The organism is Rathayibacter sp. AY1F2 (assembly GCF_002930885.1).
GTDB lineage: Bacteria > Actinomycetota > Actinomycetes > Actinomycetales > Microbacteriaceae > Rathayibacter.
Map to the genome: position 1 here is coordinate 1 of NZ_PSVG01000022.1, position 56,813 is coordinate 56,813.

Consider the following 56,813-nt stretch of genomic DNA (forward strand, 5'->3'; position numbering starts at 1 on the left):
GCCGCCGCTGCGGCGGGCGTCGGCTGGTCAGGGGCACGGACTCAGCCGGCGTCGTCATGCTGAGAAGGCTACGTCCGCCGGTCCTGCTTGAAAGACCACTGCTCAGACCCTCCACGAGAAAGAAGTACGGGACGCATCGAGTCGTCCGCAGCGTCCGCCGCGGGCGGCCAAGGTGGTCGTCCCGTATGGGGGTCGTCCGGCCGTGCGTCTGGGAGGATCAGCGCATGTTGCCGGATGCCGAGCTTGCCGCAGCGATCGAGGCTGTCGGGATGCGGCGGCGTCACCCGGTTTCGGAGTACGACTACCGGATCGATGACGTGCGGCTGGTCGCTGGTTTGCTCGACTTTCGGCTCTGCATGTGCTCATCCAACCCGGAGCCCGCTGCCCCGCCAAGGCTTCGCGTGGTTCGGGTCGACGTCGCCCCGGGCGGGCACTGCTGGGCGGCTAGCTGTTTTCTCGTGTCGCCCGGCCGGGGTGGAGGTGCTGCTAGTTCTCCGAGCTTGCAGAGAGGGTGGAAGTCGTTCCTGGTGGGCGGTAATTGCCGGCGAGGTGGATGAGGTTTCGGGCTGGCATCCAGCCGTGCTCGCGGGTCTCGGTGTGGTTGAGGGTCTCCACGAACAGCTCGAAGTCTCGGTCGCCCTTCGTGTCGTGAATCCAGGCCAGGACCTCCTCGACCGAGTCGGCGTCCGTGATCCGCTGCGGGTCATGGGTCACCGCCAGCTCGTCATCGGCGCCAATCCAGAAGCAGACCCAATAGGTCAGCGGTTCCTCGCGCTGCGCGTCAAAGAACGCTTCGTTCCATTCGGCTCGCATCAGCCCTCCCGTGTCCATCTTGAAGATAGCTCTACCAGCGCCGCGGCGTCCGTCGAGGGGTCGCTCACCGCATCAGTTCGCCGAGCGGGATGCGCCTGTCGTTTCTCGCAGACGCCTGCACAACGCATCGCGCCACCCCGGCACTCGTGCAGACGACCGCGAACATTCAGATGCTCAAGGTCCCCTGCACAACCGACGCGAGCGCCGCCGAACTGTTCCGCAGAGGGATCGGTCATCGGACACGAGAGTTGATGGATTCGATAGGACGCCCCGCCGACGACCATCGGGCCGATGGCGGAGCGCCGTCGGCCGCTTCTTGGTCACGGCGTGATCACGCGCAGCGGGCGCCGGACTGCCGCTGGTTGTGGCGCGCTACCCGTTGATGCCGACCTGCCATTCGGCGTCGAGCTGGCCGAACTCTCCGTCGTAGCAGCGCTTCTCGTCTCCTGAGTCGATGTTGTCGGTGAGGTTCGAGTAGCTGATGATCGGTCCGGACTCGTCCACGCGGAAGAGTTTCAACCCGGCGTCTTCCATGCAGGCTCGATAACGGGCGAATCCGTCGCGGTACTCGCTCTCAGTCACGACACCGTCTGCGAGTGCCTCCGTGAGGGCGGCGGAGGGCTCGGGATCCTCGGCCGGCTTGATCCACGAGGCCCAGAAGGTGTACCGAGTCCGTCCGTCCGCGACCACCGTGATCGTGTGTTCTCCGTCGCCGAAGACCGGCAGGAACGCGCCGCCGTTCGTGGTGCTGCGGGTGTCGCCGTCGCAGTTGATTCCCGGCTTGGCTTCTCCGTCGACTTCCAGATCGAAGCGGCCGCGGTCGACGCAGACGAAGGCGGTCGCGATCTTTGCGGAGGGGTCCGGTGCCGGGCCGAGCTGCACTTCGGTCCGACCCTGCCCGTTGATGACAACGGGCGTTCCGTAGAACGTGGCGTCTCCTTCGGTGAGCGCCTGGGTGACCTCTGCGATGTTCACGGTCGAATCCGGTGCATCACTCTCGAGTGCTGCTGCCGACACGGCGCCGGAAAGGATCCCGGCTGCCACGAACGCGGTGACGGAGACGGCGAGAGTGCGCCGGCTGCGAGGAGCGCGCACCGGCGTGGCGGTGGGTGTTGCGACGAGCATCCGTCGCAGCTCGTGGTCGCGGTCCGACAGACCCGGTTCAGACTTCATGGGTGATTCCTTTCGCAGAGAGAGCGGTGGTGGTGTCGAGTTGCTCGCGCAATCGACTCTTCGCGCGGGAGAGGCGCGACTTGACGGTTCCGACCCGGACGCCCAGCACGTGGGCTGCCTCCTGGTCAGTGAGGTCTTCGAGCACGCAGAGCGTCACTACCTGGCGGTCGAGGAGGGAGAGGCCGCGCAGCGCGGAGGTAGCTTCGCCCTCGTCGGACATATCAGCGGGGTCCTCGTGTGGCTCGGGCGCGGGTAGTCGGCTCAGGGCCGCCTGGTACCGCTTGGACGCCCGGGCGAGGTTGTTCAGCGCGTAGGTGCAGGTACGCAGCAGCCAGGGCAGCATCGAGCCGTCCACGAAGCGAATCGCCTCTCGCCGGCGCCACGCCTCGAAGAAGGAGACCGCCACAGCGTCATCCGCGTCGGTCCCACCTGGCGCCAAGGCGTGCGCGTGGCGGTAGAGACGTCCACGGTGACGGTCGAAGAGGATCCCGTAGGCATCACCGTCGCCCCCCACGGCTCGGGCCCAGACCTCTTCATCGCTTTGCTCACTCACACTAGGAAGTGTCCGCGACCGCGTAAAACGTTCCCTCGCCGCCGAAAGTTCCTCCGACACCTTCGCCTAGGGCTACGGATGCAGACGCAGCAACCGTCCCGTTGAGGGATCGTTGAGCGGTCACCCGAACGCGGATCCGTAGACCGATGCACGCCGCATTGCTACGGCGAGACGATAGAACCCCTGAGAGTCACCGTCTGTCACCATTCGTCGCCCAGCTTGCGGAGACCGTTGTCTTCCGGCAGGGTCTGGCGCGAGTAGTCGTGCAGAACGTCGGGCGACGCAGTTTCGCGTCCGTCACGTTCAGCTTGGCGGGTGGCCGCGATGACGACGCATGTCACAGCCACGATCAACGCCGCAGCAGTCGTCAACGTCATCCATATCGGCTGAACGGTTGACCCATCCGAGCACAGCGGGTTCCAGAGGAACCCCTCTCCCGTCAGGCTGCCTCCGCCGCGGGTCCTGCACGTCTCGCTCGGGTCCCACATGTAGATGGAGGCTACGGCTCCCACGGCGGCTGCAAGCCCACCGAAAACCAAGGCGAGAACGATGGGCGTCGCTGCACTCGGTCGCGGGGGCTCTCCAACGTTCATCGGGACATCATGCACCGCGCTCCACCAGATTGATCAAGAGCCGGAACGTCAGGCCCGGTATCGAGTGGCCCGCGTGGAGGTCATCGCGCCGCGACGGTGAGGTTCAATTCTTCGCCGACGCGCAGAATTTCGTCGGAAGGGAAGCGGAACGGGTTGAGGTAGAACAGGTCATCGGCCGTCATGTCGAATCGTGCCGCGACGTCCTCTGCGAGGTCGTTGCGAGCGACCGTGTACGACGTCGGCATTCCGTCCGTCGATGTCGTTTCGCCACGCGCTGCTGCACGCGGCCCGGCGTCCTGGGCGACGAGATCACTGCGTTGAGGCTTCACGCTCCATTGGACGTCAGCGACAGCAATGATCCTCATCGAGCAGTCGGGGTCGTTCTGGGGCTTGGTGGTGATGACGAGCTGATCGATCGCTGTCGGGTCGCCGTGGAACTCTGCGAGGTTCCGCCAGGCCTTGTAGGGCTTCCCTGGCTCCGCATCCGCGAGACCCATTGGGAAAGCAATGTCGAAACAGGTGGCGCCCTCATCGATCGGGTCCAGCGCTGCCATGACCGCAACGGAACCTGAGGAAGATGCGGTCGCGGCGGGAATCTCTAGCTCGTCTGATGCCAGAGCCAGCCGGCCATCAGCCGCACTCAAACGGATGCTGCCGGCCGTCCCATCGCTCCCCGTGAACGTTGCCACGCCAAGGTCACCGGTCAGTGCGGCGTCGGAGCTGCTGTCTGTGGACACCGGAGGCGGAGCCGGCGGTTCAGGCTGTGGCGTGCATCCCGTGACGACGATCAGGCATGCTGCGATCGCGACCGTTTTTCGCGCCTTCGAGAATGTCCCCACTGGCTCAGGGTAAGCGACGTCCCCGCTCTTCCCTTGGTCGTGCGGTTGGGGCGACCGGATGGAGTGCTCGCGGTTCCCTCCGCTGAGGCCAGCTAGGGGCTACAGCAGCTTGCTAGTGTCCGGGCCTATGGATGAGCCCCGAAAGCGCGGACGCCCTTTCGTCATCGCGGGAACGACGATCGCGGCTGCAGCCGCCCTCTGTGCTCTCGTGCACTACGCCGGTCTGGCCGTATTCAGGACCGAGGGGGACGTGCCGGCGGCTTCGGCCGTCGACCTTCCAGACGGGAGCGAGCTCGTCAGTGAGACTGTCGAGTGCGCCTCCGGTGGATGCTGGCGGCTGCTCTCGGTGCGCCCGCCCGACGCGATGACTCCCGAGCAGCTGTCGAGCGAGCTCGGAACGACGCCGCAAGCGCGCATCGCAGGAACACTCTGGGACCCGCGCACCATCACGGTGAGTTCCGCTATCGACGGACCCCTCCTAGAGGTCCGGGCCGATTACTGGTCACAGGAGTACGCGCCCTAGGCGCGCGAGTGACGCGTTCTCGAGTCGACAGCATTGGCGCCCCCCGACTGTTTCGCTGGGGGATCGCTTACCAGATGTCCTGCTCCTCACGCTGCGTCAGGGGCGACGGTGGCGGAGATCCGCCGCGTCCGTTCGATGATCAGGATGTCGGTGACTCGGATGCCGAGTGCGGTGAAGAAGCCAGCCACCGCATTCCAGTAGAGAGTCCAGAGGATGAGGCCGCCAACTTCGTTCTGGTCGTCCCGGGGTGGAGCCCAGTCGGCGTTCGCGGCGTGGACCTGCCAGATCACAGCGAGGGCGATGCACAGCAGGCACGCTCCGAGGCCGAAGGCGAAAAGGATCTTGCTCCCGGAGTTCGTGCAGCCGAATCTCCACAGCACGTTCCTGAGGACGATGAGCGACACGGGGATCGCTCCGAGCGAGAACGTCCATTGCTCCCACGTCACGAGAATGCCCCCGGCTCGCAGCGAGCCGGATCGTCGGCAGGTGCCGTCGTCACTCTTCGGAGAGCGGGGGAGTGGTCGCGATCATTTCAGGAGAAGGTGTCTCGTAACCGCCGATGATGAGCGTGCTGGTGTCGGTCCAGCTCGGCTCGGAGTAGGCAACCGGCTCGGGGTTTCCCGCGGCAGGCTTCTCGCTGGTGATCCCGGTAGCCACCGCACCCACAGCAAGGAAGCCGGCGACGATCCCTGCGACCGTCACGGTAAACACGGTGTTGCGAAGCGTCTGCATCGTGCTGCCCCTCGAGTAGGTCGAATGGTGGGGAGCATACCAGCGCAGGTGCTCGCGACGCCGTGCCACTGGTCCCGTATGGGGATCGTCTACCGGGCGGGTTGGTTGAAGGATTCTCTGGGATTGGATACTTGTTCTGGTCGACCCCTTCGGTGATCTGCCCTTGTTTCGCACGCTTGACACAAACCCTCGCCCCTTTGTATCGTCTACTCAACACAAAGGGGACGGTCATGGGTAACTGGGGCTTCGCGGAGATCACGTTGGTCGTGATCGGTGTGCTCGTCGTGGCGAGCGTCGTCGCGGGAGGAGTGTCGCTGCTGACTCAACGTCGACAGCCGCCTGCCGTAGTGCGCGCTCATCGCGTCGGCGTCGTGCGGATGGTCACCTCGGTCGCCGCCGCGCTCGTCGCTTTCGCGGTCGCGGTGCTGATTCACATAGCGAATCCGCGCTTGGAGTCGGTCCCGTTCCTGCTCGGGCTGCTGCTCGCAGCGGCTGTAGGGCTCGGCGTGTTCAGTGTGATGCCCGTGCCCTCCATCGATGGAGCGATGAGGCGACGCACGGCGAGCGTGATGCCGAGACGACTTTCGGATTACTCCACGGTTCGACAACGCGCGACCTTCGCCACGATCGCCTCGATGACTGCGCTCATCGCACTCCTGAGTGGTCTGCTGTCGAAGCCGGCGGACGATGGTCGCTGGATCTGTCCGGTGATGTTCTCGGACCCCTGCCTCGCTGGAGGGCCGTTCCTGTTCCCGGGATGGCTCTTCGCAGCGCCGGCTCTTCCCCTGATCGGTCTGCTCGTCGTTGCCGTTCGGCACGCTCTGCGCCGCGTCGTCACCTCTCCCGCTACCGCTTGGCCCGAGCTCAGCGAAACAGATACCGCGTTGCGGCGCGGCGCGGTGCGGCTCGTTCTTCGTGTTGCCAACGCCTCACTCCTACTCACGAGCACGGTCTTCCTGGGCTCGGCGGCGCTTCCGCTGATGAACGCACCTGTTCTCGAGACGGGCATGACGCCCGATTCGGCACAGCTCGCGGGGATCGTTGGACTGGTGCTCTTGGGTGTGGCCGGCGTCGTGTTCCTCGTCGGCATGGTGATGGCGGTACTGGCCGCCACGTCTCTGGCGCGCCTTCCTCGGGGTGCCGCTGACGTGTCGACGGTGATGGCGTGATGAGCATCGAGGTCGACGCTGACGATCCTCGACCGCCCTACGAGCAGATCCGCGCAGCGTTGGCGGCAGAAATCACGTCTGGCCGGTTGCAGGCAGGCCAGCGCCTCCCGACCGTTCGACAGATTGCGGGTGACCTCAGAGTGGCGGTCGGTACGGCAGCGCGCGCCTATCGGGAACTGGAAGAAGCGGGCCACGTCGAAACACGACGCTCCCAGGGCACCACAGTCAGACCCGGGCGAATCATCGCCATCGACGTCACCGCAGCTGCAGAAGCATTCGTTCGGGACGTGCGGCGAGATGACGTCGAGCTAGCGGACGTGCTCGCCGCCATAGAGAAGGCGTGGTCGACGAAGCGGTAACCACCAGGGGGCGGTCGTTCACCGTTCCGTATGGGGATGGGTCAGCGGTCGCGGGCAAGCCGTTCAGCTCGAGAGAGGGCGTCCGGCGTCAGTCGTCGTCGGACCCGGCCCGAACATGGAGCCAAAACGCCGCTTCCCACGCCGCAGGATCACGGTCGTAACGCTCCGCCTCAGTGACGTACTTGTCATGTGCGCGCTGCGCGGACTCGTGGTTCCACTCCCTGATCGCGACGTCGTTGAGAAGCTGCCCACCGAAGTGCACGATCTCGTCTCGGTAGTCACCCATCGCCTCGTTCATCCACTCTCCGTGGTCGGCGGCCTGCGTGTGAGTGGCGAGATACGCGTTCCATCGCGCGTCCAGCTGAGCCCGAAACGGGTCCGGGTCGCGGTCGGGGGATGAAGACTGCTCCATGACCGGAACCCTACGACTCGGTCTTCGGCCGCATCGTTCTCGTCCCCGTGGCGAGCGAGAGGCGGAGGAGGACCGCCCAATTCCACAGGGGTGCTTCAGCAGGTGGACGAGGGCGGTCCTAAGATTCGGGGGTGGGCATCACCATTCCTCGCATGGCCGCGACGATCGAGCGGCGTCTTCTCGTCAACTTCCGGGTGGACCCCGTCGTGATTGAGTCTCTGCTGCCCGAGGGGCTCCGTCCGCAGATCGTCGACGGGAGCGCGGTGGCGGGCGTCTGCCTGATCCGGCTGGGAAGTTTCCGGCCGATGTGGGTCGCACCGAGGATCGGCCACCGGAGTGAGAGTGCGGCCCATCGAGTGGCAGTCGAGTGGGACGGGCCCGACGGGATCCGGACCGGAGTGTTCATCCCGCGCCGGCACAGCGCTTCGCGTCTCGCCCAAGTCGCGGGTGGGCGGGTGTTCCCGGGCGTCCATGAACGCGCTCGGGTGAGATCCGTCGAATCGGACGACGACCTGAGTGTGACCGTCGACGCCGCCGATCTTCGTGTCGCTGTCGACGCCCACGTTGTCCCGCCCGAGACGTTCACGAGTTCACTGTTCGCCGACCTGTCCGCGGCGTCCGATTTCTTCCGGAAGGACGCTGTCGGCTGGTCGCCGACGCGAGCGGGGCGGCTCGAGCCGCTTCGGCTGGACACCCACGCCTGGCGCGTGGAAGCGGCTCGTACGACGCGTGTCCAATCGAGCTTCTTCGACGCGCTCCCCACCGGCTCCGCTTCGTTCGACCACGTACTGGTCATGCGGGATGTCCCGGTGGTGTGGAGCAGTCTTGGAGAGGCTGCGCCTGCCGCTCGGCCTTGACCGGCGGGTGCGGAGCATGCGGTCACCCATCCTCCGCGGAACGGTCGGCGGACGGGTGCGGAGGGGTCACCGTTCGGCGCCGCGCTGTACTTGGTGCGCCTCATCACCGGCGGCCGCGCTTGGGGTGTTGCCGCGGGCGCGCTGACGGCCGCAGTCGCCTTCGCATCGAAGCTCCGGCGAGCAAGGCGGACGAGCGCGATCTGGCGTCCCGTAAGGGGATCGGTGAGCGGAACGTTTCAAGCTACGCAGGCCCGCAGAGGCCGATCGTGACGAGTGTGGCCGCCGTGTCACTCACCGGGTCGGCGGCGTCAGCCGGACATCGAGCGGCGTCCATACACTGAGGACTTGTGACTGCTGATCGAATCCAGCTCGTGCGCGACGACAAGCTCACTATCGTCCCCGCCTCCGCCGTCGCGGTGCAGCCGTCAGCGGGCTGCTGATGGCCAGCGGGGCGAGCAGTGCGCTCGCCTGCAACGCTCTCGGCGCGGTGATCCATGACGTCCGATCAGCGATCTGACCACGACGCGTCTCTCGAGCGCGAGCCCGACACGGCTCAGGCTCGCACCGATGCGAACTTCCGCCCGGCCGACCACTTCGACTCCGACGGGTCGATCACGCAGCCGACCCTCGGCTTCACCGGGTGGGTTCGCTGGATGTGGCGCCAGCTCACCAGCATGCGCACCGCGCTGTTCCTCCTGCTGCTGCTCGCGATCGCGGCGGTGCCGGGCTCGCTCGTGCCGCAGCGCTCCTCCGACCCCAACGGCGTCACCCAGTACTTCGTCGACAACCCGGACCTCGCGCCGCTGCTCGACAAGGTCCAGGCCTTCGACACCTACACCTCGGCGTGGTTCTCGAGCATCTACCTGCTGCTGTTCGTCTCGCTGATCGGCTGCATCATCCCGCGGACGAAGCACCACTTCCAGGCGATGCGCTCGCGCCCGCCGAAGACGCCGGCGCGCCTGCAGCGCCTCGCCGGCTACACCGTCCGAGATGTTGAGGGCTCCACTGCGGAGGAGGCGATCGAGGGCGCCCATGCGATGCTGCGCCGCGCCGGCTACCGCATAGAGCGGTACAACGACCCGCGCGGCCGCTGGTCGAGCGTGTCCGCTGAGCGCGGCTACCTCCGCGAGACCGGCAACCTGGTCTTCCACTCCGCCCTGGTCGGCATCCTCGTCGCCGTGGGTATCGGCGGCGGATTCGGCTACAGCGGGCAGCGCGTGCTGGTCGAGGGCGGTCAGGGGTTCGCGAACAACCTCGCGGCCTACGACTCGTTCAACCCGGGGCGCTTCTTCGACAGCAGCCAGCTCGACCCGTATCAGCTGAAGCTCGACAGCCTGGCCGTCGAGTACGTGACCGAGCCTGGCGAGGCGTTCGGGCAGCCGATCGACTACACCGCGACCGTCACCACCACCCAGCGCGGAGGCAGCAGCGAAGAGCGCACCGTCAAGGTCAACGAGCCGCTGGCGATCGGGGGCACGAATGTCTACCTCCTCGGCAACGGCTACGCCCCGACGATCACGGTCCGCGACCCCTCCGGCACGGCGATCTTCACCGACTCGGTGCCCTTCCTCCCGACCAACGCGAACCTCACCTCGGTCGGAGTGGTGAAGGTGACGGACGGCCTTGCTGAGCAGATCGGCATGACCGGCTTCTTCTACCCCACCCAGGACCAGCTCGCGACAGGGGCATCGACGTCCGTCTTCCCGGACCTTCAGTACCCCGTGCTCTCGCTCAACGTGTTCTCGGGCGACCTGGGATTGAACGGCGGAGTGCCGACCTCTGTCTACGAGCTCGCCGTCGACTCTCTGACTCGACTGACCGGAGGCGACACCGGAGTAGCACCATTGACGCTGAAGCCGGGCGAGACCAAGAACCTGCCCGACGGATTGGGTACCGTCACCTTCGAGAACGTCGGAGCCGACCCGGACGTCATCGGCACCGATAGCGTCCGCCGCTTCGCGTCCTTCGACATCCACCACGACGCCACCCAGGGCTGGGTGCTGCTCTTCGCGATACTCGTCCTCGCCGGGCTTCTCACGTCACTATTCGTGCCGCGCCGACGAGTCTGGATCAAGGCCACCCCGGCCGAGGACGGCTCGCTGCGCCTCGAGTACGCCGGACTCGCCCGAGGCGAGGACCCACAACTCGTGCGAACGGTTCGAACGGTCGCCGACCGACACGCGCCACTCGACTAGAGCGGGCTGCTCGCTGCCCTAAATCCCAACGACCTCGGGGCGTCTACCCATCGGGCGGTCCTGAGGAAGATGTAGTGCTCACCGTCAGGGCTGTTTTCACGCCTCGGATCTTTGTCCGTTCCGACGTCGTTTGGGCGCCATGGCGCCGGTGTCAGGTCGCTGGCGTGCATCCCGTGTAGGGATCCCCACGCGGGACGGTCGGATCACCGGGGTTGATCCGCCCCTCCCGTACAGGGCTGGATCAGCCCGTCAAAGGGCGCCCGTGGATTGTCTGGTCGCGAACGCGAGGTTGAGGAAGGGTAGATCGTCGCGTGCGATGACGGCCGTTATGTGGCGACCCTCGAGTTCGGCTCCGATACCGAGGACGTGAGCGTCGGTATCAAGTAGAACCCCGTTTTCCAGTCGGCTGTCGACGCTGACTGCCACGCCACGCTCGACCGCAGCCGCGGTCGCTCCGCCTAGCAGTTCCCCTGGCAGCGTCCCTTGGACGCGCGTATCGCGGAATCGGTTCCTCAGCACGTGATTCACATGATCCGTCAGCGTTGATTCGATCGTTCGTGGACCGGGGTCCTTCGGGTCGATGAGCGTCGTCAGCACTGCTTCCCAGAGCATCGGGAACTGGAGTCGAGCTCTTATCTCCATGAGTCGTGCGGGAAGGGGGCGCACTGGTGGTTCGTCGAGCTGAGTGCGCAGCTCGCTGCTGATGTCGGCCAGGTTGGCGGGATCGTCTCGGTTCTCCGGTCGGCGCCAGAGGGTGTAGGTGATCGCCGCGGAGAGGTAGCGGCTCTGCTCGTTTGTGGTGTGCACGATCGTCCCTACAGCGATCTCTTCGACGGAGGGTTGCTGCTGCAACGTGAACAGCGCACCAGGGAATCGAGTGGTCACTTCATCAAGCGACGGCGGGTACGGGTCCTCAAGGCTGGAGTGCACGGCCTCAGCCTGTTCGAGCCACGGCAGCTTCGCAATGGGTCACTGGATGACGGAGTGGGTAGCCGCGTCGATGTGCTCTGAGCCCGATCCGCTCCGGCCTCGTTCAAGCACGTCAGGACCATGGAAGACGCCTGTCCCGTAAGGGGATCGTTCACCGGTACACGCATGAGCGACACCGACCGCCGCGAAATGTAGAGATGATCGCTCTGTGGCGGTGTTCTGCGATCGCATTATGGCGGCAGAGAGCGCTCGTTTGGAGCACACCTCAACTTGGCGTCAGGCGGGCTCGCTTAGCGAGTTGTCTCGTCCATCGAGTCGGGAGCCTGCTCGGGAGAGATCTCTGCGTCTTCGTGGCGGGCATTGCGCAGGGGGGAGAGTGCGACGATGAGCGCGGCTGCGGTGAAGGCGATCGCCGCCGCTCCGATCGTCAGGTTGTAGCCCCAAGCCGTTACGAGGACGCCGGTCAACAGCGCACCGAAGAGAAACACGACGCGATTCGCTGTGCGGATGGTGGAGTTCATGCGGCCCTGGATCTCGTCGGGCGCGATCGCTTGCCGGTATCCCGTGTCGTTGGCATCCTCAATACCCATCGACAGCCCGTAGACGAACTGCACGGCGCAGACGACGGGAAGCAGGAGACCGAGGCCGCTGTCCACGTCGAGGGGAAGAACGGCGAGTGCCAGCCAGGGCAGGATGACGAGCGCACGGCCCAGCAGGATCGCACGACCCGCTCCGACCCGCGCCCCGACAGCAGGTGCGACGAGAGCTCCGAGGAGGCCACCGACGCCGCCGAACGCGAGCGAGACGCCGAACGCCCAAGCGGGCAGGGACAGCTCTCGGAGAACGAACACCGCGAACACCGTCGTCACGATGCTGTTGCCGAGGAACCAGGCGTGGACGGAGAGCGCGAGCGGCCGGAGGGTGCGGTGCCGGTAGGTGAATCGCATTCCCTCGAGGATGTCGTGACCGATGTGACGGCCTGGTGCGCGGCGATCGGGCCGGCGCTCCTCCACCTTGATGCGTGATTGCAGCACCGCCGACACCGCGTTGATGGCAGCGTCGAAGGCGAGCAGGAGTGGTGAGCCGATCAGGTTGAGCAGTGCTCCGCCGAGCGCGGGTCCTGCCGTTCCCGCCAGGGTCTCGCTCTGGCCCAGTCGCGCGTTGGCCATCACCAAGGACGACCGGGGAACGATCTGCGGGAGGAACGGCTGCGCGGCGGAGTCCGCGAACAAGGTCAGGACACCGAGCAGCAGGACTGCCGCGGCGAGTGACCAGAAGGTGAGCGCATCGAGAAGGAGAAGGACGGGGATCATTCCCAGAATCAGCGCACGCCCGATGCTGGTGACGACCAACGTCCGCTGGCGCCGCCACCGATCCATGAGCGCGCCCACGATCAGACCGAACAGCAGGTACGGCACTACGCCGAGCGCCGCGAGAATGCTGATCTCCGCAGGCGTTGCGTTCAGTACCGAGACGGTCAGCACCTGGAACGCGACACCCGCGATCGCACTGCCGAAAGAGCGGATGGTCGTTGCGCTCCAGAACAGCGCGAAGGGCGGAAGGCCGAGCACTTCGCGCGGACCGTTCATCGGAACCCTCCGGGCAGCCGATCCATCTCTACGGTCCGCCGCGCATCAATCATTGGTGCCCCTCACGATTCAGTCCACTCTCCCAGAACAGCGGCCTGAGAGGATGTGGTGTCCGGTAGGGGATTGCCACCCGGGCGGATGGGGCCGTTTCGTACGGCTCCCATTACGTTCGGGCTGGTGCCGGACATGTACTCGGTATGAGCACCCGAAACGGAGCACCCGTGGCCGACCCACTCGACGACCTGATCCGCCGCGCCGCACCACCCACCCGCCAGTCGTATCCCGCGTTGCGCGGCGATGCGGACCGTCTTGCTCGCCTGACGATCGAGGAGGTCGGCGACAGCACCCGTCGTCCGCGGCGACGTCGCAACCTGTGGCTGGTCGGCGCGCTGAGCGTCGCCGGCCTGAGCCTAGGCATCACGGGCGCGGTGGCAGGCCCCGCGATCCTCGACTGGGCAGGCTTCACCCCCGACGCAGCCGTGCAGCGCTCCTTCGACCTCGGAGACGGGCAGGGCAACGTTCTCTGCCAGGTCGCGATTCGCGTCGAGCCGGATTACTCCGCCGGCCAGGGCGCAGACGTCGAGCGTGAGGCGCGCGAAGCGCGCGTCTTCCTCAGTACCCACGACTGGGACCCGACGATCGCGAGCGTCGACGCCGAAGCCAGACGTACCGTCATCGAGCAGGAGCAAACAGAGGCAGACACCCGTGGCTTCACGGCGGATCCTGGGATCGCGGTGACCCGGCTGATCGCGGACCGCATCATCGAGCAGTTCAGAGAGGCCGGATACGGCGAAGGCGTGTCCATTGAATCGGCTGGCGGCTGCAACATTACCGAGGAGCAGGCGCCGTGAAGGCGAAGAGGACCGCCGTCTTGAAGGCCGTCTACCTCGCCAACGCCTCCGACCTGCTCAGCTACTTCGAGCGACGCGTCTCGCCCGTCGCGGACGCAGCGGATCTACTCAGCGACACCTACCTCGTCGCTTGGCGCAAAGTCGACTCCATCCCAACGGATCCCGAGCAAGCACGAATGTGGCTGTTCGGCGTCGCCCGCCGCACCCTCGCCAACGCTCAGCGGGGAAATGCCCGCCGCTCCGATCTGGCCATGAAATTCGCCGGGACATTGCGGGCGATGCCACTCGAGGACCCCACCGCGGAGCATCTCGACGTCCGACGAGCGCTCGACGCGATCGCTCCCGACCAGGCGGAGCTCATCAAGCTCGTGCTCTGGGACGGATTCACCGTCATCGATGCCGGCAACATCCTCGGCCTCTCCGCCAGCACCGCACGTGGACGATACCAACGCGCCCGCACAGCTCTCCGCGAACTGCTCACAGAGAACGAGCTCGTCACGGACGGCACCAGCTAGCTAGGCGACGTCGAACGCACCCCGTTCCGTAAGGGGATCGTTGACCGGCAGAGGGGCTCTCCGCTATGTCCTCGCTCGATCTTCCTGCGACTCGGTGATGAGCTCCTGCTTGCGTTCGGCTCTGAGCGCGACGACGGTTCCCGCGAGAGCGAGGGCGGCGGCTACGGTGAAGAGGGCGGTGGCGTCTCACCTGTAGTGGTGGATCGTGATCTCTGGCGAGGTCTCGCTGGCTGCGTCGGTGCAGGACAGGGTATTGCCGGGCTGCGTCCAGCGGTCTCCTGTGGCATCGTCCAGTACAGCGTCGTCGGGGTGGATCCGCACCGTTGAGACGTTCGGAATTTGCTGTCTAAGCATCGCTTCGGCTAGGCGCTGATTTTAACAATAGATGATACTAAGAAAGAAATCCCGAGAACAAGCATTGCTATAGAAACAAATAATACGGTGGCCGGGGTTGATGACCTGGCGACACGTTCCGCCCTGTTCCCGTAAATTCTCCGTATCATCCTCGCGTTGAAGCGCGCGTAAGCCTTTCCTTTCCATGTCAGCAATATTGCGGCGGTAATGAAAATAATGCCTGCTACTAGTTGAATATATCGTTCGTCCATTGGTTATACTTCTCTTCTGCTCGTAGGGACAACGCACTCGTCGCCACAGGAGAAACCCGAAGCGGCGATTCTGTTGCCGGCCGCCCGCTCACCGCCAGCAGTTCTGGTCGTGGGAAAACCTAGCTCTTCCGGCACGCTTGATGAGCTGCGTGGAGTTGGACCCAAGCAGTGGGCGGTGTAGCTCGACATGTCCCGTACTGGGGATGGGTTACCGGTCAGCGCAGCTTCGGCGCGCGGACCTGCTCGCCGGGCGCGCTCAAATCGGATACCCGAAGTAGCGTTCGATCCAGCTCGAGTTGCTCATCACGCGCGGTCCGTCGTATCGGGCCCAGAGCGTTTCTTCGGCAGTGACTGTGAAGTTCACGGTGTCGAGGGCTGCCAGTATCGGTGACAAGTCCTCTGGTTCGACCAGCGCATCGAACTCCTCGCGTGTATACGCTTCCTGGGCTTCGAGGGCAATGAAGCAAAGGTCCCCGTGTCGGCTGATGCAGATGACGAGGTTCGCCGAAGTGCGGTTTGCTGCACCGTCGACCGTGACGTGCGTGAAGGTCGCGGAGTCCTGCCATTCCCAGGGACGATCCGCCGTTACAGCACTGGGAAAGCTCTCATCGAGCAGTGCGACGAGGGCGTCCACCTTTGCCGCCAGTCGCTGACCGTCGAAGTCAACCGGCTCATCGCCGGGCCCAGGGATGTCCAGCTCGCGCAACCGCCGCTCAAGCGCGATTCCCTCTAACCACATGCCTCAAGTCTCTCCCTAGCTGTAGTTCGGCGCCTCCCAGAGCAGTGCCGAAGAGGGCGCACGGGTATTTCATCGGAGGATTATCCAGCGGGCGTCCGGTAGGGGATGGTTCATCGGGTGCGCTGGTAGTCACTTGACGCGGTTGGCGAGGCCGAGCTGCCCGCAGACGTCGGAGGTACCGGGAATGACAGCTGCAATGCCGTCGGGCATGACGCAGACGGTCAGTTCGGAGGGAATCTGTCCTGGTCGAAGGTCGACTGGTGAGCCATTCGCCGTGTCGACGTCAAGTGCGCCCTGCCTCCACAGGTCGGAGCAGAACGCGATCGCGTCCGGGATCGGCACCTGATCGCCGCTGCCGGGTATTCCGTCTTGTGTTGCGAGGGCTCCTGTGGTGCCGGGGAACTCGGACCCATTGCGTTCTGCTCGCGCGAAGCAAGCGACCGTCATGGTGTCGGACACCGGCGCTTGGGCGAAGAAGAGTCCGCCCGAGACCGCGGCGAGGATGACGGCCGCGGGAACCGCGGCGATCGCGATCCGGTGACGTCGGTGGCGCCCGCTGCCTGGGTCATTCTCTGCGGCCTGCGCGATCACCGTTCGGAGGGCGAGGGTACGGTCGTGCTCTGGTGCTGTCATGTCAGTACTCCGCGGGTCGGAAGGTGTGGGGAAGTGTCCGCCTGCGTGTGAACTCATCGCGTAGGCGACCTCGGGCGCGGGACAGTCGGGACTTCACCGTCCCGACCGGAATGCGCAGCACGGCGGCTGCTTCCTCGAGGGTGAGCTGCTCAATGACGCAGAGCGCGAGGATCTGCTGATCCGCCGGCCGCAGCATCGTCAGTGCAGCTCTGATGGTGCGGCTGCGTTCGGCGGATGCCGCTGCGGCTGCCACCGTCACTGCTGGATCGGGCGCGTTGACAGGAGGTGGAAGAGTGCGCAGCATCCGCTCGTATCGGCGTCGACCGCGACCGATGTTCCGGGTGACGTTCAGGGCGACGACGAGCAGCCACGCGGCGAGCGAGTCGTTGACGAAGCGGACGTCGGCGCGCTTACGCCACGCCTCAAGGAACACGACGGCCGCGGCATCCTCCGCGTCGACGGACTCCCCGAGCAGTTGACGGCAGTAGGCCCGAACGCGCAGGTGATACCGGTCGAAGATCAGCGCGAATGCCCGCGGATCAGCCCCCGTCGCGCGCCGCCAGACCTCGCGATCCGTCTCCCATTCCACACCCATGCCTAGAAGTGTCCGCTTGATCGAGTTGGTTCCAAATCAAACTCAAGTGATACAACTCGACGTGAAACCGGCAGGGCGTTGAGGAGACGTCAGCCAGTCCCGTTTGGGGATCCTCGAGCGGAGAGTTGCAAAGCGGATCTCGTCTGAGAAGATCGGCTCGGATCGGACACCACTAGGCATGAGCACGCCACCGGAAGCAGCAGCACTCGCGCGAGACGCTGCGGCGCGCACTGATGACGCCGCCCTGATGGACGGCGCGAGGCGAGGCGACCGGGCTGCGTTCGGCCGACTCTACGACCGGCACGCGGCGACGACCTACCGCTACGCCCTCAGCATCGTTCGCACGCCCAGCGACGCCGAAGACGTCGTGCAAGACGTATTCCTCACCACGTGGACGCGGATCAACGACGTCGCGATCGTGGACGCATCCGCCCTTCCGCGGCTGCTCACCACCGCCCGGTTCACCGCGCTGAACCTCGTCCGAACCAAGACCCGTGCACGGAACCGCACCGAGGACGCGGACCTGTCCCTGCACCCGGATCGACGTGGCACCCCTGACGAAGAAGTTGCGAGGCGCCAGCTCGCCGCGGCGATCGAGGAAGCCGTCTCCGAGCTCTCCGACACCGATCAAGCGCTGTACTACCTGTGTATCGAGCAGGGCAGCAGCTACGCCGACGCCGCGAAAGCACTCGGCTCCACCCACGGCGTTATCCGCAACCGGCTCAGCCGGCTCCGGACCGCGCTCCGCACCACCCTGCGCCCCTTTGAAAGGGAGAACTGATGACCCACGACCTCGGCCCGACCACGGGACAGCTCACCAGGATGCGCGCCACCATCCTCACCGACATCGCTGCCCGCCACCGCTCCACCAAGCGCCGCCGCCTCGTCGGGCTCGGCCTCGCGGCCGTCGTCGCGATCGGCACCAGCGCCGCCGCGATCACCGTAACGCAGGCTAGCAACGACGAAGCCAACACGAGTTTCGACTGCTACTCCGTCGCCGACGTCCGCGCGGACCACACCACGAGCATCCTCGTGGACGACGACCGCAACGCATTCGAGCTGCTTCCACTGTCCGAGCGGGTCGCCGCCGCCCTCGAACGATGCGAAGCGAGCTGGAGCGCCGTCCCCGACGAGCCCTACCCGGGAAGCGGACCCATCAACGTACCTAACCCGACGGTCTGCGTCCTCGCGGACACCAGGCTCGGCGTCTTCCCGAACAGAGCGGGCCAGCCCACTGGCCCCTTCTGCGAAGGACTCGGCCTGGCAGCGCCGGCACTCGCGGCATCTGCCGACTGAGCCATCCCACGGAAGGCGTTACGTCCCGTAAGAGGATCGACTGGCGGGCTATTCCTCGATCGGTTCAGCGCCCTCGAGCGGAGTCAGCGTCGCCCAGAATCCGTTCCCGGAACTGAGGTACAGGCGGAGGGGCTGGTCGGTGTCCATCGGGTCTCCGTCCGGGTAGAGGTCGGTGCCGCTGCACGCATCAGGCATCGACACGACGCGGATTGTCTCTCCTGCAATGAACGGTCCCTTCTCTGTCTCATCCACGGTGACCATGTATGCGGATGCTGCGACGCTGAAGACGCTCTGAGTTCCCGAGGCGCGAGGGGAGGCGGTCGTGATGACCGCTTCGGCGACCTCGTAGCGGGCTTCCGCGGATCCAAAATACGCCCAGCCCGGGCATCCCGACGTCTGCACCGCCGGCGCGCAGCCGGCGGCGGTGAGCAGCGCCGCTCCGGTTGTGAGTGCGGCAGCAACTCGAATGCGGTGACGCGAACCCGAGGTCATGCCGGTGACGCTACCCGCTCAGCTCCGTCCCATATGGGGATCGGCTAACGAGACCGCGTGCCGTACAAGGCGCTCTTCACTCCCCGCCGTTCACTCACCGAATGAGCGAACAAGCTGTGCCCGTCGACGTTCTGCGCGTGCACGGTGCGTCACCGCTGGCGCGATGATGTCGTGCTCGTCGTGGAGGGCGATCCGCGCGTGGTGTCGGTTAATCTCGTCGCTGTCTTCTGCGATGAGTTCGATTGCTCGTCTGGGTCGGTCGGCGCGGAATAGTACTGCCCAGCGCACCTCGACCGACCGGTCGCGCGCCAGCCGGAGCAACTGCTCGTCATTGGGGTACTGGAGTCCGCCCTCTGCGGCTCCGGCGCGGACGGCGCGATCGCGGTCGGTGATGAGACGCTCCATCTGTGTCAGGGAGATGCGGGGGTTGCGCGCGCACATGCCGCGGACAACCGGTGACGGGTCGGTGAGAAGCGACTCGAAGATCTCCAAGTCGTCGGTGGTCTGAGCCGTCCGGCCACGAGTCTCCCCGAAGGGATCCGCCGCGAGTGTTCTCTGTACCGCAAGGGCGAGCGACCTTTGGTCGTCGTCCGCGTACAGGTGGGCAAGGATCGCACGGACCCACTTGTCCGTTGATTTCGCCGCGATCTCGTGGAGTTGAGGGCGTTCACGAAGGCTGGTGGCGGCGGCGAGGCGCACGGCGTCGACGTCATCAGCGAGGAGACGCCCGATCGTCAGGTCATCCGCAGCGGCGTTCTCGGCAACAGCGATGCGCACCGATTTCGACTCGTGCCCGGCGAGTACCCGCAGGAGCACAGCGTCCACCGACGACTCTGCCCGAAACTTTGCCGAACGAATTGAGGGCATGACCACGATCATGTCAGCAGGCGTCGCGGTCGATGCGGGGGAACCAGTCGCGTACCAAGGCGGTAGGAGTTTCAGTCTCGATAGCCGATCGTGCACCGGACGGATTCGTTAGGGGTTCTCGCTCGCCGGCCCTTCTGTGTCAGCGAGGAAGGCGGCGGCGAGTCGAGCGACCTTCTGGCGGTATCGCTCGCAGGCTCCGATGCCTCGCGCGTCGAGCTCGTCATCGACCTCGACAAGCGGCTGCGCAGCTGCCGGTCCGTCGTGACCGATCCGGTCGTGCACCCAGGATGAGAAGGAGCGGAGATCCCAGTCGCCGGTGAGGAAACGACGGCATGCGACGCGCAGCGCGAGAAGCGGGATCTCCTCACCGTCCCGATCCAATGGCCGCGCGCCCGCTTCGATGAGTGCCGCCGAGCTGAGGTCGAAGACGTCGGCGGGAGTGGCGCTGGAGTAGAGGGACGCGAGAGCGACAAGGGACTCGCTGTCACTCCCTGCTGCGACGAGATTCGCTGCCAGAGCGATCACGTCTCGGGGCTGGACCAGCCCGAAGAAGAGAGCGGCTGTCGTTTCGCGCAGGGTCGGGATCGAAGGGTCATCACGGTCTTCTGCATCGTCTCGCATCCGACCTCCTCCGACCAGTCGCTCGCTGCCGCCCCGCGCTGCTGTCGCGGCGGCGGCGTCAGCGCGACTCGACACGTCGATCGGAACCGGTCGGTGACAGGTCGGCCCGTGGCTGAACCCGTGCTCGAGCTCGTAGACGCATTCCGAGCAGACGTGACCGCCGGCCGGTCCGGCATCCGCGACGTGCTCCACCCACGGGTGAGAGCACGCGCAACAGGCCTCAGCGAGCAGGGAGCGGAACCGAGCGCGGCGCGAACGGCGCGCGTCAGCTCGCGGGCGCCAACGCGAGAGGCCGAACATCCCGTGAGCGTAGCGAGCGCATCGCCACGCCGTCGCGCGCTCCGCCGTGCTTCCATCGCTTCTGGCGTCCCGTAAGGGGGTCGCTGAGCAGGAACTTCTCGAGTCCCGCGGTGCCGATGATCGGTGCCGTGTGGCGGTACCGTCGTTGCCCCTTTCGTAGAGGACCTCTGTGATCACCGTCAGCAGGTCAGGGTGAACCTGACGAGCTGGAGACCAACGCTCGTCGCAGTGATGGCAGCGAACGCGATGAGCGACGCCGCCGGACGAGACGGCACTCTGCGTCTCTTGGACAGCATGAGGATGCTGGATGCGCCGAGCGCCCAGGCAGGTGTGCTGAGTGCGGCGATGAGGAGCAGGACGGGTCCGCCTGTCGGAGGCGGTCCAGGGTCATCCATCTCCGCGAAGCCCATCAGCCCGGCGATGAGGATCGCTAGTCCCGAGAACGTCACGATTCCGAGGATCGCTGTGAGGAGGAGGGCGTAGGGGAGCGCGGTCGACGTGAGCGCACGCGCGGTCTTCGCCGCCGCATAGACGGATCCTCCGATAACGAGCAGGGCGCCGAGGTACCAGGCTGCTGCGCTCAGCGGGATCTCGCGCGGCCGGCAGTCCGTCATGGCTGGTGAGGCGAGGGTCAGCAAGCTCGCGCCGGCCTGAACGAGAAGCGCGGCGACAACGGTGAGAACAATCGCCGTCGCACCGGCGATCCGCCTCGCGCGCAACCGTGCATCGTTCTGCTGGTCGGTCATGGGCTCGAGGGTAGCTACCCCAGTCGGATAAAGAGGTCTAGTGGAGGCGGCCGCCCTCCATGGGACCGTCAACCATGCGTCCGGTAGGGGATCGTTCAGCGGATGGCGGCGGCCGGCTGAGGGCGCCGATCGGGGGTCTCCGTCGCCCGTAGCGGACCGAGCCCGAGTGCGCGTCTGAGGACGAACGCGCGCGACGCAGGCCCGGACAACTCTCGCCGTCGCCGGTCATAGGTTCGGCTAGGTTCAACTCGTGCCTTCGAGTCGACCAAGTGACCTTTCCGCTTCGGCAACAATAGGAGCAAGTTTTCTTGCGCACGCGTGGATAGCCCTGCTTGTAGGGGTTTCTTACACGGTATCTGCTCTTATGATTGCTGGACCGATGCGTGAAGCGGCCTCGGGAGTGCAATACACGCTGGCAGATGCAGTTTTTGAATACGCGTGGCCGTTTGCTTTAGTTGCTGTAGTTCTTCTCGCGCTGTCGCCCTTGACCGCGAAGATATCGAGGTCTATTAGTGGCAGCACTAATGGGGGTTCTCATCAACCACTGAGTATCACGAGAAACGCTTGGCTTATTTCGTTAGTTGCATTTGGGGTCTGTTTAATTCCCGCAACCCTTGCCAGCGCTTTTGGGTTTCTGATAATACCATTCTTGCTAATCATTGGCACCCCGTCGTCTTTTTGCATAGTGGTGCTCTTCTTGCAAAGGGCGAATGCGCGCAGTGCGCGACAAATCAGACCCTGAAACAGGTGGTCGCGTGTTCGCCGTGTACTCACCGGAGGGGCCGGCGCCTTGCTTCATACGTTGCTGCGTGGCGATCCCGCCCGAGGGTCAGAGGGTGGGGAACCAGCTTGAGTTGTCCACGATCCACAGCGACACGGAGTTCCAGAGCCCGGTGATGACGAGGACGCCGATGACGATGAGGAGCACGGCGACGGCCTTGTTGGCGTAGGCGCCGATGCGGCGCAGCCAGCGGCGTGAGCGTGCTGCGCGGGCGAGGACGAGTCCGAGCAGGAACAGCGGGGTGAGCATGCCGAGGAAGTAGACGAACCCCAGCGCGACGCCGAGTCCCACGGTGTCGATGTTGGAGGCGAGGCCGTAGGCGATGGCGAGGGATGGGCCGAGGCAGGGGTACCAGACGGCGGCGCAGCTGATTCCGAGCAGCAGTGCCTTCGCGGCCGAGCCGCCCGGGGTGGACGTTTTCGTGATCCAGGGGATCCGGAGGAAGCCGAGGGAGTAGAGGCCGGCGGCGATGAGCAGTCCGCCGGCGATGAACGTGTACGGCGGCCGGGCGAGGTTCACGTTCGCGCCGAACGCGAGCAGCAGGGCCACGGATCCGATCAGTACGAGAGCGGCCCCGACCGCGAACGCGAGGATCGACCACACCTGCCGAGACGGTCGGGCCCGTCCGTCCCCTGTCGAGGTGAGGGCGCCGACGATGCCGGGGAGGATCGGTGCGGCACAGGGGGAGAGGAGAGCGAGCGCGCCCGCGAGGAACGCGGTGCCGAGCGCGGAGAACATCCCCTCACCCTAGTTTCCGGAAAGGGCACATCCTGGTCTCGCGCTTCCTAAGCTGACCTCGTGACCTGGACAAGTCGACCGCGCAGCATCGCAAGGGTGACCGCTCGAACCCTCGCCATCACGGCCATCGCTGCCGCGGGCGCGGCCTCGCTGAGCGGGTGCTTCACCACCGCCGAGCGGCCGCCGCTCACTTTCGCGGACCTCGACCGGGCGGCGACCGACGCCGATACGTTCCCGACGCTGCCCCCGCGGGCCTCCTCGTCCAAAATGGACGAGACCAGCTCCCGGCTCGTCGGCCGAGTCGGCGACCGGTCGCTGTTCCTGGCGCGCACGAGCGATCCGGAGACGACGTGCCTGACGAGCTTCGCTGACGAGGACACATGGAACCAAAGCTGCGGCGTCGGCGGGTTCGACTCCACGGTCGACCGGAACACTCTCCACGTCGTCCCGGACGGCGGGAGAGTCGAAGAGACGTGGACGCCGCTGAGCGAAAACGTCTTCATTGACAGTCCTGGTGTGCGGTGACGACGATCGAGGAGCTTCGACTGGATAAGAGAGGCAGGGAGCGGATGACTCAGAATCAAACTCGACTGCTCTCGTTCGCGTCGGCAGGAGCCCCGATCTTTGCAGTCGGGTTCGATGCTCGAGGAGGTCGCGGCGTTTCAAGTGCGAACTCCTTCTACCATCACCCCTCATTCCGACAAACGTTCTGGTCGCGGGTGAACCAGTGAAGCGTCGCGTCCGGTGGCGCTGGATTGCTCTCGCGGTCATCGTCCTCGTGGCGGGGTTTCTTCTCTCAAGCGACCTATCAGGGAGTTGTATGGACTACGTGAACGCGCCAGGCGTGTGCACTCGCGCCAACGAAGACCCGAGAACATGGGTCCTCCTTGTGATCGGTCCCCTGATCCTTGTGGGTGCGCTCTACCAAGCCTTCCGGCGTAGGTGACAGACGAAGAGGTATGCCCCTCTTGGGAGCGACATACTGCTTCGCGGGCGGGAGCGGTTGATCTATGACCGTCCTGGTCGTCGTGCAGAGATGGTTGATCGGTTGAACGGCTGGCGAGGTGCCGATTCGTGGCCCGTCTCAGGTGGCTGGCGGTGCTGTGATCTCGAGAGAAAGTTCGATCTCGATCGGGTCACCGCTGTGTGAGCGTAGGGCAAGAACAGCGGGGCCGGTGGGCAGGTTGGCGGGGAGGTCGAAGGACTCGTTGACAGTGGATCGTTCGCCCTTCGGTATCGGTCGGCCGAGGAGTATCTCTTCGCCGCTCGCGGAAGGGGTGATGGTCACCGTGACGTCCGAAGCTGCGCGGCTCGTGCCTCCGGTGTCTTCACACGTCTCCCAGATGAAGTCGGCGCTGAGCCGGACCACTCCGTCTGGTTGCAAGGTCGACTCTTGAAGCTCGACCGCCTTTGCGGCGCAGGATCGGGCCGAGCTCGAAGTCACGCCGGCGCAGCCGCTAACGCTGAAGACCATGCCTGCCGCGACGACAATGGATGTCAGCCCTGCTGTCCGTCCCTGCCTCATGCAGGTCAGTGAAGCATTGCGCGCTCCTGCTCTCATCACGAGCGCCGCAAACGTCATCAAACCGTTGATGTCCCGCACTCGGCCTTCGGTAGAGATCCGGAGGGCAGCGCCGGTCGAACCTCCCGTAACGGGATGGTTGGCCGGGCGCCTAGACGTCTGCGGGCAGCGGTATCGTCCCGCGAAGCCTGTGGCGGTGAAGCTCGCACCGTCGATCATTACTCCGACGTTCGGGCCGGAGGACATCAGCGCGGGATGTTCCTACTGCGCTCGGAACTGGCGCTGGTCGCTGCAGTAGCAGTGATGGCCGCGAGCGGCTGTCCTGCGGAACGCCGCCGCCCGCGCCCGCGCGCGGCGCATCCCGCGCGCCGGGCTGGTGCGGGGAACGGCCCTCCCGCAGACGCCAACTTGCAGCTCGCTGCCACGAACACTGTCCCACTGATGATCTTCGAAGGGCATGCGTGTCCCGCTGCCAAGCCCGGGTGTCGGCAACACCCAGGGTTGTATTGCCGAGCTATGCGGAGTAGACCTAGACGTGCACGACTACCGCTCACAAGGGGTGAGCGCGGGGACTTGGATGAAGGTCGTAATAGTCATGCACACCTCACGAAATCGGTCCGCTGGCAAAATCGCCACGGTGTTCGTTGCGCTCGTCCTGGGTACGGTTGTCGCACCTGCCGCTCAGGCTGACGTACCAGGACTGAACACTCATTCCTGCGACGGACAGACGTACGACCACTCGCTCGGCAGCTACAGCAACGACCAGGGGGACTTGCCGCTGCGTTGCGGAAATTCCCGGTTCGGACTGAATCACATCATCGCTCGCGGCCACTTTGACGCGGACACCAACTTCGATATTCAGCAGACACTCAGCTACGGCCTCTACGCACCCGGGAGCTCAGGCTCTAAGACGCTCTACGACGCAAACTGCACACCCGTCTACTTCGTTCTCTTCGGATATAACGCCTACAACGGCTCCGATCCCCTCGCTAACCCCATCGGCATCGTCAACGCCTACAAAATCGACAGCACCATAAACACCCGATCTACCAGCAGCACCACCGCCGCACCCATCATCCAACCGCCCTACGGGACCGGATGCCCCGTCTACACCCCGATCGAGAACGATTGACCGACACCCGCGACCTCGCCGACGTCGTGGGGTGGATGCGCCGCCACTACTCCACCCCTTACGACGTCATCGCGGCTACCGCAACCCACAGCTCAAACGGATGGAGCGTTGACACAACCATTCGAGCTACACCCACCTCCACTGACGAGGTAGTGAATCTCGACCAGTGGGACCCTGCCGCAATCGATTCCCTGACCACCGGAGGCGACCTTGCAGTCGAAGCCTTCGCGCTAATCTTGCACGCCAACCTCATCGAATGGTGGGATACGGAACGACCGAAAACGTCGACGCGATACTGAACCACTAAACAATGTGACGAATCAAGCATAAGATCCGAGCAGACACCCCCTGCGAGGCGACGGACGGAAAGCAGCTGATTGCTCCGTTGAGCGGCTCTTCACCGGCACGCCGACAGCATCACGGGCCGCCGACCGACTCGACCCTTCCCTCGGCAGCTCCCAGAACCGCGCCACCCCGGGCACGCTGCTTCAACTTCGATCCCATCGCCAACACTCCGACTCACGGTGGTATTGCAACGACCGGCTGAACCCAAGTCCCCCTAACGGACACCTCCGGAGTAGATGAGGACAGCCGCTCCGGCGTCGAGGAGCCTCTCCGGCCCCTGTTCGATGCGCGAGGATTTGGACATGCGTACCGATAGGGAATCGCTCTCCGCGTCGAGCGGGAGCCTCGCGCCCGCAGCGCGAGGCTCCTCTGACCCGGCCCGGCTCGAACGGGCTGCCACCCTCACCGTGCTGCGGGCAGGACACCCCCTTACTGGATTAGGGGTGCCTTGGGCGGGCGCATTCGACGGTAGTGCGGCGCGAGCCTCGGAGGGCTAGTGCGTCGATGCGTCCGGCGTCCGATGAGGGGTCGTTCACCGCACCACTGCGGCGAGCCGGATGCGCTGTGCATGGGTGCGGGCGGCAGTGTCCCGTAAGGCCCGCCCGATGGAATGTCCAGTGAGGGGGTGGCTATCGGGACACTGGGGCGGTGATTCAGAAGGCGATGCTGCGCACTCGAGCCGAGGCGCTCGACGACCTCGAGCGGCAGATGCGTTCCGAGGCTGACTTCGCGGGGGAGCGGATCGTGCGGACGGGGGAACGGCTTCCGGTTGCAGGAGACGAAGACCTTCACGGTCCAGGTGTGGAAGATGCTGTCTAACTGGCGTCTCGTGGTGATGCTGCCGCACCTGCAAATCGAGGGACCCACGGGTACTGCTACTTCGGCGCCGGTCCTGAGAGCGTGGTGTGCGCGGTCGCCGCTGGTCTGCAGTGGGCGGATCCGATGAACACGGCTCCGGCGTGGTTCGACAAGCAGGCGTTCTGCTTGTCGGTTCGGTCCTTGCGGGGTGGACGGACAAGCGAACGGCTGCTGCAGCGCGTGCTGCAACAGCCGTTCGGACTTCTCCGCGGATCTACGGAGCGAGGATGTAGCTCATGCCGGGCACGTCCTTGACCTGGCGGGTGCCCCACTGGCCGGGGCCGGCGACACCGTTGAGCTCGGTGATGTTGATGTAGAGCCCGTCGGGGTGCTGTTCGATGGAGTCGACCCAGGCGACGTGGCCGTACGTCGCATCTGACCCTTGGACTCCGGGCTGGAAGACGACGATGCTACGCGCCTGCGCATCGAGGACGGTCGTCCAACCGGTTGCCGCTGCGGTGTCGGTCCATTCATAGGCGTTGCCCTCGAAGGCCGGGTAGAGGCCCGTCGCCTCGTGGAACTTCTCCTTAGCCCCGTAGGTGCACTGAGTGGGGTCCGGGACGGTGTTGGTCGCTTCAGTAGTGCCGACGGTGCGGCCGCTGTCGGCAGTGACGGCTGCTGTCGCGACGGTGTCGGCTTGCGCGGGGGCGGCGGCGAGCGTCGGGACGCCGAGGGCGAGGGTGACGGCGACGATGCCGCCGAGAATCTTGCTGCGCTGGAACGACCGGCCGTGCTGAGTCGTCTAGCTGGCCGTGGTCTTCGTGGTGTCCATGATGTTTCTCCTTCGATGTTTCTCCGGTTCAACTGGTTCCACCCTCCTCCTCGCCGCGAGCGGTGGCGAGGTTGCACATGGACTACGGAGAGGTTGCACATGGACTACGGAGAGGTTGCACATGGACTACGGAGAGGTTGCGCATCGACCACGGCGAGGTTGCACACCGACTACGGAGGACGTCCAAGAAGCACTCAGCTGCGCCTGCGCGTAATCCGCTACTCCAAAGACGTCATTCCGAGGTACATACAGGCGCATAGGTTGTCTCGCATCCCTATGGATTCGAGACGTCTTATTGGTCAGAGAAGCGGAGCTTCCTCACCTGCGCGCTGGTTTGGAGCAGTGAGTCTCAGAACTAGGTAACGCAACTGTTTCCCGCGACTTTTATCAACTGCACTGGTTGCGAGACGCAGCCCGGCCTTTCTTGTGGAGCGGGCGCCTGCGTTGCCGCGCTCAGGCACCGTGACTGGTGTCGCGGGCGAGTGGCTGAGGTCTTCGACGTCGATCGGACCTACACGCCGCGCGCGCAGCAGCTTGGTTGATCTTGACTGCGATCCTCGTGATGACGCCCGTGCTCCTTGTCGGCGAGCTCTTGTGTGCTTGACCGCGGACGACCGTGTCAGAGCAGCTCGAGCAGCTGCGCCTTCTTGCGGTCATACTCCTCCTGAGTGATGGCACCAGAAGTCAGCAAGCCGTGCAGGGAAGTGATCCGCCGCGCTGCGTCGTGACTCGACTCGTCAAGGGGGCCAACGGTGTCTGCATCGATAGGGTTCCTCTTAAGCGACTCGTCGTCCGTAAGCGTTTCAGGGGTTGCCTCAACGGACGAAGCGCGTCGCTCCACCATGAGCGACTCGACTGTCGCTGCGCCGGTCCTTGCTCGGTGGAGGTCCAACGCGAATACGTACTCGCTACCGTAGGCCGTGATCCTCAGTGCTCCGCCCTGAAGGGAGTCGACGGCGTCCACGGCCTCGATATCGCCGACGGGAATCGACGCCTCGACGTCTCGGTGCGTCCACTCGAGGGCGTCGTCGAAGATAGTCACCGTCGCCTTGTCGCGCTTGTCGCCGAACGGGGACGACCACAGCTTCTGATGCGAGGTCACGTTTTGGGCATCGGCGTCCACGGCTGACGAAGAGGGTTCCCCTGTTGCGGTAGCCGACGCACTCCCGCTTCCTGCGAGTGACACCGCTCGCCGGATCGCCGTATCGAGCCGGCCCCGTACAAGTCCGAGCTCTCCCTGGGAAGTAGGGTCCGTCACTCCGGTGAGCGAGTTGGTCGTCGTGGCGCCGGAGATGGTAGCTACGGCGCCGGATCTTTCGCCGGTGACGGACACCGAGAGGTTGCCGTCCCAATGCCGGTACAAGCTCTTCGCCCGCAACAAGACGAAGCCGGACGTCGAATCGGCGTTCTGCACCGACAAGCGGCACTGCGCCGCTGCCGTCAGCACCGCCCGGAAGACCAACTCCTCTGACGCCCCCGGGAAAGAGATGCGTCCGTTGCTCAGCGCCGAGGAGAAGAAGCCCATTTCTCGATGGTGCCGCTGATCGGCACTCAGCGCCACTGCTCTACCTCGCATACTGCCCCGAGCCGTCGTGCAGAGACTCCTGTCGGGGACGAGGTGATCACGGGCGTCTCGTGCAGAGAGCAATCTGGGACGAGCGGCCGCTCACAACGCCTTCAAATAATGAGGAATACGCATTGATTGCGCGCGGTAAGTTTCGCTCGCTGCTGCCGCAGCCTGTCCTGCTGGGGCTGGCAACAGGCAACGCCGGAACTTCGAGGTGCCGCCAGGCTAGAAGCTGTCGCTCCTGACGAGGAGCTACAGGGGTTGGCGCCGTGGTGACCTCGGCGCACCTCATCGCGAAACATGGTGCAAGACTCACCGCCCTTAGATGCCAGGCCCTTCGGCTCTGGCGCTAGTTGGCGGCGACGGTTGCAGCAACTCGAAGGTAGGCGTACACGGTCTCCCGGCTGATGCCGTACTCCTTCGCCAGCGTCGTCTTCGGCACCCCGGCGGCGGCACGTTCCCGTAGCTCGGCAGTCTGGGCCGGCGAGAGTGAGCGGGCACGTCCGCGGTAAGCGCCGCGCTGCTTAGCGAGGGCGATACCCTCGCGTTGGCGCTCTCGGATGAGTTCGCGCTCGAACTCCGCGAACGCGCCCATCATGTTCAGAAGCAGGTTCGCCATCGCACTGTCCTCTCCCGTGAAGGTCAGCTGCTCCTTGACGAACTCGACCCGGACCCGCTTGTCCGTCAGCCGGCGCACTAGCCGACGCAGGTCCTCGAGGTTCCTCGCAAGCCGGTCCATCGAATGCACGAGCACCGTGTCCCCGTCGCGGACGAACCCAATCATCTCTTCGAGCTGCGGACGGTTCACGTCCTTCCCGGAAGCCTTGTCCTCGAACATTCGATCCAGGATCACGCCGTCGAGCTGACGGAGCGTGCTCTGATCCAGCGTGCTCACCCGCACGTACCCGACTCGCTGACCCGTCATGCCGCCTCCGACCCCTATTTGTCCAGTTGAAGTCTAAGAGTTTCAAGGACGAGTGTCAGAAAAAACCGAGAGCGACCCTAGTCGGACGTGGTTCGCGGATCTGTCTGACGTCTAGTTGAGGTGTACCCCAGCTGGACGTGGTCGCGGTCATTCGAGTGCCGTCGGTGCAGAGGCGTCGGAGGTCCTTGATCGTGGTTCAGCGGGGGTTGGATGCGGGGAGCTGAGCTACTCGCTCACTCGAGTCCATTCCCCGTTCTTTAATGTGTGGCGGAACCAGCCGGCGATCGTCTCGGCCTCGTCCGGGTCCTCGAGATCGTAAGTCGGGTATTCGTACGCCAGCACATCCGTGCCCTCGAGGCGCGGGGAGTCGGTCCCGTCGTCGTAGATCTTGGCGTAGACGTCGCCCTCGGAGGAGGAGAGACTGCCGCCGGAGAAAGGCGTCCCGATCAGAACGGGAGTCGCGCCGCTGAGGTCGAGCGCCAGCACCGTCGACATGATCGACGCGCGCCCGGCGCAGCACAGCGCGGCCGGCGTGCCCGTGCACTGGACGACAAGAACGGCGTCGTCTCTGCCGTCCCCGGTGAGATCCGTGGTGCCGACGAGCCGCGTTGCGAGGATGCCCGTCCCACTCTGGCCGTCGTCGAAGTTCTCGCCCTGACCGTCGGACAACTGGATGGGCCGGGACCCTTCCCACTGGGTGCACGCACCGGCGGGGATGAGCAGCTCGCCGACGACGTCCTCGATCGGCCCACGGCTGTCGACGTCGTCGACGACGTATCCGATCATGGCGTTCACGAGTTGCTGCGTGCGCATCAAAGACCCGTGGTAGCACGGCGAATTGCCGCCTTCCATTAGGTCACGACCGACTTCGTCGACCGTTTTCAGCTTCATGTCCCGCAGGAACTGCTCTCCGAGGCTGTGCACTGCGCTGATTGTGTAGCGGCAGCGGGCGCTGTCCCGAGTCGTCGCGCGTGCTGTGGCCGATTCGTGGCCGACGACGACGTCCCCGACGCGGACATCCTCTGTCTGGAGGGGAAGACCGAGGAAGCCCATCCGCGGCATTGTCAGCGTCGTGTCGCCGTAGAGCGCGTGCACGGGCAATTCGGTCGGCCATGGTTTCAACAGACTGAGCTCCGTCGACCCAGTTCGAAGCGCCCGCCCAGCATCTGATTCGAAGGCGCTCGCTTGCGCGGGTAGCCAATCGCACGGGGTCCCGGTGTTCAGTGAGGTGGTCGTCGCGGAACCGCAACTGCTAAGTGCGCTCCGCAGCAGCGCCGAGAAGGCGCGGCTGGCGGTGGCATTGATCGACCCGCCCGAGCCTCCCGCGGAGACGGAACGAGCGATGTCGGATCCGGTGTTCGGCGTTCCGAAGGTGATGACCTGGCTCAGGTCCTTGAGCAGGCCAGGATCCTGGGCCAGTGCTTGGCGCACAGCGAGGCCACCCATGGAGTGCGCGACGACGATCACCTTCTGGCCGGAGTTCTGAGCCAGGCACCGGATCGAGTTCGCGAGCGGTGCCGCGATCTGATCGGACGTGACCCACTGCGCCGACGCGTCGTGATAATCGAAGGTGTAGACGTCGGTATCCCCGAGGTACTGCAGGACGCCGACCACGGTCCGAGAGGATGGGGTGATCGATTCGCCGATCGTGCCGAGGTCGGCCGTGCGCGAGAAGTTGCCGAGCGGCTTTGAGAGGTGTGCTGAGTTCCCGGTCCACCCGTGGACCATCAGCACCGGGACGACTCGGCCCGATTCCGGATCTGGTCTCGCCTCGCCGTCGGCTTCGTAGTCGCTGATCCAGACGTTTGCCTGCTCGAGCCCTCGGGGCGCACAGCCGGCGGAGAGATTCGGGTACGAGTTCTCGGTCGGCGAGGCGACGGCGGGCGGCGTGGCGACGACGAACGCTGCGAGCAGCAGCATGACCAGAGCGACTCGAATGCGTCTCACTGCTGCAACTCGCTCTCGATCGTGCCGTCCAGCTTCCAGACGCCGTTCTCGACGACCATGAATGCGAGGTAGGCCCTCGGGTCCGACTCTCCGGGCACCGTCGTCGACATCGCGATCGTGCCTGCCTGATCGTCGGTCGCCACCCAGGTGGAAGAGTCAACGTCGATTGTCGCGCCCGGTGGCACGGCGACGTCCGGTGCGGCCTGAACAGCGGGGCGCAGAGCCTCGGATGCCCCCGCGACAGGATCCTCCGGCAGTGCTCGCAAAGCATCCGCAACGGCTTCTGCTGTCGGGTCGGTCACATCGGGTGATTGAGTCGGCGTCGCGCTGCTCTCGGGGGCGCTGGCCGACGATCCCGGGCCCGACCGCCACTGGAAGGGATCCACCACGAAGGTCGCGCCTGCGCCGATCAGCACGATCGCTCCGATCGTGACCGCGAGGGTGCGGGCCTTCACGCTCGGCACCGCATAGTCGAGACAGGTGCAGAGGTGTGGTGGATGACCTCGTCGAGCCCGAAAAGGGTCAGACGCGGTCCAGGCGTCGAGTGCGATGCGGACGCACCGGCCGTGCGTGATCGCATGCGGTCATTATGTCGACGGGATTCCCGGAGGCACAATGTCGAGTTCGTGCGGCGAGACATCACGTCCTGTGTCTGTGGTCACCAGCGCCGTGCTGTCAGAGCTCGATCTCCGCGATCCGCTGTGCAGAGGGCCCGCTCGTCCCCCCAGCCCAACCGTGTCAGCACCGCGGGCCTACTCGCACAGCGATCCCGCGCGCCATGATCCGGCATCTGCGCCTGCCTACCGATGCGGATGGGGATCCGGTCGCCCAGGTCACGCGTGACTTGGGCGTGTCGCGAGCGACGTTCTACCGCCGCTCCCGCGCGCGCGTCGACGCGGGCCGAGGAGCACTCGGAGCCAGCGACTAGGGCCCGGAGGCTGCGGTCATACCGTCAGTTTCGCAAGTCGTTCTCCGATGCGGGTTCCGTCGCGGTGTTCCTTCGGGCACAGGTTGAGCCAACGCTGGAGGACAGCGATCTCTTCGTCGCGGCGTCCGAGCTTGCGGTAGATAATGGCGGCTTGCTCGGTGTACCAGGGTGCCGGTTCGCGGCCGTCGCGGGAGCCTTCTGCTCCGGCGATCGCTGCTGTGCACAGGACGAGAGCTTCGTCGAGTCGTCCTTCGCGCTTGAGCTGTTTGATCGGCTCGACCAGCTCCAGATAGTGCACTCCGTTCACCATCCCGCGCTGGAAGTCCTTCGCTCGCGCTCCTCCGCCGGCGAGGGCCTCTTTAACCATGGTTCGGGAGGACTGGTGGTGCGCGGCGGCTTTCGCTGGTGATGACAGGGGGGTCGGTTCGATGCGGACCACTGCCACCGCGCGGGTCCGTCGCCCAGCCATGCCCATGCCTCGGCTCGCAGGCCGGTGGGCAGAAGTTCGGTGAAGATCTGCACTTCGACGACTTCTGACCCGTCCTCGCTCAGCTCGAGCTCCTGCGCGATAAAGCTGGGGAGGTAGCCGATGCGCTCGCCCTCGACATGCACTCCTACGGCGAACGGGTCTGCTCTGTTGTCGGGCTCTCGTTGCAGGGAACCGGACGTCTCGATGTAGCCGCCTTCGGCGGCGTGATGACGTGATGCCAGCGCCGTGATCGCCTCGCGGGCGAAGGTCGTCGTTCCCGTCAGCTGCACCACGCCAAGCTCGATCGTGGTGCTGAGGTTCACGCGAAGTTGAACGCGGTGCGCGAACGGGGACGCGGCGCTCGGCTCCTCCTTCGACGTGGCGTCGTTGGTGCGAGGAGCGGTCCGGCCCAGCAGCCTGTCGAGGAAACCCATACCCGGCATCATCGGGCAAAAAATCCCGAATCTGTACTGCGGCCGAGGTCCCGCTGTCCACCTGTGTGCAGGCCAGCCCCAGCGAGAGCTGGGCTGTGCACAGGTGGTCAGGGGGCGTCCGCCTCGGACGCTGACGCACGCCACGCAAAGAAGGGGAGCATCCAGTCGGATGCTCCCCTTCACTCTTGCCCTGGGCTCAGGCCGTCGCCTCCCGTGCCGCTGCCACTTCGGTGTAGAGCGGGGGCTGGTTGTCGTCCTCGAACATGCCGACCGGTGGCGGCGTGTAGGGCAGCGGATCTCCGACGTCGTTCTCGTCGCGGGAGTCCGCGAACGGCCCGTCCATCGAGAGGAGCACGTTCATGTGCGGGTCGCAGTGGTTGACCCACCAGGTGCTCGGCCCGTCCGTCTCGTCTCGCCGTGCGGCCTCCCACGCCCGCCACAGGGCCTCGATGCGCTGCACCGCCGCCTCGCTTTCCCACCAGGCCGCTTTCCAGCGCATGCCGCCCCCGGAGCCATACGCAATCACCCGGCGGCGGTAGGTGCTGATGAGCTGCTTGCGCACGAACTCATCCGCGGACCCGTAGTGCGTCGTTACTGCCTCCTCGCCTGGCGCCGGAGCGTGCTCTGCGGTGGGTGCGGAGTCCTCGCCGCCGAACGGGTCGAAGTCGTCTGCGGTCATGCTTCCTCGATAACGGCGGTAGTGACGAGGGGCGGCGTCGTCGGTGCGGGCTTGCCCGCTTTGTGGTTCGCGATGGAGGCGTTGATCGACTCCACCAGCGCCTTGGGTCCGTCGAACCAGGGGACGGTGCGCAGAATCGCGGCACGGTTACCGGAGGACATCATCACCGCGCGCCCGATCTTGCGGCCCTTCCTCGGTGTGGGGAGGTTCGCCAGCTCCGCGACGTCGAGGATCAGTTCGCGCTTCAACGCGCTCGTGGTCGAGCGCACACCCTTGTTCATGCTCGCGGAGGTCGTCTCCCGGTCGTAGGTGCCGATCAGGTCGGACACCATGCGCAGGACCCTGAACCGACCCCTTGACAGCACGGTGCTCGGAGCTGAGTGACGCGATGCGCTCACACGCACCGCTCGAGCAAAGGCTCGCTCCCTCCTCCCTCCGCCGTCACACCCAACTAGGAGGTACCACAGGGGCTCGCGGGTATGTAAACGCCCAGCCCCCATGCCCGTCGGCCACCCTTCCCGGCCACAGGGCCACGCCGCCGGGCCTGCGAAGCCCCGCGTTACCTCTTCTAGCGTTCCATAGCGGAACGCAATGAAGTCACTGCCTCGAAGGTAAGTTTCGGCTGGCTGGTATGAATTGCTTGCCCGACCCATTTGATGCCATTCTCATCAGCCTTGATAGACGCGGTTCCAACGGGTTCCGAAAGCTCTTGGGCTGTATCCATACCATGAAGTAGTGCGGCTTCCACTCCTTCGGACGTGAGAAGCTGTTCATGCCACCCGAAAACGTTGGAGGGTCCTCTTCGATATCTATAGAGGATGAAGGCGTCATTAGGTTCCTGTGCCCAGCAGTGAATAAGTTCGATATCACCAGCACGATCTTGCTTTAGGAAGACACGCACTCCTCGCAGGAAGGCGTCGGCTGTATGTTCCGCTTGTGTCATTGCCTAACTCCTTCTAATCGTCAGTAGCAGAGGAGAAGAGTAGATTTCTTCTCCTCTGCTACTGACCGAACTTACTCCGTGAACATGATCTCCGGCAGGGGCGCGTAGTCGAACGCGACCTCGGTCACGTCGCTTGCGATCTCTGCCTTCAGCTCCTCGATCTCCGGCGACGCGAGGATCTCGGCCTGCTTCGCTTGTTCGTCCGCCGTGAGCCCTTCCTCCGCAGGCGTGCTCGACCGGCTGTACGGGTTGTCGACACCTGGGTGGTTGATCGAGTACGTCACCCAGTCGGCGCAGCGAGCTTCGCCGCCCTGTTTGCAGTAGAGGGTCTGCATGCCCATCTTTCCGCCGACGGGCCATCCGTAGTACAGGTCGTACGACCGGGGATTGTAGATGCCCAGCAACTCGACCTGCTCGCGGAGCACGCACCTGCCGTCGACGCAGTCGTAGTTGCCCGCGTAGGCCTTCAGGTTGTAATTGCCGTTCCCCTGCAGCGTGCTGTTCGTGGAAGCCATCACCTTCTTCATTGCGTTGGTGCTCCAGATGTTGTGCTTGTGGAAGACCTTGTCGAAGCCCCACCCGCGCTCGATGTCTGCATCGTAGAAGCCGCGCCGGATCGGGAAACTCCCATGCGTACTGCTCGACACCGTCGCGAAGGTGTCTGTACTGGGGTAGCCGGCGGGCGGTTGTGCTGCCATCGCCGGTCCCGTAGAGACCAGTCCGATTCCGGTGGCTGCGATGCCCGCAATAAGCAGGCTTGCAGCGAAGGAACGGAAACGCTTCATGCGATCCACCTTTAGCTTCTTGTCTCTACTCTCATTGGCACTTCTGAATTCCCTCAATGGCATATCGAACGGCCTTTCATCTGTAGCGTTTTTTCAGATGCGGATTGATCTCCGCGTTTGAAGAAGGCTTGCAGCGAAGTCAGGAACGGTCAAGAGCGGAGCTTCAAGTGGCGGGATAAGTGGCGCGTTCGTGAGCGAGGAGTCTTACTCGGATCTTCGTGAATTCGGCTCTACTTCTTTCTCTCCTCCGCTTTCGCTTGCTTCAGCGCCCTCGGTTGGCGTGGCCGGAAGGGTGGCGGCCAGCGCGCTGGTGAGATCACTTCGGGGGCCGCCCGCAATGCGACTCTCGTTGGCGGCACACTCCGATCGACCATATGAGTATGTGTCACGTTCCAGGCGTGTGGTGAGAGGACGAAAGGTATGACAGGAGCGAAAAATCGCAGCACACCAGTGAAACCACTCCAAGATCGAGCTCATCGAACGCGAGCCGCGATCGTCGCGGCGGCACGCGAAGTCGTCATCGAGGTGGGTAGAGATCGGGCGACAACCGCCAAGGTGGCGGCTCGCGCCAGCGTCGGCATCGGCACTCTCTACCGGTATTTCGTCGATTTCGCGGATGTGCTCGAGGCTGTTTATGCAGAGGATCCGATCTACGATAGACATCAAGCGGTACTGAGAGCTGCGCACAAGGCGACCGACTCGGAGAGCGCCGAGACCGTCGCGGTGGAAGCTCTTCAAGAACTCATAAAGGAACTCAGGGCTGAGTCGCTTCTCGAAGCCGAGCTGCGTCTTTACACCTGATCTCGGGATCGTGCGAGCAACCCGCGGTGTCCGCTCGCATCGCAGAAGGCCTTCGTTTGTTCAGCGAGCGCACGCATCGGATGCCTCGCCACGAGGGACCATCAGCGCTCGCCGCCCGACCGCTCCCCGAACTCCACGAGCTTCGCGAACAGGTCCTCGATCAGCCAGCGGGTGTCGAACGCCTCGCAGACCCGGATCGTGTACGGCCCGGAGTCGGGCAGGAGCTCGCCGTCCGCGGAGAACCGCGGTGCGCGGCGCTCCCGCCAGCGTCCGCCGGCGGGGTTCATCGCGGCGCCGATCGCCGGGCTGTCACCCAGCGACCGGAAGTCGAGCGGCCCGTACGGGATGGTCTCGTTGAACGCGATCAGCTGGTCCACCAGGTAGTCCCCGAGCGGGCTCGTGCCGCGCAGCCGGGTCCGCAGCTCGGCGTGTCCGACTCCGACTCCGGAGTACACGGGCATCGGGATCTGCCAGAGGGCGATGCCCGACTCGAGCACCAGATTCGCGGCGTCGACGTCGTTGATCAGATTGAACTCGGGGCTGTAGGCGGGGATCTCGTCGTAGGGCGGGCCGCCGACCCAGACGACCACGATGTCGCGGGAGGCGATCGACGGCTCGAGCAGCAGGGCGGCGGCGACGTCGGTCAGCGGCCCGAGCACGGCGATCCACAGGCGGCCCTCGTCGCGCAGCGCCTCGGCCACGATCAGGCGGGCGCCGTCCGACGCCTCGGCGGGCAGGGCCGACTCGGCGCCGTCGACGACGGTCACCGTCGCTCCCGCCAACTCCACGATGCGGTCGATCTCGGCGCGCGACTCCGGCATGCTCCCCGGCCGGCCGAAGTGCGCCGCGACCAGACCGCGGACGTCGAGGGTCTCGGTCAGCAGCGCCTGGATGATCGCGAACTGGTCGTCGGCCTCGTTCGCCGCGTCGGTGCTGACGATCAGGCGGTGCGGGGGAGGCGGGGTCATGCGGACTCGCGCTGCACGAGGGTCGTCGCGAGGATCGGCTGCCGGTCGACCGGGCGGCCCTGCACGACGGCGACGACGGTCTCGGCGGCGACGCGGCCCATGTCCTCGAGGGGCTGCCGGATGGTCGTGAGGGTCGGATCCGAGGTGGTCGCGATGACGACGTCGTCGAAGCCGATGACGGAGACGTCGGCGGGGACGCGGCGGCCGGACGCCTGCAGGACGCGGATCGCGCCGTTGGCCATCAGATCGGAGGAGGCGAAGACGCCGTCGAGGTCGGGGTGGCGCTGCAGGAGGCGGGCCATCGCGGCGGAACCGCTCTCGAGGGTGAACTCGCCGTGCACGATCGGGCTGGAGTCGAGGCCGAGCTCGGTCAGCTCGTCGCGCCAGCCGCGGATGCGGTCGCGGGCGGGCTCCATGTCGTGCGGGCCGGCGATGATGCCCAGGCGCCGGCGGCCGGAGTCGGCGAGCGCGCGGGCGGCGAGGCGGCCGCCTCCATAGTTGTCGGAGTCGATGACGATCGCGTCCTCGGGCAGGGCGACGCGAGGGCGGCCGACCCAGGCGATCGGCACGGGGGAGTCGGCCAGCGCCTGGGCGAGGTGGGTGATCTCGTGCTGGAGGATCACGATCGCGCCGTCGACGGCCCGCGAGCGGAGGAAGCGGGGGATGCGGTCGCTGTCGTCGTGGTCGGCGGGCAGCAGCACGGGCTGCACCTCGCCGGCGTAGAGGCCCTTCGCGGCGCCCTTCAGCACCGAGGTGAAGAACGTCCCGGTGAGGCTGTCGAGCTCGTTGAAGGCGACGATCAGGGCGATGGCCCCGGCCCGCCCGCCGCGGAGCATCCGGGCGGCGCTGTTCGCCTCGTAGCCGAGGGACTTCGCGGCGCGCTCGACCGCGGCGGTCATCCGGACGTCGACATTGGTGCCGCCTGCGAGCACACGGGCGGCGGTGGCGCGCGAGACGCCCGCGGCCTGGGCGACGTCCACCAGCGTGGGTCGAGTCATGCTGCTTCCTTCTGCGAGGGGAGGTTCCGGCTTCCGCGCCTCCCCGCGGAGCACGGTGGGGAGAGCGTCGGAGTGAAGACTCGCACGGGGCGGCGGGCGGCCGTCCGGAACTGCTCGATTTGCGAAACTTCCCTTTGATACTAGGCGGAGATCGTTATCTCGCGGAGACCGGTTCTCGCTTGCATCGTGCTCGCGGGCGGGTTAGGTTGGCCGCCAAGAGATCGTTCTCTGAGGCCCGCCCTCACCGAAACCCTGCGAATCCCCAACGAAGAGGAATTGTCGTGAAAAGAAGCCTGACGGCCGTAGCCGCAGCAGCAGCAGTAGTCGCGCTCACCCTGACCGGGTGCTCGTCCGGAGGGGGAGGAGGCGCCTCGGACGACCCGAACGCCGAAGCCACCTTCTGGTCCTTCACCGGCATCAACGCCAAGGACAGCGTCGACGAGTACCTCGCGAAGATGCCCGACGCGAAGATCAAGCTCTCCGAGGTCGGCAGCACGACCGAGACCGCCACCGCCCTCACCGCGGCCCTCGCCGGCGGCAAGGTGCCCGACCTGGTCATGATCCAGAACGACGACCTGCCCCAGTTCGTCGCCAACAGCTCGAACTTCCTCGACCTGCGCACCCTCGGCGGCGACGACGTCGCCTCCACCTACCTCCCGTGGGCCGCCTCCGCCGCGACCGCCGACGACGGCTCCGTCGTGGGCGTCCCGACCGACGTCGGCGGACTGGGCTTCGCCTACCGCGCCGACCTCTTCGAGCAGGCCGGCCTGCCGACCGAGCCCGACCAGGTCGCCGAGCTCTGGAAGGACTGGCCGTCCTTCATCGAGACCGGCAAGAAGTACACCGAGGCGACCGGCAAGCCGTTCGTCGACAACATCGAGACCAGCGTCTTCTTCTCGACCGTCAATCAGGTCTCGGAGAAGTACTACTCGCCCGACGGCGAGCTGGTCTACGACACCAACCCGCAGGTGAAGGACGCGTTCCAGGTCGCCGTGGACACCAAGGACGCCGGCATCAGCGCCGGCATCGCCGCCTGGTCCTCGGGCTGGGCCCCGGGCCGCGCGAACGGCGCCTTCGCCGTGACGATCGCCCCCTCGTGGATCCTCGCCGGCATCAAGACCGACGCCCCCGACACCGCCGGCAACTGGCGCGTCACCAGCGTCCCCGGCATCGGCGGCAACTGGGGCGGCAGCGTCATCGCCATCCCCGCCCGCGCCGAGCACCCCGAGGCCGCCTGGCAGTACATCAAGACGATGATGTCGGCCGAGGGCCAGACCGACCACTTCAAGGCCTCGGGCACGCTGCCCGCCGCCACCGAGGCGGTCGCCAGCGAAGAAGTCCAGTCGTACACCGACCCGTTCTTCGGCGACTCGAAGATCGGCGAGGTCATGGCGACCTCCGTCGAGCAGTTCCCGTCCTTCTACAACGGACCGGACACCACCCCGATCAACGGGGCGCTCCTCAACACCCTCGTCGAGCTGGAGGCCGGCAACGTGACCTCCGACAAGGCGTGGTCGACCGCACTCGACACGGCCAAGCAGGCCATCGGCGGCTGATCGCCCCACCCACCCGAGCGGCCCGGCGCCTCGCGCGCCGGGCCCCTCCCCCCTTTCTCGACGGAGGTACTCCCGTGTCAACGGTGACAGCAGCACCACCCCGCAAGCAGCGCAAGCAGCCCAGCGCGCCGGTCCAGAAGGCCGCGCGGATCCGCAACTCCCTCTCGGAGCGGATCGCCCCCTACGCGTACGTCGCGCCCTTCTTCATCATCTTCATCGTCTTCGGGCTCTTCCCGCTCCTGTTCACGTTCTACGTCTCGCTCTTCGACTGGAACCCGATCGGCGAGCAGACCTTCGTCGGCATCGCGAACTTCCAGCAGCTCTTCGCCGACTCCCGGTTCTGGAACGCGCTGGTCAACACCTTCGGCATCTTCATCATCTCGACGGTGCCCCAGCTGCTGTTCGCCCTCTTCCTCGCGCACCTGCTGAACCACGCCCGCCTCCGCTGGGCGAACTTCTTCCGCATGGCGCTGCTGGTGCCGTACATCACCTCCGTCGCGGCGACCGCGATCGTGTTCGCGCAGATCTTCGACAAGAACTTCGGCCTGATCAACTGGTTCCTCGGCATCTTCGGACTGCCGTCGATCAACTTCCTCGCCACGAACTACGGCTCCTGGATCGTCATCTCGACGATGGTCTTCTGGCGCTGGTTCGGCTACAACACGCTTCTCTACCTGGCGGGCCTGCAGTCGCTGCCCCGCGAGATGTTCGAGGCGGCCTCCGTCGACGGCGCGTCCAGCTGGCAGCAGTTCCGCCACCTGACGATCCCGGCGCTGCGCCCGATCATCGTCTTCACCGTGATCATGTCGACCATCGGCGGTCTGCAGATCTTCACGGAGGCGCTCCTGGTGGCTCCCGAATCGGGCCTCACCTGCGGCGCCGGCCGGCAGTGCCAGACGCTGGCGCTCTTCCTCTACGAGCAGGGCTTCGGCCAGTTCAAGTTCGGCTACGGATCCGCCATCGGCGTCGTGCTGTTCGTGATCGTGGTCCTCGTCTCCCTCCTCAACTTCTACCTCTCCACCCGCACCCGGAAGGAGGCCGTCTGATGTCGGATGTGATCGACCAGGCCGTCCCGCAGACGCTGGCCCCCACGGTCCAGAAGGCACAGCTGCCGAAGCGGCGCGGGAAGGGCGGCGGAGTCGGCTGGCCGACCTACGTCTTCCTCGTGATCGCGGTGCTCGTCTCGATCTTCCCGCTCTACTACATGTTCGTCGTCGCGTCGGTCGGAGCGACCGCCGTCACGTCGATCCCGCCGCGCCTGTACCCGGGCACGAACTTCATGGCGATCGCCGAGAAGGTGTTCGACACCGTCCCGTTCATCGCCTCGATGCTGAACAGCCTCATCGTGTCGCTGAGCATCGCCGTCATCTCGGCGATCCTCTGCGCGATGGCCGGCTTCGCCTTCGCGAAGCTGCAGTTCCCGGGCCGCAACGTGCTGTTCCTCATCGTGCTGCTGACCATGACGGTGCCGGCGCAGCTGAGCATCATCCCGCAGTACCTGATCGTCTCGGCGCTCGACTGGGTCGACACCCTCCAGGCGATCATCGTGCCGGGCCTGGCCAGCGCCTTCGGCATCTTCTGGATGCGGCAGCACATGTCCACGACGGTCAGCGACGAGCTGATCCAGGCGGCCCGCATCGACGGCGCCAACTCGTGGCAGCTGTTCTGGCGCATCGCCTTCCCGGTGGTCCGCCCCGCGGCGTTCGTCCTCGGGCTGATCACGTTCACCGCCGTCTGGAACGACTTCATGTGGCCGTTCATCGTCCTCAAGTCGCCGGAGCTGTTCACGGTGCAGATCGCGCTGAAGCAGCTGCAGGCCAACCGCTCGATCGACGTCGCCCTGGCGATGGGCGGATCGTTCATGGCCACCCTCCCGCTGCTGATCGCGTTCTTCTTCGTCGGCCGCCGGATGGTGTCCGGGATCATGGACGGGGCGTTCAAGGGCTGATGCACGACGCTTCCCCAGCACTGCCCGGGACGGACGCCGCGCGTCCTCCCGGGCGGGACTGGCGGGACCGCGCTCTGCCTCCGGCCGAGCGCGCCCGCCTCCTGACCCAGGAACTCACCCTCGAGGAGAAGGCGGCGCAGCTCGGCTCCGTCTGGCTCACCGACTCCGCCGACGACTTCGCCCCGAAGCTCGACGACGGGCCCGCCGCGGGCGACGACCTCTTCACCGGCGGCCTCGGCCAGCTGACCCGCGTGTTCGGCACCGAGCCGGTCACCGTCCCCGAGGGCGTCCGCCGGCTCCGCGAGCTGCAGGAGCGCGTGGTCGCCGGCAGCCGCCTCGGCATCCCGGCCATCGCGCACGAGGAGTGCCTCACCGGGCTGGCCGCGTACGGCGCGACCGCGTTCCCCACTCCGCTCGCCTGGGCGGCGACCTTCCATGAGGAGCTCGTGGGCGAGATGGCGGAGGCGATCGGCTCGGACATGCGCGCCCTCGGCATCCACCAGGGCCTCGCCCCGGTCGTCGACGTCGTGAAGGACTACCGCTGGGGCCGCGTCGAGGAGACCCTCGGCGAGGACCCGTACCTGGTCTCGCAGCTCGGCGCCGCCTACGTCGCGGGGCTGGAGGGGACCGGCGTCGTCGCGACGCTGAAGCACTTCGCCGGGTACGCCGCCTCCCGCGGCGCCCGCAACCACGGACCCGTGAGCATGGGGCCGCGCGAGCTCGCCGACACGGTGCTGCCTCCGTTCGAGGCCGCCCTGCGGCACGGCGGCGCCCGCAGCGTGATGACCTCGTACACCGACATCGACGGCGTGCCCAGCAGCGCCAGCAGGCACCTGCTGACGACGCTGCTCCGCGACCGCTGGGGCTTCGAGGGCACGGTCGTCGCCGACTACTGGGCGGTGCCGTTCCTCCAGGCCATGCACCACGTCGCGGTCGACGCGGCCGACGCGGGGCGCCTGGCGCTGCACGCCGGGGTCGACGTCGAGCTGCCGCAGACGGCGGCGTACGGCGAGCTGCCGCGCCTGATCCGCGAGGGCGTCGTCGACGAGGCCGACCTCGACCGCTCCGTGGCCAGGCACCTCCGCCACAAGTTCGAGGCGGGCCTGCTCGACGGCGGCCCGCTGGTGCCCGAGGGAGCCGAGGACGTCGACCTCGACAGCGCCCGCAACCGCGCGATCTCGTCGCGGATCGCGGAGGAGTCGGTCGTGCTGCTGCGCGACGAGGACGTCGCGCAGCTGCTGTCCTCCGGCTCGCTCGCCGTCGTGGGACCGGCCGCGGACCAGTTCCGCAGCCTGGTCGGCTGCTACGCGTTCCCCAACCACGTGCTCTCCAAGCACCCCGGCCACGACCTCGGGCTGTCGATCCCGACGGTGCTGACGGCGCTGCAGGAGGAGTTCGGAGCGTCGCGCGTGCGCTTCGCGGAGGGCGGCTCGATCACCTCCGCGTCGACCGACGGCGTGCAGGAGGCGGTGGACCTCGTCCGCGGCTCCGATGCGGCGGTCGTCGTGGTCGGCGACATCGCCGGGCTCTTCGGCGACGGCACCTCGGGCGAGGGCTGCGACGCGGCCGACCTCCGCCTCCCCGGAGCGCAGGAGCCGCTGGTGACGGCCGTGCTCGAGACCGGCGTGCCCACCGTGGTGGTCGTCCTCTCGGGCCGGCCCTACGCGCTCGGGGCGTTCGGAGCGGCGCGCGGACTCGTGCAGGCGTTCTTCCCGGGAGCGGACGGGGCGGCTGCGGTCGCCGGCGTGCTCTCGGGCCGCGTGGCTCCGACCGGGCGGCTGCCCGTGCAGATCCCACGGCTCCCGTCCGCGTCGACCACGTACCTGCAGCCGTCGCTCGGGCTCTCGAACCCCGGGATCACGGCGCTGGACGCGACTCCGCTCTACCCGTTCGGCTACGGGCTGACCCGCGGCGCGCTGACGTATACGGAGCTGGCGACGGCGGCGGAGCTGCCGGTCGGCGGATCGCTCGACGTGGCGGTATCGCTCCGGAACGACGGCGCCGACACGGTCGAGGTGGTGCAGCTCTACGCGGGCTACCCGACCTCGGCGGTGGTGCGGCCGGTCGCGCAGCTCATCGGCTTCGCGCGCGTGCCGATCGCGGCGGGCGAGACGCTGACGGTGCACTTCCACGTCGACGCGGCCCGGCTCGCCGTGACGGGGGAGGACGGCCGGCTCGCCGTGGACCCGGGGCCGCTGCGGCTGACGGCCGGCGCCTCGGCGGCGGACGCGGCGGTGACGGCGGAGGTGTCGATCACGGGGGAGCGGCGGTTCCTCGCCGAGCGGGCGCTGCGGACCCCCTGGTCGGTGGCGCGAGGCTGAGCGGTCGGCGCCTCAGGGGGGAGGCGCCGGCCGCTCGCGGGGGCGGGCCGGTGGTGCCGGCTCGAGTCCGCGGAAGTCGCGGTGCTCGAGCGCGGGACCTGCGACTTCACACGGGGATGGGTCCGTAGGCGCCCTCAGGGGCGGGTAACGCCCAGTTGCGGAAGGATCTTGAGCGGTCCGACACACCTTCCGGGCGCAGATGGTCTAGGAGACGTGCATGAGTTACGATGAGGCTGTTCCTTCCGGGTGGTGTCCGGTGGGTACGCCGAAGGCCCGGTTGGTATCCGGTTCTTCAAAACAACTGCTTCACACCCGTTAGCCCTGGTAAGCAGAGGGTGGGAAGCGTGAGCTTGAAGGCCCGTCGCGAAAGCGGCGGGCCTTATGCGTTAAGTGGCGGTGCTGGGAGAAGCCTCCTCAGGAGTGATCGGCAGCTCGTTGTCGCGGGGGAGTGGCTCCCACCAGGTGGGAACGCCCTGCTCCGTCAGCTCAACGCGCTCGATCATGCGCGTAAGCACTACAGCGCTAGACACGTTCGCGTTTCGTGCGATCGCGTTCAGGCGCTCCTTGATCGGACGCTCAACCTCGTAGCCAAGGGCTACAGGGTCCTTCCGTGAACCACGGGGGAGTCGACGCGCTGCCATGCGGCCATGTTCACGTAGACATAGGGTTAAGTGACGGACGCTACCGCGTGTCGCCACTTTCAAGCCGAGGATGAGGGTTCACCGCTAGAACCTCCTCGGTTGAAGCCCTCGCGGCCTTCGACTTGCGCGATTCAAACACGCGCAGTCCGTGTGCGAATTCGATGCGTCGCGCGGCCTGCTGGGATCGCCAGTTGTCTCGCCAGGTGCTCACCTTGGTGGCGTCCATGCGCACCAGGTTGACGACGATGTGGACGTGGTCGTTTCCATTGCGGGACAGTCCGTGGCGGATCGCGACCCAGCGGCAGGACCCGGGACCGGTCGTGTCCCAGTACAAGTCGGGCGCTTCAAAGTCGTAGGGGAGTGTTGCTCCGTCGTCGAGACCCATCTGCTTCACGAAGTCCGCAGTGACGTACGCCCACTTGTCGTCGGTCAGTTCGCCCTCGTTGGGGTGCAGAGACAGGGTGCAGTGCCACACATGCGCGGGCTTGGTTCCCACTTTGACCTTGCGGCGCAGGTCCTCGTCCCACTCCATGACCGGCATCGTCACCGCGACGTCAAAGAAGCGGCTGTGATCGTCCAACGTCCGCGCGATCCGACGGGCGTTCTCGACATCGAGTTCCTCGTCCGTGTACAGGGCCGTGATGTCGGGGGAGCCGGCGATCCGTCGCGGGTGAGATTGTTCGTCGTAGCAGCCAGGACCCACCAGATGCACGAGCAAATCGGTCATGTAGCCGCTGCGGGAGATGTGGGGGATCACCATCACCACGCTATCCAGCAGGGTGGCGGTGGGCGAGGTCAGATGGCGAGTGAGCCGTACCCGCGTGCCACGCTGGCGGGATCGTGCTCGAACGCGTCCCCGAACGCCTGCGTTTCCGAGCGGTTGCTGATGAGGTCGAGGGCGACGAGTTCTCGCTTGGATTCGTCGGTCATGTCGCCTGGTTCGTCCTCCCACTCGCGCAAAACGTTCCCGTCAGCATCGAGGATGCGCCACAACGCCCAGTGCCCGGCGTAGATACCGGTCATCCGCTTCCAGTCAGCTGTCACGGCGGTGGGCCATGCGAATGCGGTCGCGATCCGGATGAGGGTGCGCCCAGCGTCGTTTGTGGCGGCGATGTCGCCGTTGGCAGCTGCGATCTGCACATCGGCTTGTGCGTTCAGGAGTTCCAGGGATTGGTCCCACAGGTCGATGACTGCGACGTCCTGGTGACGGAAGTTCTCCGGGAGGGGGTATCTGTCAGTCACGGTCCGTGCCTCTCGATTTTTTGCTGACGTGTCGATGTGTCGCGGTGCAGTGCGTGTAGGGGAGTGCACCCGTCAGGGTGCAGAAAGAGACAACTCCGCGCGATGTGAGGGACCCCAGCAAGCGCGTGCAGAGAGTCAGGGGAGGAGCGGTCAGCAGAGCCAACTTGCGCGGGTCGGCACGCTCGTAGGACGCCACGGGAGCATGGGCAACGAACAACCCACTGCGCTCAAGCGGGGTGAACGCAGCGGCATGGTGCCCGAGCGCAGCGACCAACACCTAGGAGAGAGCTAGTGCCCACCCTGGGTCCCGAGCTGAAGCGGACGGCTCAGGATGCGAGCTGTTGAACGCGTTGCTTAGACAATCCGAGCACGACTCCTGCTTCGGTCTGGCTCATGTGCGTCTCAGCCAGCAATGCGCGCACGGCATCACGGCGGAGCGCTGCCGCCCGCTCCTCAGCATCTTCCGCTTGCGCGCGCAGTGCTTCCGCTTCACGCCAAGTCGAGGCAACGGTGGCAGGCAACTCGTAGGTGAGGTTCACACTCACCTGATCTGGTTCGACGTTTAAAAGCGCAGCGACCAGTTCAGTTGCCATGAACTGAACTTCTTTGATGGAACGCGCCTGTGTAACAGCGTCCAAAGCAGGCACCGCGATCATCCACCAGCGTCCCTCGCGGGTCACAATGGCCTCGAAGCTGCGCTGGCTGGTCCGTGTCTGTTCCGTCGTCGTCATGGTGGGGTCCTTCCCTGCGTCGATGCGGAGTACGTCTCCGCGGTGTTCACTGCTGCGATCGAGCCGGCGGGCCTACCGCCAGCTCTCCGGGCTTCCCGGCTGAGCCTTGATGACCTGGCGAACCACACCTGGCGACACCTTGCCGTGCCGTGGGATCGCAAGTACATGCAAGCCGTCAGGAGAGCCCCACACGTTGTGCGGGCCGCGCTCTCGAAGCAGCTGCCACCCGGACCCTTCAAGGAACTTTTCGACATCGCGCTGCTTCACTTCCTTGACCATGAGGATAGACTACCCCCCATGGTCAGTCAAGTCCAGGGGGGCTAGTCAATTCGTTGCGGCTGCTCAGAGAGGGCGGCGTCCTCCACACGCAGACGCCGCTTGGTCGCCACGGCGCGTTCGAAGCAAGGCAGGGACGAGTCGCACGAAGACGGCGGCACTAGCCAAGCGGTACAGGTTCACGCAACCGTCACAGTTTGACGACCCGGGGCACCAGAAGCGGGGCGTACCTACATTGTTGCTACTGAGCGCTCAGCGCTCGGCGACGACTTCCAGCGCTGTCGACACCACCACTGAGTCGGACCGAGGAGATGACCAGGTGGAGATTCCAGCCCAACCGACCCGTAAGCCAATCAGCAGCTACCTCGCTCCGCACCTAGCGCCAATCTTCTCCGGCACTTCCAGGATTTGCAGTGTGGCTCGTGACGCTGTTTTGTCGGCCGTCAAGAAGCGCGGGATCGCAGGTACAGGCACACCCATCGCAGATCTGGCAGGAGTCGTTGCCGACTGCGCAGCCCGCGCACGGCTCGGAAACGGTCCGTTGTCCACTGGCGGGCACGGGATCGCAGGCGGCAACCGCGTGCTTGCTGTAGTGACGACCGCACCAACCGTTCTTGTCGCCGCAGGGGTCGTCGCAGTCTTCGTCCGCGATCTACGCGTTGCCTCCCAGGCAGAGAGGGCTGCCCCGGATGGCCGGGCACAACTTCCAGCCAGAGTTGAACGACACCAGCAGCGCCGCGACGTCAGCACTGCCGCACGAGCTACGCCGGCAGTTACCAAACGAACGAACAGAACAGAGGTGCGCCCCACTTGACTTACGCCTAAATCGTTGGGCATGGTCGTCGCCGGCCGCAACATCGCTTGGAATATAACGCCATCCAGCGCTCACGGCCGGACGAGTTCTCTAAAGGGTAGCGAGCGTACGAGGCGCGAAGCACACGAAACACTGCCAGATGTTTTTTCGTGCAAGGAGACCGGCAAGCGCCTGATCGAGGTGCATCCTAGTTACGATCTATCTTCGATCGTTCTCGCGATCCGCCAGATTATCATTACCTCCTTGAAATAAGAACTACGTCGCCTTACAATATGCCTGTTTGGACACATCAACCTATCGCTTGAAGCAGTTGACGACCGGTCAATCATCAGTTCCTCCAGTGATGATGCGTGCAATCAGGGGCTTGCAGGCGGCCTTGATGACTTTAGTGATGTGGAGACACTTTTGCTCCAATCAGCAAGAGCAACGTCGAGAATTTCAGTCATCTCATTTGCTATATGTTGATTCGACTTCTCGCCAAGTGCTTGCTCGCGGTCAAACATGTCCTGCTCCACCCGCCGGCGCATCTTCGATCTTTGTTCCGTCCTCCATCTGTCGTGGTTTCGTTCTACCTTCGCAGCGTCAATCGAACTTCGTTTGTTCAGATCTTCCACTTCTTCGTAGAGACTACGATCTCCATAACTAGTCAGGACTTTCACCAAAACCGGCAACAACTCAATCATGAAAAACAACCCTGCTATCAGCCGGTGAGCCCACGCGAGAGCAGGGTCCCTCTCCGATAGAGTGCTCAGTGCGTGGATCTGGTTTAGTAGGCCTTCCGCGTCCGCGTTGCTGGTTGAGGTGTCGGCAGCGCGCGAATTGTATGTCGCCAGCGCAGCTTGATACGCCTCTCGAGCACTTGGAAGTTGCGCCTCCGCCTCTTCACGCCGCAAAACCTCAGAGCTAGATGTGCTTTCTTGGCTCGCGCTTTCGGCGGCAGCTAATTTGTCATTGGCCTCCTTTAACTGCCGATTCAGATCGGCTTCAATGGATTCCGCTGAGGCTAGACTCGCACGCGCTGCGTCCGTGCTGGGTCCTTCGCCGGCAACGCCACTGCACCCAGGAGCGTCGCCAGCTCGTTCGGGTCCTTGCCTTTCACATTGGTATAGTTCCCGCGCTTCACTGACCCTGCTTTCCTGCTCAGCGACCTGAGCTTTTAAGCGGTCGACAGCGCCTTGAGCCTCCAAGACCGTCGCGCTTCCTGCAGGGGCGTTAGGCACCGCACCGGTTGCTGCCTGGGTCTCAAGATCGGTCAACCGCTGACGCGCGTCATCCAAAGCAAGCTTTTCCGGGCCAGTGTCAAGGGACGCTTGGTCCGCCTGCGCGCGAACCAGGTTAGTAGATGTCATTTCTTGAGCGATATCCGATTTGAAGGCCTGGAGCACAAGCGGCTCCGCCACCACAATTCCAATTAGGACTGCCATTGCCACACGAGGTAAGGCCAACCCCAGGAGGCGTGGAATGCTTCGAGTTGACTTCATTGTCGAAGTTAGAAACCGATCAAGATTGAATATTAATAGACCCCAGAATAGCGCGAGCAGTATTCCGATCCAAAGTGGAATGCGTACACCCGAGACTAAAGCAAAGAGCATCGAAAGGGCTGAGAGCGAAGCGGTTCCGACAAGCACGAAGAACATCTGAACGTACCGTTCAGATGCGGATGGCACTTGATCGAGTATCAGCGGGTCCGCTCCACCTAAAACTGCAAAGCGTCGCGCAAAAGAACCCCCTTTTCTGTTGAGCATCGCAGGCGCGGGGTGACCGGCAGATGAGCCGGCTGGAGGGACGGGTGCTGGCACGCTGTCGAACCATTTCTCTTCATTTGCAGATATAGCAGGTTCGTTGAGCGTAGTTGGCCGGCGCGTCGGACCTCAACAGCCGCGTCGGCTCAGCGGAGACCTGCTAGTTGGAGGGGCAGGCAGCTCCCCGTTCGGGTGTCACAAATATGGTGACAGTGTTGCAGGAGAACCATTATCTTCACTCGGCGCGTCCGCATCGAGGTCGTGGTGGCGCGAATCCTCAGCGGCGGGTGTTCCTCGTCGTCCGTCCGATCGAGTACCGGTATACGTTGCGCCGATGAGGGCGCGGCAGATAACGTACGCCTACGTGCTAGCCCAAACATTGCTGGAGGACGAAGTGAGCGACTACGCAGAGGCAGGGCTCCACGGCGGAGGGATCGAGATCGCGGAGGGGCAGGAGGTCATGCCCTTCTACCTGATTCTCGACCAGTCCTGGTCGATGGACCCCGATTTGGGGACGCTCCGACAGGCAGTCGAGCAACTCATCGCAATGCTCCGGTCGGATCCGGAGACGGACGACACTGCGATGTTGGGGGTCATCAGTTTTGGGGACTCAGCGCGAGTCACGATCCCGCTCTCGCGGCTCTCAAGCATCGGAGCCGTTCCAGAGCTTACAAGTCTCGGCGGTACAAACTTCAGCGCAGCATGGCGTGCGTTCGATCAAGCAGTTCGCGCAGACAAAAAGACGATTTTTTCTCAGAAGGGAAAGATCCATCGTCCCTGCGTGTTCTTCCTGACCGATGGTGAGCCGGGCGACCGCGGCGAGTTCCGCAACGTGTTTCTGAGCACGCAAGGCAAGGATTCCACGAAGGGGTGGCCGTACGTCGTCGCTTACGGCTTTCGCGAAGCGCCTGCGGATGTTCTGAAGGACATTGCTTACCCGGACTTTGGAGAGAAGCTCGGACAATGGTTTCTCCTGAAGGACAACGATCCGAAGGCCGTCATCGACCAGGTTAAAAGCCTGATCAACCAGACGATCGTCCAGGCAACGAGCACAAACGCTCAGGGGCAACGGGATCTCCAGGCTGCGCAGCCGACGCCGACCGCGAACATCGATCACGGGTCGGTCGACGAGCTGATCGAGGATGACTGAGTCGGCGTGGGGCGACTGAGGCACGTTCCTTTCATAATCGGCGAGCCTGGCCGTCTCGCTGCTGAGGTGCATGTCGGTACTCCACTTGGGGCGTCAGCCGGCCCTGAGATCGAGCTCGCAGAGCACGACTTGCGCGGGTTCGCGGTACGTGCTGCGTCGATCCGTGGCCTCTCGCACCGCCAGCGGGGCACTGAGCGTCAGGATGCATTTCTGTGCTCTTGGGATGAAGCGCGTGGAGTTCTACTCGTGGCAGTGGCTGATGGAGTGGGATCAAAGAAGCGGTCGCGCGAAGCCAGCACGTCAGCCGTCAGAGTGGCGGTCGAAGCCTGGTCGCGAGGGCAGATTGACCTTAAGGACGTCGTCCGCGAGGTGAACGAATACCTGCTGGAGTCAGTGCCGCGCAACGAAGATGGCTACCGTGTCGGCGCGACCACGCTGACACTTGCAGAGATTCCGATCGAAAGTGGCGGCCTAGGAAATGCAAGGGTTGCTTGGGTAGGAGACACGCCGGTCTGGACGCTCTCGGGCGGCATATGGGCGGAGACGACTCCTCAGGATGATGACGCGGACGGCTTTGCAGCGCCTATTTCTGCGTTGCCGGCGACTAATCTGGAAGTGCTGAGCGCGGTCGCTCCCGTAGCAAGCGGAGCCATCTTCGTCATGACCGACGGCGTAGGCAATGCGATCCGCAACTCTTCTGAGGCACGTGCTTCGCTGGCGGAATGGTGGGCGGAGCCGCCGGGCGTCTACACATTTGGCGCGCAGGTCGAGTTCGCGAGGAGAAGCTTCGTTGATGACCGGACGGTTGTCGGTGTGTGGGCTGAGCGTGGCGACCAATTGCCCGTCGGAGAGAGGCCCACGGCAGATACGCCATCGGAATCAAAACCCCCGGCCGCGGAGCAGCACGAGGCCAACCAGGCAGCCTCGTTCGAGGACCACGCGGATTGAACGTTCAATTATCACGCCTGACTGTCGACGACGAGTTGGGTCAAGGCGGTTTCGGGGTGGTGCACCGCGTGCTCGGCACGCCAATGCCGGGGGACGCGCGACCAATGGTGCTAAAGCGCCCAAAACCAGGGTTGGACCCCGTCCACATTCCAGCAATTCTAGAGGGGATGCGGCAGGCGGTAAGGTTTCGCGACGGTTTGTCGGCACAGGGCCGGCAGGAGATCGACGAGATCGCGGCGTGGCCGGTGACGATGGTTATGGAGCATGGCCAAGAAGTCGGGTGCCTGCTGCCGTTAATCCCGCCGGCTTTCTTCATGAACATTCCGGCAAAGGGCAACTTTCCCGCCAAGCAGGAACAGCGCGTCATCGGGTATCTTGCTGCACCAACGAAAGCCCGGAATTCGGTCGGCTACGACAGCGCTGAGTTCCACGACGATGCACTACGGTTGCACGTTTTGTCCAAGCTGGCGGGAGCTATCGAGCTGCTACACCGGCACGGAATGGTGTTTGGAGACCTCAATCCAAACAATGAAGTCTTTTCCTTTTCCCCGGCGCGTGTCCTACTGCTCGACTGTGATGCGGTCGCTCACGTGTCCGACACTACTCGCGGGTCGCGCCAAGGGCACTTTCCACGGTGGAAACCTCCGGAGATGAATGATACGGCGACGTCCCCGAAGCGGTTGCAAGACTTCGATACCGACGTTTACAAGCTCGCCCTTGCGTTCGCCCGGTACATCGAGGGCGCCGCGGGTGCGACACAGCGCGTTGCAATGCCCTCACCACCCCCCCAGATCCTGACATCGCAACTCGCGGCGCTAGTCGCACGCGCGCTAGATGCCGATCCTTCCGTCCGCCCCAACGCCGGCGACTTACGCAGGGCCGCAGAAAACGCCGTACGTGCGATGGTCGCCCCGCCGATCATCGAGCGTGCCAGCCTCAACAAAATCGTGACTTTGCGTGGGAGCGACGTTATTGCCTCATGGGTTATCCAAGCAAGCACTCCTTACGAGGTCGAAATCTCTACCCCCGAAGGACAACTAACTAAGGTACAGGCGGGTACTAACACCTTTGCGATCCGCGTAGCAAGCGCCGGCCAAATCGTCCTCCACGTCCGGACGAAGTATGCCAGTGTCAGCCACCTCATCGGTGAGGTCGACTGCTATGAACTCCCTCCCTTCGACGCCCAAACTGGCGCACTACCGACGCCGCGAGTTCCCGAGTTGCCTGCATTCAGGCCACCGGAAATTCTTCGCCGACACATAGAGATCCCGCTTCCAGCCTGGCCCTCCTCGTTAGAGACCATCACCGACGGGATCACGGCTCTAATCAGAACCGCGCCGTCCACGGACAACCTAGAACTAAGTTTTATTAACGCAATCCATGCATCAGGCGTTCACGCACTTGGAGCCAATCTCGTCGGTTCTTTCCCAATTCCAAACACAGCTTCCTCCACCAGCAATTTTGTGGAAGACCTCCAGCAGCGGTTCGTCAACGCTATCGGAGCGGGTAGCCTGCCAAACGCTCAAGCGCTCGCCTACATGCGGATAATCGAGCAACTCACTGAGCGCGTTGCCGACCTAGAGTCCCAATCGCCGTGACTTTTGAACAAACGTATCAACTTTTTTATTTGCGAGTATATATGGAGGTCGAACGGATGAACTTAGATGACGCGCGAGCAAAAGTCGCAGAAGAATCTAAGAAAGTTGGGCGGGTTGTGAAAGACGCCGCTGTCGTCGCGGAGTTGACTTGGACAACGCTTGGCTCCCCGGTACCAATTCCGCAGCAGCCCAGCCTGGCCCCAACTCAGGACGCCGGCATCTCATGGCAAATCGACCATCCGTCGGGCATCCAGCAGCAGGCGCAAAATTTTGCCAATCATAGCGAACGCGTCGAAGAAGAACGACGACGCATAATCTTCGAAGAATCACTTGCCCTTCGCGAGCCAGAGAGCCGCGATGAACGCCCCCGCGAACGAGGGCGTTAAGCGACCGTGGCAGGTTGGGGAGCAGGAGCCTGGAACGCTGCGAGAACGATCGGACGGGCTGCGGATCGGTTGAACGGAGCACTCACCTCTGCTGTTACCGCGAGCGGAGTAAGTCCCGGACGACACGCGCGTCGTAGCGGCGTACTCAGCCCTGGCGACGCGCCGCCATCCGGCGCACGAAGCACATACTGGGATTTTCGCTACGTCTTACTTCCCAAACAGGTCCGCGCGCTGACGCGAGGCACCTTCCCACTCGGGACTGTAATCCACCCACAGAGGCGAGGACCCGAATTCCCGATCTACCTCGAATGGGAGAATTTCGAAAAGCATACAGCGATTGTCGGACCGCCTGGATCCGGAAAATCTCGATTCCTCATTGCTCCTTGGATCGTGCAAGCTACAGTTAGCGGCCTAACAACGATCAACGTAGACGTGAAAGGAGATTTGTCGGAAACAATCCGAGACGCTAAAAAGGCACTTAACATCAAAGGGACACTTCGCGTACGGCGCTGGGACATTGGCGCACCTGAAAGATCCCGCTCCTGGAACCCCATTGGCGAGGTGCGCTCAGTCCAAGATGCTGCGCAGGTTGCTCAGGCACTGCTCGGGCCAATTGACCCTTCAAGTGCGAACAAATTCTTCGAGGAGCGAGATCACAGGTGGCTGCGTGGGCTGCTGCGGGTCCTAGCGTCGCAGTCAGGCATTCCGCCGCACCCGCGAGAACTGTACCGGATGGCCGTAAGCCAGCAGTATCTGGTGCAATATATCGCCACCATCGGAAATCTTGCAAATGACGTTCGTGATATGGCTAAGCTACCTGCTTCCGATTACGCCGTGGCTACAGCCGGTCTTACGAACCGGCTGTCTTGGTTAGCGGACCCAACCTTCGAGAAAATGCTATCCGGGATAGGTCAAGACGCTATCACCGTTGACGAGATACTCACTAGCGGTGGCATCTTTGTTGTGGGAGCTCGTCTATCGTACGGCGAACTTGCGTGGGCATCTTCATCGATGCTTCTTTCCATGTTGAAGCTTCGGGCGATGGAGCGATTCGGATCGCTGTCCACGCCAATCCTTTGGACGCTCGACGAAGCAGGCCGTTACGGCGACCGTATCAACCTCCAGGAAATGCTAGACGTCTTGCGAGGCGCGGGTTCCTCTATCTGCCTTGCTGTACAGGACGTACAACACTTCGGCGATGAACAGAAGGCAACCGCCACCCTGGCGAGTTGCGACACCCTTATCACGCTAAAGGGTGTGTCGCCAGCGACGGCGAAGATGGTCGGAGACCGTCTCGGACAAGTATCTGCCCCTGTCGTCTCGCAATCAGCAGGGCCGAACGGCACCTGGCAGCCAACGGTGTCCCACCAGATGCAAGCAATGCTCGGGCCGGCCGAGATTATGAATCTGCCGATGACCAATCGGGGAGCAGTCGTGCATTTGCGCTCCGCCAGCTCCGCCCCGCTGGTGATTGAGCTGGAGCCGTGATCGCACGTCGCACGTCGCTACTCCTCTCCAACCTCAGCCGTCCCTTCGCTGGACGGAATCAAAACCTCGGTGAGTACCGTTACCACGCCGTCCTGTTCGGCATAGAGGACGCGTGAGGGCGCCTCTTCCAGCTCGGGGGGAACCTCCATCCAGTCGGCGGTGTCCCCTACGAGCATCCAGGTCACCGATTGCACCTCAGCGGCGAGGGCGAGGTATGCGCTGTGAGCGGCTGAGTCAACGTAGGGAGGCTCAGTCGCGAAGATCACGATGTGCGGTGTATCAATTTCGTGCCCGCGCAGCCGCAACGAAATCAGATCGCGGCTGAGTTGCACCTCAAGGTCCGAGGCAGCTGTACCAAGGTCAAACTCGTTGCTGCGGTCGACGCGTTTCCAGTCACGAGCCACACGCTCGGCTGAAGCGGGTCCGGCTTCAATCGTCAGCGAACTGCCGAGATTGATAGCTACAGCAATCCATTGCTGATCTAGGGCATTGGAGAGCAGAGTGATGGCGGCATCGCGAGTTCGGACGGCACCTTTATTCCAATCGTTCGATGCCGCCAGCACAAAATAGATTAAAGGTCGTTTTACTCCGGGGGTGACTGGAAGTTGCTCAAGCGCAGAAATGCCGATCTGATCCTCAGCTCGACGCACCTTCGTTCGTCGTGCGCGCCACTCCTCCAGTCTGGAGCTAACGGCACTGCGCTCAAAAGGCGATAGCCGCTCAGACCTTCGGGCTTCGGGCTGAGCAGATCGTAAACGTGCGCGGATACCACGAAGGGGAGACTCGCCATCGGCGGCATAGTCCGCCCCTATTTTGTCTTGCTCAGATATGGCCAGCGCCGACGCAATGTCTGTGGCGTCCGCGACGTGGGGCCCCTTTATCTGCTCCGCATCGCCGTGATTACCCAAGGTTTCGTTATAGCTGTGCCAAAATTCAGGATCTTCCACCGCAGGAGACCGACCGTCGCCGCCAGCGCCCTGGATACGTCCATCATCCTGAGTACGCAAGATGCCCATCGGAGGAACGACGACCGGGGACTCGACACGCTGAGCAGGTGACGCTGCGTACGCAACTCCATTTGGTGCACCCGACGGGAGTTGCCCATCTGCACCAGTCAAGTAGGGCCCGGTATCGACAGGAAACCCCGAGATGGCAGCCTCTATCGTGGCGCGCGGAATCGCCTCAATGCCGTCCACAGCATCGAGTGCCTCTATGACCATATCCCGCACTATTACTTCCACTCCGGACGAGGCTATCCCCTGCCGCAGCGCCTGCACGATAGGGGACCTTGCACGCACAGCGCGCAGGGCAACAAGATCGCGTTCCAACGCTTCGTCCTCGACGTCGAGGTAGCCGCACCACACGAGCGAAATCGTTGCTGCC

General features: G+C 64.7%; 58 protein-coding genes (1 of these 58 running past the window's edge). 20 read left to right on the forward strand and 38 right to left on the reverse strand.

Features of this window, described 5'->3' with window-relative positions:
* Window positions 1-486 precede the first annotated feature (486 nt).
* The 7 genes from C5C54_RS14465 to C5C54_RS14500 form a co-directional block, all read right to left on the reverse strand.
* On the reverse strand, window positions 487-831 hold the full coding sequence (locus C5C54_RS14465) for a hypothetical protein (RefSeq protein WP_104261691.1): 345 nt from the start codon (window positions 829-831) through the stop codon (window positions 487-489).
* Window positions 832-1,185: 354 nt separating this feature from the next.
* Entirely contained in the window at window positions 1,186-1,938 is a 753-nt protein-coding gene (locus C5C54_RS14470; protein ID WP_104317915.1) for a hypothetical protein, read from the reverse strand.
* A gap of 37 nt (window positions 1,939-1,975) precedes the next feature.
* Window positions 1,976-2,539: an RNA polymerase sigma factor gene (locus C5C54_RS14475; RefSeq protein ID WP_258063341.1), complete on the reverse strand. Its 564-nt coding sequence runs from the start codon at window positions 2,537-2,539 to the stop codon at window positions 1,976-1,978.
* Between the two features lie 200 nt (window positions 2,540-2,739).
* Complete coding sequence (locus C5C54_RS18045) at window positions 2,740-2,916, reverse strand: hypothetical protein (RefSeq protein ID WP_181127903.1); 177 nt, start codon at window positions 2,914-2,916, stop codon at window positions 2,740-2,742.
* A gap of 296 nt (window positions 2,917-3,212) precedes the next feature.
* Complete coding sequence (locus tag C5C54_RS14485) at window positions 3,213-3,971, reverse strand: LysM domain-containing protein (RefSeq protein WP_146078856.1); 759 nt, start codon at window positions 3,969-3,971, stop codon at window positions 3,213-3,215.
* A 609-nt stretch (window positions 3,972-4,580) separates the two neighbouring features.
* Entirely contained in the window at window positions 4,581-4,898 is a 318-nt protein-coding gene (locus C5C54_RS14495; protein WP_146078857.1) for a hypothetical protein, read from the reverse strand.
* A gap of 91 nt (window positions 4,899-4,989) precedes the next feature.
* Window positions 4,990-5,226, reverse strand: a complete 237-nt coding sequence (locus C5C54_RS14500; protein ID WP_104234417.1) for a hypothetical protein — start codon at window positions 5,224-5,226, stop codon at window positions 4,990-4,992.
* Window positions 5,227-5,456: 230 nt separating this feature from the next.
* Here C5C54_RS14500 and C5C54_RS14505 point away from each other — a divergent pair, with 230 nt between their 5' ends.
* Together C5C54_RS14505 and C5C54_RS14510 are read left to right on the forward strand one after the other, a co-directional pair.
* A complete protein-coding gene (locus C5C54_RS14505) occupies window positions 5,457-6,395 on the forward strand; it encodes a hypothetical protein (RefSeq protein WP_104263144.1) in 939 nt (312 codons plus the stop codon).
* Window positions 6,395-6,754: a GntR family transcriptional regulator gene (locus tag C5C54_RS14510; protein WP_104263145.1), complete on the forward strand. Its 360-nt coding sequence runs from the start codon at window positions 6,395-6,397 to the stop codon at window positions 6,752-6,754. Before C5C54_RS14505 ends, C5C54_RS14510 begins: the two co-directional genes overlap by 1 nt.
* 88 nt (window positions 6,755-6,842) lie before the next feature.
* On the opposite strand, the gene C5C54_RS14515 is transcribed toward C5C54_RS14510, so the two are convergent.
* A complete protein-coding gene (locus tag C5C54_RS14515; protein WP_104263146.1) occupies window positions 6,843-7,166 on the reverse strand; it encodes a hypothetical protein in 324 nt (107 codons plus the stop codon).
* Window positions 7,167-7,297: 131 nt separating this feature from the next.
* Here C5C54_RS14515 and C5C54_RS14520 point away from each other — a divergent pair, with 131 nt between their 5' ends.
* Together C5C54_RS14520 and C5C54_RS14525 are read left to right on the forward strand one after the other, a co-directional pair.
* Window positions 7,298-8,023, forward strand: a complete 726-nt coding sequence (locus tag C5C54_RS14520; protein WP_219812209.1) for a DUF2071 domain-containing protein — start codon at window positions 7,298-7,300, stop codon at window positions 8,021-8,023.
* A gap of 494 nt (window positions 8,024-8,517) precedes the next feature.
* Complete coding sequence (locus C5C54_RS14525) at window positions 8,518-10,218, forward strand: cytochrome c biogenesis protein ResB (protein WP_104288637.1); 1,701 nt, start codon at window positions 8,518-8,520, stop codon at window positions 10,216-10,218.
* Between the two features lie 249 nt (window positions 10,219-10,467).
* On the opposite strand, the gene C5C54_RS14530 is transcribed toward C5C54_RS14525, so the two are convergent.
* Window positions 10,468-11,148 (reverse strand): hypothetical protein, encoded by a 681-nt coding sequence (locus C5C54_RS14530; RefSeq protein WP_104288638.1) that lies wholly within the window; start codon window positions 11,146-11,148, stop codon window positions 10,468-10,470.
* Window positions 11,149-11,438: 290 nt separating this feature from the next.
* A complete protein-coding gene (locus tag C5C54_RS14535) occupies window positions 11,439-12,737 on the reverse strand; it encodes an MFS transporter (RefSeq protein ID WP_104288639.1) in 1,299 nt (432 codons plus the stop codon).
* Between the two features lie 221 nt (window positions 12,738-12,958).
* On the opposite strand from C5C54_RS14535, the gene C5C54_RS14540 reads away from it, so the two are divergent.
* Both C5C54_RS14540 and C5C54_RS14545 read left to right on the forward strand, forming a co-directional pair.
* The gene (locus C5C54_RS14540; protein ID WP_104258120.1) at window positions 12,959-13,588 is read left to right on the forward strand and encodes a hypothetical protein; all 630 of its coding nucleotides are present in this window, start codon (window positions 12,959-12,961) and stop codon (window positions 13,586-13,588) included.
* Entirely contained in the window at window positions 13,585-14,103 is a 519-nt protein-coding gene (locus C5C54_RS14545) for an RNA polymerase sigma factor (protein WP_104263150.1), read from the forward strand. The genes C5C54_RS14540 and C5C54_RS14545 overlap by 4 nt, the downstream gene beginning before the upstream one ends.
* 861 nt (window positions 14,104-14,964) lie before the next feature.
* On the opposite strand, the gene C5C54_RS14550 is transcribed toward C5C54_RS14545, so the two are convergent.
* From C5C54_RS14550 to C5C54_RS14560, 3 genes are all read right to left on the reverse strand, one after another.
* The gene (locus tag C5C54_RS14550; RefSeq protein WP_104258118.1) at window positions 14,965-15,447 is read right to left on the reverse strand and encodes a hypothetical protein; all 483 of its coding nucleotides are present in this window, start codon (window positions 15,445-15,447) and stop codon (window positions 14,965-14,967) included.
* A 129-nt stretch (window positions 15,448-15,576) separates the two neighbouring features.
* Window positions 15,577-16,038, reverse strand: a complete 462-nt coding sequence (locus C5C54_RS14555; RefSeq protein ID WP_146078858.1) for a hypothetical protein — start codon at window positions 16,036-16,038, stop codon at window positions 15,577-15,579.
* 43 nt (window positions 16,039-16,081) lie between these two features.
* Window positions 16,082-16,675, reverse strand: a complete 594-nt coding sequence (locus tag C5C54_RS14560) for an RNA polymerase sigma factor (protein ID WP_104226387.1) — start codon at window positions 16,673-16,675, stop codon at window positions 16,082-16,084.
* A 178-nt stretch (window positions 16,676-16,853) separates the two neighbouring features.
* Here C5C54_RS14560 and C5C54_RS14565 point away from each other — a divergent pair, with 178 nt between their 5' ends.
* Window positions 16,854-17,456 (forward strand): RNA polymerase sigma factor, encoded by a 603-nt coding sequence (locus tag C5C54_RS14565; RefSeq protein ID WP_104263153.1) that lies wholly within the window; start codon window positions 16,854-16,856, stop codon window positions 17,454-17,456.
* A complete protein-coding gene (locus C5C54_RS14570) occupies window positions 17,456-17,971 on the forward strand; it encodes a hypothetical protein (RefSeq protein WP_104223349.1) in 516 nt (171 codons plus the stop codon). The genes C5C54_RS14565 and C5C54_RS14570 overlap by 1 nt, the downstream gene beginning before the upstream one ends.
* A 48-nt stretch (window positions 17,972-18,019) precedes the next feature.
* Here the strand turns inward: C5C54_RS14570 and C5C54_RS14575 are convergent, their stop codons facing one another.
* The 5 genes from C5C54_RS14575 to C5C54_RS14595 form a co-directional block, all read right to left on the reverse strand.
* Window positions 18,020-18,463 (reverse strand): hypothetical protein, encoded by a 444-nt coding sequence (locus C5C54_RS14575; RefSeq protein WP_146076925.1) that lies wholly within the window; start codon window positions 18,461-18,463, stop codon window positions 18,020-18,022.
* Window positions 18,464-18,553: 90 nt separating this feature from the next.
* Window positions 18,554-19,288 (reverse strand): hypothetical protein, encoded by a 735-nt coding sequence (locus C5C54_RS14580; protein ID WP_146078859.1) that lies wholly within the window; start codon window positions 19,286-19,288, stop codon window positions 18,554-18,556.
* A gap of 150 nt (window positions 19,289-19,438) precedes the next feature.
* Complete coding sequence (locus C5C54_RS14585) at window positions 19,439-19,951, reverse strand: hypothetical protein (protein ID WP_104263155.1); 513 nt, start codon at window positions 19,949-19,951, stop codon at window positions 19,439-19,441.
* A 479-nt stretch (window positions 19,952-20,430) separates the two neighbouring features.
* Window positions 20,431-20,997, reverse strand: a complete 567-nt coding sequence (locus C5C54_RS14590; RefSeq protein WP_104223345.1) for a hypothetical protein — start codon at window positions 20,995-20,997, stop codon at window positions 20,431-20,433.
* 829 nt (window positions 20,998-21,826) lie between these two features.
* Window positions 21,827-22,516 carry a cytochrome c biogenesis CcdA family protein gene (locus C5C54_RS14595; RefSeq protein WP_104263156.1) on the reverse strand — a complete coding sequence of 230 codons (690 nt, stop codon included), beginning with the start codon at window positions 22,514-22,516 and terminating at the stop codon, window positions 21,827-21,829.
* Between the two features lie 96 nt (window positions 22,517-22,612).
* On the opposite strand from C5C54_RS14595, the gene C5C54_RS14600 reads away from it, so the two are divergent.
* Window positions 22,613-23,041 (forward strand): hypothetical protein, encoded by a 429-nt coding sequence (locus tag C5C54_RS14600; RefSeq protein ID WP_104234412.1) that lies wholly within the window; start codon window positions 22,613-22,615, stop codon window positions 23,039-23,041.
* 559 nt (window positions 23,042-23,600) lie between these two features.
* Here C5C54_RS14600 and C5C54_RS17695 read toward each other — a convergent pair.
* On the reverse strand, window positions 23,601-24,119 hold the full coding sequence (locus C5C54_RS17695; RefSeq protein ID WP_146078860.1) for a hypothetical protein: 519 nt from the start codon (window positions 24,117-24,119) through the stop codon (window positions 23,601-23,603).
* Window positions 24,120-24,573: 454 nt separating this feature from the next.
* Between C5C54_RS17695 and C5C54_RS14605 the strand changes: the two genes are divergently transcribed.
* Window positions 24,574-25,170: a hypothetical protein gene (locus C5C54_RS14605; protein WP_104340475.1), complete on the forward strand. Its 597-nt coding sequence runs from the start codon at window positions 24,574-24,576 to the stop codon at window positions 25,168-25,170.
* A gap of 1,417 nt (window positions 25,171-26,587) precedes the next feature.
* Here the strand turns inward: C5C54_RS14605 and C5C54_RS18550 are convergent.
* The 11 genes from C5C54_RS18550 to C5C54_RS14655 all read right to left on the reverse strand — a co-directional run bounded on the left by C5C54_RS18550 (window position 26,588) and on the right by C5C54_RS14655 (window position 35,831).
* Entirely contained in the window at window positions 26,588-27,079 is a 492-nt protein-coding gene (locus C5C54_RS18550) for a CHAP domain-containing protein (protein WP_104288661.1), read from the reverse strand.
* Window positions 27,080-27,764: 685 nt separating this feature from the next.
* Window positions 27,765-28,670 carry an SHOCT domain-containing protein gene (locus tag C5C54_RS17700; protein ID WP_104340279.1) on the reverse strand — a complete coding sequence of 302 codons (906 nt, stop codon included), beginning with the start codon at window positions 28,668-28,670 and terminating at the stop codon, window positions 27,765-27,767.
* A gap of 391 nt (window positions 28,671-29,061) precedes the next feature.
* Window positions 29,062-29,637, reverse strand: a complete 576-nt coding sequence (locus tag C5C54_RS14625) for a recombinase family protein (protein ID WP_104256138.1) — start codon at window positions 29,635-29,637, stop codon at window positions 29,062-29,064.
* A 225-nt stretch (window positions 29,638-29,862) separates the two neighbouring features.
* Window positions 29,863-31,557: a triacylglycerol lipase gene (locus C5C54_RS14630; protein ID WP_104288642.1), complete on the reverse strand. Its 1,695-nt coding sequence runs from the start codon at window positions 31,555-31,557 to the stop codon at window positions 29,863-29,865.
* Between the two features lie 23 nt (window positions 31,558-31,580).
* The gene (locus tag C5C54_RS14635; RefSeq protein ID WP_146078862.1) at window positions 31,581-32,039 is read right to left on the reverse strand and encodes a hypothetical protein; all 459 of its coding nucleotides are present in this window, start codon (window positions 32,037-32,039) and stop codon (window positions 31,581-31,583) included.
* A gap of 489 nt (window positions 32,040-32,528) precedes the next feature.
* Complete coding sequence (locus tag C5C54_RS17705) at window positions 32,529-32,822, reverse strand: hypothetical protein (RefSeq protein WP_146078863.1); 294 nt, start codon at window positions 32,820-32,822, stop codon at window positions 32,529-32,531.
* The gene (locus C5C54_RS14640; protein ID WP_104288644.1) at window positions 32,816-33,415 is read right to left on the reverse strand and encodes an HIRAN domain-containing protein; all 600 of its coding nucleotides are present in this window, start codon (window positions 33,413-33,415) and stop codon (window positions 32,816-32,818) included. The genes C5C54_RS17705 and C5C54_RS14640 overlap by 7 nt, the downstream gene beginning before the upstream one ends.
* Window positions 33,416-33,611: 196 nt before the next feature.
* Window positions 33,612-34,094, reverse strand: a complete 483-nt coding sequence (locus C5C54_RS14645; RefSeq protein WP_104288645.1) for a DUF4913 domain-containing protein — start codon at window positions 34,092-34,094, stop codon at window positions 33,612-33,614.
* Window positions 34,091-34,426 (reverse strand): hypothetical protein, encoded by a 336-nt coding sequence (locus tag C5C54_RS14650; RefSeq protein ID WP_104256133.1) that lies wholly within the window; start codon window positions 34,424-34,426, stop codon window positions 34,091-34,093. The genes C5C54_RS14645 and C5C54_RS14650 overlap by 4 nt, the downstream gene beginning before the upstream one ends.
* A 236-nt stretch (window positions 34,427-34,662) precedes the next feature.
* Window positions 34,663-35,037, reverse strand: coding sequence for a hypothetical protein (locus C5C54_RS17710; protein WP_146078864.1), 375 nt, complete (start codon window positions 35,035-35,037; stop codon window positions 34,663-34,665).
* Window positions 35,038-35,108: 71 nt separating this feature from the next.
* Window positions 35,109-35,831 (reverse strand): hypothetical protein, encoded by a 723-nt coding sequence (locus C5C54_RS14655; protein WP_146078865.1) that lies wholly within the window; start codon window positions 35,829-35,831, stop codon window positions 35,109-35,111.
* Between the two features lie 411 nt (window positions 35,832-36,242).
* Between C5C54_RS14655 and C5C54_RS14660 the strand changes: the two genes are divergently transcribed.
* Complete coding sequence (locus tag C5C54_RS14660; protein ID WP_104288647.1) at window positions 36,243-36,623, forward strand: TetR/AcrR family transcriptional regulator; 381 nt, start codon at window positions 36,243-36,245, stop codon at window positions 36,621-36,623.
* 101 nt (window positions 36,624-36,724) lie between these two features.
* Here C5C54_RS14660 and C5C54_RS14665 read toward each other — a convergent pair whose 3' ends face one another.
* Both C5C54_RS14665 and C5C54_RS14670 read right to left on the reverse strand, forming a co-directional pair.
* The gene (locus C5C54_RS14665) at window positions 36,725-37,591 is read right to left on the reverse strand and encodes a nucleoside hydrolase (protein ID WP_104288648.1); all 867 of its coding nucleotides are present in this window, start codon (window positions 37,589-37,591) and stop codon (window positions 36,725-36,727) included.
* Window positions 37,588-38,589, reverse strand: coding sequence for a LacI family DNA-binding transcriptional regulator (locus C5C54_RS14670; protein ID WP_104261720.1), 1,002 nt, complete (start codon window positions 38,587-38,589; stop codon window positions 37,588-37,590). The genes C5C54_RS14665 and C5C54_RS14670 overlap by 4 nt, the downstream gene beginning before the upstream one ends.
* Window positions 38,590-38,870: 281 nt before the next feature.
* Between C5C54_RS14670 and C5C54_RS14675 the strand changes: the two genes are divergently transcribed.
* From C5C54_RS14675 to C5C54_RS14690, 4 genes are all read left to right on the forward strand, one after another.
* Window positions 38,871-40,145, forward strand: a complete 1,275-nt coding sequence (locus C5C54_RS14675) for an extracellular solute-binding protein (protein ID WP_104226495.1) — start codon at window positions 38,871-38,873, stop codon at window positions 40,143-40,145.
* A gap of 83 nt (window positions 40,146-40,228) precedes the next feature.
* Window positions 40,229-41,191: a carbohydrate ABC transporter permease gene (locus tag C5C54_RS14680; protein ID WP_104224677.1), complete on the forward strand. Its 963-nt coding sequence runs from the start codon at window positions 40,229-40,231 to the stop codon at window positions 41,189-41,191.
* Window positions 41,191-42,093, forward strand: a complete 903-nt coding sequence (locus tag C5C54_RS14685; RefSeq protein ID WP_104224678.1) for a carbohydrate ABC transporter permease — start codon at window positions 41,191-41,193, stop codon at window positions 42,091-42,093. The genes C5C54_RS14680 and C5C54_RS14685 overlap by 1 nt, the downstream gene beginning before the upstream one ends.
* Entirely contained in the window at window positions 42,093-44,414 is a 2,322-nt protein-coding gene (locus tag C5C54_RS14690) for a glycoside hydrolase family 3 N-terminal domain-containing protein (protein WP_104288649.1), read from the forward strand. The genes C5C54_RS14685 and C5C54_RS14690 overlap by 1 nt, the downstream gene beginning before the upstream one ends.
* A gap of 681 nt (window positions 44,415-45,095) precedes the next feature.
* On the opposite strand, the gene C5C54_RS14700 is transcribed toward C5C54_RS14690, so the two are convergent.
* The 5 genes from C5C54_RS14700 to C5C54_RS14720 all read right to left on the reverse strand — a co-directional run bounded on the left by C5C54_RS14700 (window position 45,096) and on the right by C5C54_RS14720 (window position 49,917).
* Complete coding sequence (locus C5C54_RS14700; protein WP_181127904.1) at window positions 45,096-45,812, reverse strand: relaxase/mobilization nuclease domain-containing protein; 717 nt, start codon at window positions 45,810-45,812, stop codon at window positions 45,096-45,098.
* Between the two features lie 38 nt (window positions 45,813-45,850).
* Entirely contained in the window at window positions 45,851-46,297 is a 447-nt protein-coding gene (locus C5C54_RS14705; protein WP_104288652.1) for a hypothetical protein, read from the reverse strand.
* A gap of 326 nt (window positions 46,298-46,623) precedes the next feature.
* Entirely contained in the window at window positions 46,624-47,028 is a 405-nt protein-coding gene (locus C5C54_RS14710) for an antitoxin HicB (RefSeq protein ID WP_104288653.1), read from the reverse strand.
* Between the two features lie 72 nt (window positions 47,029-47,100).
* Window positions 47,101-47,307, reverse strand: coding sequence for a type II toxin-antitoxin system HicA family toxin (locus C5C54_RS14715; protein ID WP_104288654.1), 207 nt, complete (start codon window positions 47,305-47,307; stop codon window positions 47,101-47,103).
* A gap of 1,167 nt (window positions 47,308-48,474) precedes the next feature.
* Window positions 48,475-49,917, reverse strand: coding sequence for a DUF4407 domain-containing protein (locus C5C54_RS14720; protein WP_146078867.1), 1,443 nt, complete (start codon window positions 49,915-49,917; stop codon window positions 48,475-48,477).
* A 337-nt stretch (window positions 49,918-50,254) separates the two neighbouring features.
* Here C5C54_RS14720 and C5C54_RS14725 point away from each other — a divergent pair, with 337 nt between their 5' ends.
* From C5C54_RS14725 to C5C54_RS14735, 5 genes are all read left to right on the forward strand, one after another.
* A complete protein-coding gene (locus C5C54_RS14725) occupies window positions 50,255-51,010 on the forward strand; it encodes a VWA domain-containing protein (protein ID WP_181127905.1) in 756 nt (251 codons plus the stop codon).
* Window positions 51,011-51,076: 66 nt separating this feature from the next.
* Window positions 51,077-51,958 (forward strand): protein phosphatase 2C domain-containing protein, encoded by an 882-nt coding sequence (locus C5C54_RS14730; protein WP_181127906.1) that lies wholly within the window; start codon window positions 51,077-51,079, stop codon window positions 51,956-51,958.
* A gap of 56 nt (window positions 51,959-52,014) precedes the next feature.
* On the forward strand, window positions 52,015-53,556 hold the full coding sequence (locus C5C54_RS17715; RefSeq protein WP_146078868.1) for a hypothetical protein: 1,542 nt from the start codon (window positions 52,015-52,017) through the stop codon (window positions 53,554-53,556).
* Window positions 53,553-53,942: a hypothetical protein gene (locus C5C54_RS17720; protein ID WP_146078869.1), complete on the forward strand. Its 390-nt coding sequence runs from the start codon at window positions 53,553-53,555 to the stop codon at window positions 53,940-53,942. Before C5C54_RS17715 ends, C5C54_RS17720 begins: the two co-directional genes overlap by 4 nt.
* A gap of 6 nt (window positions 53,943-53,948) precedes the next feature.
* Complete coding sequence (locus tag C5C54_RS14735; RefSeq protein WP_104288658.1) at window positions 53,949-55,430, forward strand: type IV secretory system conjugative DNA transfer family protein; 1,482 nt, start codon at window positions 53,949-53,951, stop codon at window positions 55,428-55,430.
* 17 nt (window positions 55,431-55,447) lie between these two features.
* Here C5C54_RS14735 and C5C54_RS17725 read toward each other — a convergent pair whose 3' ends face one another.
* Window positions 55,448-56,813, reverse strand: the 3' portion of a protein-coding gene (locus tag C5C54_RS17725) for a hypothetical protein (RefSeq protein WP_146078870.1). The gene runs 233 nt beyond the window's last position; only the last 1,366 of its 1,599 coding nucleotides appear in the window; its start codon lies beyond the right edge, outside the window; it ends in the stop codon at window positions 55,448-55,450.

Coding starts and splice junctions, on each gene's coding strand:
- C5C54_RS14715 (WP_104288654.1), bottom strand. CDS start 47,307: ATGGTCAAGGAAGTGAAGCAGCGCGATGTCGAAAAGTTCCTTGAAGGG.
- C5C54_RS14660 (WP_104288647.1), top strand. CDS start 36,243: ATGACAGGAGCGAAAAATCGCAGCACACCAGTGAAACCACTCCAAGAT.
- C5C54_RS14710 (WP_104288653.1), bottom strand. CDS start 47,028: ATGACGACGACGGAACAGACACGGACCAGCCAGCGCAGCTTCGAGGCC.
- C5C54_RS14575 (WP_146076925.1), bottom strand. CDS start 18,463: ATGACCTCGGGTTCGCGTCACCGCATTCGAGTTGCTGCCGCACTCACA.
- C5C54_RS14665 (WP_104288648.1), bottom strand. CDS start 37,591: ATGACCCCGCCTCCCCCGCACCGCCTGATCGTCAGCACCGACGCGGCG.
- C5C54_RS14650 (WP_104256133.1), bottom strand. CDS start 34,426: ATGGTGTCCGACCTGATCGGCACCTACGACCGGGAGACGACCTCCGCG.
- C5C54_RS14630 (WP_104288642.1), bottom strand. CDS start 31,557: ATGCTGCTGCTCGCAGCGTTCGTCGTCGCCACGCCGCCCGCCGTCGCC.
- C5C54_RS14690 (WP_104288649.1), top strand. CDS start 42,093: ATGCACGACGCTTCCCCAGCACTGCCCGGGACGGACGCCGCGCGTCCT.
- C5C54_RS17705 (WP_146078863.1), bottom strand. CDS start 32,822: ATGGTGAACGGAGTGCACTATCTGGAGCTGGTCGAGCCGATCAAACAG.
- C5C54_RS17710 (WP_146078864.1), bottom strand. CDS start 35,037: ATGACACAAGCGGAACATACAGCCGACGCCTTCCTGCGAGGAGTGCGT.
- C5C54_RS14500 (WP_104234417.1), bottom strand. CDS start 5,226: ATGCAGACGCTTCGCAACACCGTGTTTACCGTGACGGTCGCAGGGATC.
- C5C54_RS14625 (WP_104256138.1), bottom strand. CDS start 29,637: ATGACGGGTCAGCGAGTCGGGTACGTGCGGGTGAGCACGCTGGATCAG.
- C5C54_RS14535 (WP_104288639.1), bottom strand. CDS start 12,737: ATGAACGGTCCGCGCGAAGTGCTCGGCCTTCCGCCCTTCGCGCTGTTC.
- C5C54_RS14645 (WP_104288645.1), bottom strand. CDS start 34,094: ATGACCGCAGACGACTTCGACCCGTTCGGCGGCGAGGACTCCGCACCC.
- C5C54_RS14685 (WP_104224678.1), top strand. CDS start 41,191: ATGTCGGATGTGATCGACCAGGCCGTCCCGCAGACGCTGGCCCCCACG.
- C5C54_RS14585 (WP_104263155.1), bottom strand. CDS start 19,951: ATGCGAGACGATGCAGAAGACCGTGATGACCCTTCGATCCCGACCCTG.
- C5C54_RS14565 (WP_104263153.1), top strand. CDS start 16,854: ATGAGCACGCCACCGGAAGCAGCAGCACTCGCGCGAGACGCTGCGGCG.
- C5C54_RS14670 (WP_104261720.1), bottom strand. CDS start 38,589: ATGACTCGACCCACGCTGGTGGACGTCGCCCAGGCCGCGGGCGTCTCG.
- C5C54_RS14465 (WP_104261691.1), bottom strand. CDS start 831: ATGGACACGGGAGGGCTGATGCGAGCCGAATGGAACGAAGCGTTCTTT.
- C5C54_RS18045 (WP_181127903.1), bottom strand. CDS start 2,916: ATGACGTTGACGACTGCTGCGGCGTTGATCGTGGCTGTGACATGCGTC.
- C5C54_RS14560 (WP_104226387.1), bottom strand. CDS start 16,675: ATGGGTGTGGAATGGGAGACGGATCGCGAGGTCTGGCGGCGCGCGACG.
- C5C54_RS14590 (WP_104223345.1), bottom strand. CDS start 20,997: ATGACCGACCAGCAGAACGATGCACGGTTGCGCGCGAGGCGGATCGCC.
- C5C54_RS14640 (WP_104288644.1), bottom strand. CDS start 33,415: ATGGGTTTCCTCGACAGGCTGCTGGGCCGGACCGCTCCTCGCACCAAC.
- C5C54_RS14470 (WP_104317915.1), bottom strand. CDS start 1,938: ATGCTCGTCGCAACACCCACCGCCACGCCGGTGCGCGCTCCTCGCAGC.
- C5C54_RS14510 (WP_104263145.1), top strand. CDS start 6,395: ATGAGCATCGAGGTCGACGCTGACGATCCTCGACCGCCCTACGAGCAG.
- C5C54_RS14515 (WP_104263146.1), bottom strand. CDS start 7,166: ATGGAGCAGTCTTCATCCCCCGACCGCGACCCGGACCCGTTTCGGGCT.
- C5C54_RS14570 (WP_104223349.1), top strand. CDS start 17,456: ATGACCCACGACCTCGGCCCGACCACGGGACAGCTCACCAGGATGCGC.
- C5C54_RS14525 (WP_104288637.1), top strand. CDS start 8,518: ATGACGTCCGATCAGCGATCTGACCACGACGCGTCTCTCGAGCGCGAG.
- C5C54_RS14550 (WP_104258118.1), bottom strand. CDS start 15,447: ATGTGGTTAGAGGGAATCGCGCTTGAGCGGCGGTTGCGCGAGCTGGAC.
- C5C54_RS14595 (WP_104263156.1), bottom strand. CDS start 22,516: ATGTTCTCCGCGCTCGGCACCGCGTTCCTCGCGGGCGCGCTCGCTCTC.
- C5C54_RS14505 (WP_104263144.1), top strand. CDS start 5,457: ATGGGTAACTGGGGCTTCGCGGAGATCACGTTGGTCGTGATCGGTGTG.
- C5C54_RS17700 (WP_104340279.1), bottom strand. CDS start 28,670: ATGGGCTTCTTCTCCTCGGCGCTGAGCAACGGACGCATCTCTTTCCCG.